General features: G+C 70.2%; 52 protein-coding genes and 1 pseudogene (2 of these 53 only partly in view). 31 read left to right on the top strand and 22 right to left on the bottom strand.

Translation table 11 applies throughout. The features are described from left to right. Together BHQ18_RS06270 and trmB are read right to left on the bottom strand one after the other, a co-directional pair. Positions 1-494: the 5' portion of an NYN domain-containing protein gene (locus tag BHQ18_RS06270; RefSeq protein WP_069412686.1), read on the bottom strand. 199 nt of this gene lie to the left of the window's left edge; 494 of the gene's 693 nt are visible here — the first part of the coding sequence; the start codon lies at positions 492-494; its stop codon lies off the left edge, out of view. Next, a complete protein-coding gene (gene trmB, locus BHQ18_RS06265) occupies positions 491-1255 on the bottom strand; it encodes a tRNA (guanosine(46)-N7)-methyltransferase TrmB (RefSeq protein ID WP_069412685.1) in 765 nt (254 codons plus the stop codon). Before trmB ends, BHQ18_RS06270 begins: the two co-directional genes overlap by 4 nt. Before the next feature lie 220 nt (positions 1256-1475). Here trmB and BHQ18_RS06260 point away from each other — a divergent pair, with 220 nt between their 5' ends. The 3 genes from BHQ18_RS06260 (at position 1476) to BHQ18_RS06250 (ending at position 5853) form a co-directional block, all read left to right on the top strand. Beyond that, positions 1476-2378, top strand: coding sequence for a putative GTPase (locus BHQ18_RS06260; protein WP_234794092.1), 903 nt, complete (start codon positions 1476-1478; stop codon positions 2376-2378). A 2-nt stretch (positions 2379-2380) separates the two neighbouring features. Then, complete coding sequence (locus BHQ18_RS06255) at positions 2381-3829, top strand: hypothetical protein (protein ID WP_234794086.1); 1449 nt, start codon at positions 2381-2383, stop codon at positions 3827-3829. A 200-nt stretch (positions 3830-4029) separates the two neighbouring features. Then, a complete protein-coding gene (locus BHQ18_RS06250) occupies positions 4030-5853 on the top strand; it encodes a phosphoenolpyruvate carboxykinase (GTP) (RefSeq protein WP_069412683.1) in 1824 nt (607 codons plus the stop codon). A gap of 91 nt (positions 5854-5944) precedes the next feature. Here BHQ18_RS06250 and BHQ18_RS06245 read toward each other — a convergent pair whose 3' ends face one another. Continuing rightward, the gene (locus tag BHQ18_RS06245; protein WP_069412742.1) at positions 5945-6502 is read right to left on the bottom strand and encodes a TetR/AcrR family transcriptional regulator; all 558 of its coding nucleotides are present in this window, start codon (positions 6500-6502) and stop codon (positions 5945-5947) included. Between the two features lie 82 nt (positions 6503-6584). On the opposite strand from BHQ18_RS06245, the gene BHQ18_RS06240 reads away from it, so the two are divergent. The 3 genes from BHQ18_RS06240 to BHQ18_RS06230 are packed head-to-tail and all read left to right on the top strand — an operon-like array spanning position 6585 to position 10543. After that, positions 6585-8087 (top strand): carotenoid oxygenase family protein, encoded by a 1503-nt coding sequence (locus BHQ18_RS06240; protein ID WP_069412682.1) that lies wholly within the window; start codon positions 6585-6587, stop codon positions 8085-8087. Positions 8088-8138: 51 nt separating this feature from the next. Beyond that, on the top strand, positions 8139-9659 hold the full coding sequence (fadD4, locus tag BHQ18_RS06235; protein WP_069412681.1) for a fatty-acid--CoA ligase FadD4: 1521 nt from the start codon (positions 8139-8141) through the stop codon (positions 9657-9659). Next, positions 9656-10543, top strand: a complete 888-nt coding sequence (locus tag BHQ18_RS06230) for an enoyl-CoA hydratase/isomerase family protein (RefSeq protein ID WP_069412680.1) — start codon at positions 9656-9658, stop codon at positions 10541-10543. Before fadD4 ends, BHQ18_RS06230 begins: the two co-directional genes overlap by 4 nt. Before the next feature lie 51 nt (positions 10544-10594). Here BHQ18_RS06230 and BHQ18_RS06225 read toward each other — a convergent pair whose 3' ends face one another. Further along, positions 10595-11317: a GntR family transcriptional regulator gene (locus tag BHQ18_RS06225; protein ID WP_069412679.1), complete on the bottom strand. Its 723-nt coding sequence runs from the start codon at positions 11315-11317 to the stop codon at positions 10595-10597. A 2-nt stretch (positions 11318-11319) separates the two neighbouring features. Then, positions 11320-12477 (bottom strand): acyl-CoA dehydrogenase family protein, encoded by a 1158-nt coding sequence (locus BHQ18_RS06220; protein WP_069412678.1) that lies wholly within the window; start codon positions 12475-12477, stop codon positions 11320-11322. A 33-nt stretch (positions 12478-12510) separates the two neighbouring features. On the opposite strand from BHQ18_RS06220, the gene BHQ18_RS06215 reads away from it, so the two are divergent. From BHQ18_RS06215 to BHQ18_RS06205, 3 genes are read left to right on the top strand one after another with little or no spacing between them, the layout of a single operon-like run. Next, positions 12511-13503: a MaoC family dehydratase gene (locus BHQ18_RS06215; RefSeq protein WP_205866050.1), complete on the top strand. Its 993-nt coding sequence runs from the start codon at positions 12511-12513 to the stop codon at positions 13501-13503. A gap of 43 nt (positions 13504-13546) precedes the next feature. Beyond that, the gene (locus BHQ18_RS06210) at positions 13547-14656 is read left to right on the top strand and encodes a CoA transferase (protein WP_069412676.1); all 1110 of its coding nucleotides are present in this window, start codon (positions 13547-13549) and stop codon (positions 14654-14656) included. Next, positions 14650-15939 carry an amidohydrolase family protein gene (locus BHQ18_RS06205; protein WP_069412675.1) on the top strand — a complete coding sequence of 430 codons (1290 nt, stop codon included), beginning with the start codon at positions 14650-14652 and terminating at the stop codon, positions 15937-15939. The genes BHQ18_RS06210 and BHQ18_RS06205 overlap by 7 nt, the downstream gene beginning before the upstream one ends. Position 15940: 1 nt before the next feature. Here BHQ18_RS06205 and BHQ18_RS06200 read toward each other — a convergent pair whose 3' ends face one another. Next, positions 15941-16843, bottom strand: coding sequence for an alpha/beta hydrolase (locus BHQ18_RS06200; RefSeq protein ID WP_069412674.1), 903 nt, complete (start codon positions 16841-16843; stop codon positions 15941-15943). A gap of 89 nt (positions 16844-16932) precedes the next feature. On the opposite strand from BHQ18_RS06200, the gene BHQ18_RS06195 reads away from it, so the two are divergent. The 4 genes from BHQ18_RS06195 to BHQ18_RS06180 are packed head-to-tail and all read left to right on the top strand — an operon-like array spanning position 16933 to position 21007. Then, positions 16933-19668, top strand: coding sequence for a helix-turn-helix transcriptional regulator (locus tag BHQ18_RS06195; RefSeq protein WP_308204728.1), 2736 nt, complete (start codon positions 16933-16935; stop codon positions 19666-19668). A gap of 56 nt (positions 19669-19724) precedes the next feature. Continuing rightward, on the top strand, positions 19725-19916 hold the full coding sequence (locus tag BHQ18_RS06190) for a ferredoxin (protein WP_069412673.1): 192 nt from the start codon (positions 19725-19727) through the stop codon (positions 19914-19916). Positions 19917-19952: 36 nt separating this feature from the next. Continuing rightward, the gene (locus BHQ18_RS06185) at positions 19953-20579 is read left to right on the top strand and encodes a helix-turn-helix transcriptional regulator (protein WP_069412672.1); all 627 of its coding nucleotides are present in this window, start codon (positions 19953-19955) and stop codon (positions 20577-20579) included. Next, positions 20576-21007, top strand: a complete 432-nt coding sequence (locus BHQ18_RS06180) for a hypothetical protein (RefSeq protein WP_069412671.1) — start codon at positions 20576-20578, stop codon at positions 21005-21007. The genes BHQ18_RS06185 and BHQ18_RS06180 overlap by 4 nt, the downstream gene beginning before the upstream one ends. A gap of 5 nt (positions 21008-21012) precedes the next feature. Here BHQ18_RS06180 and BHQ18_RS06175 read toward each other — a convergent pair whose 3' ends face one another. Continuing rightward, positions 21013-23181: an acyl-CoA dehydrogenase family protein gene (locus BHQ18_RS06175; protein ID WP_069412670.1), complete on the bottom strand. Its 2169-nt coding sequence runs from the start codon at positions 23179-23181 to the stop codon at positions 21013-21015. Between the two features lie 163 nt (positions 23182-23344). Between BHQ18_RS06175 and BHQ18_RS06170 the strand changes: the two genes are divergently transcribed. Both BHQ18_RS06170 and BHQ18_RS06165 read left to right on the top strand, forming a co-directional pair. Further along, a complete protein-coding gene (locus BHQ18_RS06170; RefSeq protein WP_069412669.1) occupies positions 23345-24568 on the top strand; it encodes an alpha/beta hydrolase in 1224 nt (407 codons plus the stop codon). A 25-nt stretch (positions 24569-24593) separates the two neighbouring features. Then, complete coding sequence (locus BHQ18_RS06165) at positions 24594-26006, top strand: WS/DGAT/MGAT family O-acyltransferase (protein ID WP_069412668.1); 1413 nt, start codon at positions 24594-24596, stop codon at positions 26004-26006. On the opposite strand, the gene BHQ18_RS06160 is transcribed toward BHQ18_RS06165, so the two are convergent. After that, on the bottom strand, positions 25965-27248 hold the full coding sequence (locus BHQ18_RS06160; RefSeq protein WP_069412667.1) for an alpha/beta hydrolase: 1284 nt from the start codon (positions 27246-27248) through the stop codon (positions 25965-25967). The genes BHQ18_RS06165 and BHQ18_RS06160 overlap by 42 nt on opposite strands. Before the next feature lie 39 nt (positions 27249-27287). Beyond that, complete coding sequence (locus tag BHQ18_RS06155; RefSeq protein WP_069412666.1) at positions 27288-28097, bottom strand: lysophospholipid acyltransferase family protein; 810 nt, start codon at positions 28095-28097, stop codon at positions 27288-27290. A 103-nt stretch (positions 28098-28200) separates the two neighbouring features. On the opposite strand from BHQ18_RS06155, the gene BHQ18_RS06150 reads away from it, so the two are divergent. The 7 genes from BHQ18_RS06150 to BHQ18_RS06120 are packed head-to-tail and all read left to right on the top strand — an operon-like array spanning position 28201 to position 33205. Further along, positions 28201-29415 carry a protein kinase domain-containing protein gene (locus BHQ18_RS06150; protein ID WP_069412665.1) on the top strand — a complete coding sequence of 405 codons (1215 nt, stop codon included), beginning with the start codon at positions 28201-28203 and terminating at the stop codon, positions 29413-29415. A 13-nt stretch (positions 29416-29428) separates the two neighbouring features. Then, the gene (locus BHQ18_RS06145) at positions 29429-30211 is read left to right on the top strand and encodes a crotonase/enoyl-CoA hydratase family protein (RefSeq protein WP_069412740.1); all 783 of its coding nucleotides are present in this window, start codon (positions 29429-29431) and stop codon (positions 30209-30211) included. Between the two features lie 43 nt (positions 30212-30254). Next, on the top strand, positions 30255-30455 hold the full coding sequence (locus BHQ18_RS06140) for a hypothetical protein (RefSeq protein WP_069412664.1): 201 nt from the start codon (positions 30255-30257) through the stop codon (positions 30453-30455). Between the two features lie 11 nt (positions 30456-30466). After that, complete coding sequence (locus tag BHQ18_RS06135; RefSeq protein WP_069412663.1) at positions 30467-30799, top strand: DUF8129 domain-containing protein; 333 nt, start codon at positions 30467-30469, stop codon at positions 30797-30799. A 52-nt stretch (positions 30800-30851) separates the two neighbouring features. Beyond that, positions 30852-31679, top strand: coding sequence for an arylamine N-acetyltransferase family protein (locus BHQ18_RS06130; RefSeq protein WP_069412662.1), 828 nt, complete (start codon positions 30852-30854; stop codon positions 31677-31679). 55 nt (positions 31680-31734) lie between these two features. Continuing rightward, positions 31735-32652: a helix-turn-helix domain-containing protein gene (locus BHQ18_RS06125; protein ID WP_069412661.1), complete on the top strand. Its 918-nt coding sequence runs from the start codon at positions 31735-31737 to the stop codon at positions 32650-32652. Between the two features lies 1 nt (position 32653). Further along, positions 32654-33205 carry a dihydrofolate reductase family protein gene (locus tag BHQ18_RS06120; protein ID WP_069412660.1) on the top strand — a complete coding sequence of 184 codons (552 nt, stop codon included), beginning with the start codon at positions 32654-32656 and terminating at the stop codon, positions 33203-33205. Here BHQ18_RS06120 and BHQ18_RS06115 read toward each other — a convergent pair. Both BHQ18_RS06115 and BHQ18_RS30040 read right to left on the bottom strand, forming a co-directional pair. Then, positions 33171-33743 (bottom strand): TetR/AcrR family transcriptional regulator, encoded by a 573-nt coding sequence (locus tag BHQ18_RS06115; RefSeq protein ID WP_069412739.1) that lies wholly within the window; start codon positions 33741-33743, stop codon positions 33171-33173. The two genes, BHQ18_RS06120 and BHQ18_RS06115, sit on opposite strands and share 35 nt — an antisense overlap. A 71-nt stretch (positions 33744-33814) precedes the next feature. After that, positions 33815-33955, bottom strand: a complete 141-nt coding sequence (locus BHQ18_RS30040) for a hypothetical protein (protein WP_165614538.1) — start codon at positions 33953-33955, stop codon at positions 33815-33817. A 247-nt stretch (positions 33956-34202) separates the two neighbouring features. Between BHQ18_RS30040 and BHQ18_RS06110 the strand changes: the two genes are divergently transcribed. Further along, positions 34203-36038, top strand: a complete 1836-nt coding sequence (locus BHQ18_RS06110; protein ID WP_069412659.1) for an acyl-CoA dehydrogenase — start codon at positions 34203-34205, stop codon at positions 36036-36038. Between the two features lie 22 nt (positions 36039-36060). On the opposite strand, the gene BHQ18_RS06105 is transcribed toward BHQ18_RS06110, so the two are convergent. Both BHQ18_RS06105 and BHQ18_RS06100 read right to left on the bottom strand, forming a co-directional pair. Next, positions 36061-37536, bottom strand: a complete 1476-nt coding sequence (locus BHQ18_RS06105) for an aldehyde dehydrogenase (protein WP_069412658.1) — start codon at positions 37534-37536, stop codon at positions 36061-36063. Positions 37537-37550: 14 nt separating this feature from the next. Then, positions 37551-38342, bottom strand: a complete 792-nt coding sequence (locus BHQ18_RS06100) for a class I SAM-dependent methyltransferase (RefSeq protein WP_069412657.1) — start codon at positions 38340-38342, stop codon at positions 37551-37553. A 37-nt stretch (positions 38343-38379) separates the two neighbouring features. On the opposite strand from BHQ18_RS06100, the gene BHQ18_RS06095 reads away from it, so the two are divergent. After that, positions 38380-39540, top strand: a complete 1161-nt coding sequence (locus BHQ18_RS06095; RefSeq protein ID WP_069412656.1) for a glycosyltransferase family 4 protein — start codon at positions 38380-38382, stop codon at positions 39538-39540. Between the two features lie 4 nt (positions 39541-39544). Here BHQ18_RS06095 and BHQ18_RS06090 read toward each other — a convergent pair whose 3' ends face one another. Beyond that, positions 39545-39766, bottom strand: a complete 222-nt coding sequence (locus BHQ18_RS06090; protein WP_069412655.1) for a YncE family protein — start codon at positions 39764-39766, stop codon at positions 39545-39547. Positions 39767-39872: 106 nt separating this feature from the next. Here BHQ18_RS06090 and BHQ18_RS06085 point away from each other — a divergent pair, with 106 nt between their 5' ends. Further along, the gene (locus BHQ18_RS06085) at positions 39873-40121 is read left to right on the top strand and encodes a type II toxin-antitoxin system Phd/YefM family antitoxin (RefSeq protein ID WP_069412654.1); all 249 of its coding nucleotides are present in this window, start codon (positions 39873-39875) and stop codon (positions 40119-40121) included. Between the two features lies 1 nt (position 40122). Further along, complete coding sequence (locus BHQ18_RS06080; protein ID WP_069412653.1) at positions 40123-40527, top strand: type II toxin-antitoxin system VapC family toxin; 405 nt, start codon at positions 40123-40125, stop codon at positions 40525-40527. A gap of 7 nt (positions 40528-40534) precedes the next feature. Here BHQ18_RS06080 and BHQ18_RS06075 read toward each other — a convergent pair whose 3' ends face one another. Beyond that, positions 40535-42172, bottom strand: coding sequence for an MmpA family trehalose lipid delivery protein (locus BHQ18_RS06075; protein ID WP_109789200.1), 1638 nt, complete (start codon positions 42170-42172; stop codon positions 40535-40537). Between the two features lie 17 nt (positions 42173-42189). Further along, a complete protein-coding gene (locus BHQ18_RS06070) occupies positions 42190-43386 on the bottom strand; it encodes a cell envelope lipid trafficking protein PgfA (protein WP_069412652.1) in 1197 nt (398 codons plus the stop codon). A 262-nt stretch (positions 43387-43648) separates the two neighbouring features. Here BHQ18_RS06070 and BHQ18_RS06065 point away from each other — a divergent pair, with 262 nt between their 5' ends. Next, on the top strand, positions 43649-44770 hold the full coding sequence (locus BHQ18_RS06065; RefSeq protein ID WP_069412737.1) for an acyltransferase family protein: 1122 nt from the start codon (positions 43649-43651) through the stop codon (positions 44768-44770). A gap of 71 nt (positions 44771-44841) precedes the next feature. On the opposite strand, the pseudogene BHQ18_RS06060 reads toward BHQ18_RS06065, so the two are convergent. Beyond that, positions 44842-46304, bottom strand: a pseudogene (locus BHQ18_RS06060) (AMP-binding protein). 1 nt (position 46305) lies between these two features. Continuing rightward, positions 46306-47283 (bottom strand): phosphotriesterase family protein, encoded by a 978-nt coding sequence (locus BHQ18_RS06055; RefSeq protein ID WP_069412651.1) that lies wholly within the window; start codon positions 47281-47283, stop codon positions 46306-46308. Positions 47284-47369: 86 nt separating this feature from the next. Between BHQ18_RS06055 and BHQ18_RS06050 the strand changes: the two genes are divergently transcribed. Then, on the top strand, positions 47370-48962 hold the full coding sequence (locus BHQ18_RS06050) for an MFS transporter (RefSeq protein ID WP_069412650.1): 1593 nt from the start codon (positions 47370-47372) through the stop codon (positions 48960-48962). Here BHQ18_RS06050 and BHQ18_RS06045 read toward each other — a convergent pair. Continuing rightward, positions 48955-53166 carry an alpha-(1->3)-arabinofuranosyltransferase gene (locus BHQ18_RS06045; RefSeq protein WP_234794085.1) on the bottom strand — a complete coding sequence of 1404 codons (4212 nt, stop codon included), beginning with the start codon at positions 53164-53166 and terminating at the stop codon, positions 48955-48957. The two genes, BHQ18_RS06050 and BHQ18_RS06045, sit on opposite strands and share 8 nt — an antisense overlap. 31 nt (positions 53167-53197) lie before the next feature. After that, entirely contained in the window at positions 53198-53371 is a 174-nt protein-coding gene (locus BHQ18_RS06040; protein WP_069412649.1) for a DUF2613 domain-containing protein, read from the bottom strand. Between the two features lie 109 nt (positions 53372-53480). Between BHQ18_RS06040 and BHQ18_RS06035 the strand changes: the two genes are divergently transcribed. Both BHQ18_RS06035 and BHQ18_RS06030 read left to right on the top strand, forming a co-directional pair. Next, positions 53481-54638, top strand: a complete 1158-nt coding sequence (locus tag BHQ18_RS06035; protein WP_165614537.1) for a glycoside hydrolase family 3 N-terminal domain-containing protein — start codon at positions 53481-53483, stop codon at positions 54636-54638. A 59-nt stretch (positions 54639-54697) separates the two neighbouring features. Then, entirely contained in the window at positions 54698-55345 is a 648-nt protein-coding gene (locus tag BHQ18_RS06030; protein WP_069412648.1) for a TetR/AcrR family transcriptional regulator, read from the top strand. Between the two features lie 42 nt (positions 55346-55387). Here the strand turns inward: BHQ18_RS06030 and BHQ18_RS06025 are convergent, their stop codons facing one another. Together BHQ18_RS06025 and BHQ18_RS06020 are read right to left on the bottom strand one after the other, a co-directional pair. After that, a complete protein-coding gene (locus tag BHQ18_RS06025) occupies positions 55388-56209 on the bottom strand; it encodes a MaoC/PaaZ C-terminal domain-containing protein (protein ID WP_069412647.1) in 822 nt (273 codons plus the stop codon). Positions 56210-56231: 22 nt separating this feature from the next. Beyond that, on the bottom strand, positions 56232-57584 hold the full coding sequence (locus tag BHQ18_RS06020; protein ID WP_069412646.1) for a 3-oxoacyl-ACP reductase: 1353 nt from the start codon (positions 57582-57584) through the stop codon (positions 56232-56234). Positions 57585-57630: 46 nt separating this feature from the next. Between BHQ18_RS06020 and BHQ18_RS06015 the strand changes: the two genes are divergently transcribed. After that, positions 57631-57671 carry the beginning of an acetyl-CoA C-acetyltransferase gene (locus BHQ18_RS06015; RefSeq protein ID WP_069412734.1) on the top strand. The gene runs 1258 nt beyond the window's last position, so the window shows 41 of its 1299 coding nt (coding positions 1-41); its start codon is at positions 57631-57633; the stop codon falls past the right edge of the window.

Genomic DNA, 57671 nt, shown 5'->3' with positions numbered 1-57671 from the left:
ACCGGAATGCCGTCGCGGGCGATGTCCTCCAGAGGTTGTTTGAAGGCCTGCCCGTCGGCGGAGGCCACCAACACGCTGGCCAGACCCTCGCTGCGGCGCAGCGCGATGTGGTCGAGCATGTCGGTGTCGACGTCGCTGTCCTCGTCGATCTTCGGCTTCGCGAAAACCGCGAAACCCACGTTACGCAATGCTTCGACCCACGGCCGGACCACGTCGGCGCTGCCGGGGGCGATGTTGGTGAACACGGTGGCCTCGGGCTCCATCGAGACGTTCGGCCGGGTGGCCGACAGCTCGGCGGTGCGGGCCAGCAGCCAGCGGCCCAGCGCGTCGAACCGCGGGCGGTGCGCGGCCGTCGGCCGTCCGCCGATGATCGAGCCGAGCCCCATGTCGAGGTTGGGGGCGTCCCACACCAGCAGCACCCGGGCGGTTCCGTCGGTGGACGCCGGCTCGGCGGGCGAGGCCACTTCGGGGATCTGTTCGAGGTCAGCGCTCATGACGCCTTCTCCCAGAGCAGTTCGGTGACGGCGCTGCCGACGTGCTGCGCCTTGCCTTCGTACTTGGTGACCGGCCGCTGCACCGAGACCGGCAGGTCGCCGTCCGGGCCGACCCGGCGCAACCGGGGTTCGGCGTCACCGACCTCGGCGATGTGCTCGGCGTACTGCGCGTGGTCGGTGGCGGCGTGCAGCACACCGCCGGGGCGTAGCCGGTCGGCGATCAGCGCGACGGTTTCCGGTTGCAGGAGCCGGCGCTTGTGGTGGCGGGCCTTGGGCCACGGGTCGGGGAAGAACACCCGCACCGCGGTCAGCGAGTCGGGGCCGAACATGTGTTGCAGCACGTCGACGCCGTCGCCGCGGACCAGCCGGATGTTGGTGACGTTCTCGCGGTCGATGGCCGACAGCAGCTGTGCGAGCCCGCGCCGGTAGACCTCCACGGCGACCACGTCGAGGTGGGGTTCGGCCTTGGCCATCGCCAGGGTCGAGGTGCCGGTGCCGCAGCCGATCTCCAGGACGACAGGCGCCGACCGGCCGAACCAGGTGGCGGTGTCCAGTCGGGGCGCCGGAACGTCGCCGTCGCGCGCGTGCATCCCGATCTCGGGCCAGCGCCGGTCCCAGGTCGCCTGCTGAGCGGGCGAGAGCGTGCTGCGCCGCGTGCGGAAACTGGTGACGCGCCGGTGGTGATGCCGATCGGCAGGGGTCTCGGAACCCGAAGCCGCGACATCGGGTCCGGATTGGTGCATCCGTCCATGGTGGCTCATCGGAAGTGGAGTACCCGCATCGTGGTGCAGATTGATACCCAACAGTTGCCTGGCGCTGGTATGTGGCGCGTTGTCCCCAGGCCGGACCGCCAGAGGCTCGCCGCGGGCGCGTCGGGATGCCACCATCGTCGTAGCGGGCACACGTCTCGCACGAGCAGGGAGGGGCGCCCGTATTTTCGTCGACGCGCTGCACCAGATCGACGACCGGCGGCTGAAGCCGATCGTGCGCCGGCTCTCGGCGCCGACGCGGGTCGCGGTGCACGGACGCGCCGGGGTTGGCAGGCGTACCGTCGCTGCCGCGCTGACCGGCGCGGGTGTTGCGGTGGTGCCCGATTGCGCGGACGTCGACGTGCTGGTGATCGCCGAGGCGCCCAAACCCGAGGACCTGGGGTTTCTCGATGCGGACCGGCCCGCCGTCGTCGTGCTCAACAAGAGCGACCTGAGCGGCTACGGACCGGGCGGACCCCTGGCCATCGCCCAGCGCCGCGCCGCCCGGTATCGCACGGTGACCGGGCTTCCGACCGTGCCGATGGTGGCGCTGCTGGCCTCGGCCACACCGACCGACGACCTGGTCGCCGCGCTGCGGGTGCTGATCACCGAACCGGCGGACCTGACGTCGACCGACGGTTTCGTCTCCGGTGCGCATCCGCTGCCCGCCGAGACCCGTGCCCGCCTGCTCGCCGAACTGGACCGGTTCGGCATCGCGCACGCGGTGCTGGCGCTCGAGCGCGGCGCCACGGTCCCGGCGCTGACGGCGCATCTGCGGGACCTCAGCCAGGTCGCGCGGGTCGTCGACCTGGTGCAGGCGGCGGCCGCGCCGCTGCGGTACCGGCGACTGCGCCGCGCGATCAGCGAGGTGCGGGCCGTGGCGGCGCAGTCCGGCGACGAGACGCTGGCCGGGTTGCTCCGCGCCGACGAGACCGTGTTGTCGGTGATGACCGCGGCGGTCGACGTCGTGGAGGCCGCGGGCGCTGAGGTCGACCGCGCCGATGACCCCGAGGGGCACCTGCGCCGGGCCGTGCGGTGGCGGCGCTACGGGCAGGGCCCGGTCAACGCGCTGCACCGGGCGTGCGCGGCCGACATCAGCCGCGGTTCGCTGCGGCTGCTGGCCCGGGCGCAGTAGTGGTGGACCGCACGGTCGCCGAGCAGATTGCGGCGGCCGACGCCGTGGTCGCCGCCGTCGAACCGGACCTGAGCCCGCCCGCGGTGCGCGCGCGTGACGTCGTGCTGGTGACCGGCCCGTGGCTGGCCGGCAGCACCAGCCTGGTCGCCGCGCTGCGCGAACGGATGCCCGAACACACCGTCGTCGAAGCCGACGAACTCGCCGCCGGCGACGCCCCGGCCGCGGTGGTGTTCGTGGTCTCGGCGGTGACCCCGCTGACCGAATCCGACTGCGAGCTGGTCGATCTGGTCAGCCGCCACACCGACCTGGTGATCGGGGTGGTCGCCAAGATCGACACCCACCGCGACTGGCGCGACGTGCTGGCCGCCGACCGCGACGTGCTGGCCCGCTGGTCGCAGCGCTACGCGCGGGTGCCGTGGGTGGGGACGGCGGCGGCGCCGGACCTGGGCGAGCCGCGGGTCGACGAGCTCGTCGACCTGCTCCGTCAACGGCTCGCCGATCCCGACCTGGTGCGGCGAAACCGGTTGCGCGCGTGGGAGACCCGCATCGAGCAGTTGATCGACCGCTACACCGCCGACGGTGCGGGGGCCGGGCGGCGGGCGCGGGTGTCGGCGTTGCACGAGGCCCGCGACGAGGTCATGCGCGGTCGCCGGGCGGCCAAGACCGAGCACACCATCGCGCTGCGCACCCAGATCCAGCAGGCGCGCGTCCAACTCGGCTACTTCGCGCGCAACCGCTGCACGTCGGTGCGCGCCGAACTGGCCGACGACGCGTCGAAGCTGGGCCGGCGAGCGCTCGGCGGGTTCGAGGCACACGTGCGCGGGCGCGCGGCCGACGTCGTCGCCGAAGTGGAGGACGGCATCACCGCGCAGGTGGCCGACGCGGCGGCTCAGCTGCAGATGCCCGCCCCACCGCCGCCCACCGCGCCGGCGGCGAACCCCGTCATCGATCCGCCTCCGCTGAAGTCCCGGCGCCTGGAAACCCAGCTGACGACGGTGCTCGGCGCCGGGTTCGGGCTGGGGGTGGCGCTGATGGTGACCCGGCTGTTCGCCGGTCTGGCCCCCGGCCTGACGGTCGCGGGCCTGGCGGTCGGCGCGGCGGTGGGGCTGGCGGTGACCGTGTGGGTGGTGGGCATCCGCGGCCTGCTGCACGACCGCTCCGCACTGGACCGCTGGGTGTCCGAGGTGTTCAGCGCGCTGCGGGCGACGCTCGAGGAACGGGTCGCCACCCGGGTGCTGGACGCCGAGAGCGCGCTGACCGCCGAATCGGCGGCCCGCGACGAGCGGGAGGCGCAGGCCGCGCGGGCCCGGATCGCCGAGATCGACGCCGAACTGCGCCGACATGCGGTGGAGACCGCACGTGCGGCCAGCGAACGCGACCACCGGTTACCGTCGTTGCAGCGGGTGCTCGACGCGGTCCGCACCGGCAAATCCGGAGGCGCACCTGGCTGACACTTCGGCACCTGGTCGGTCGAACGGCCGAAAAAACCTCTTCTGAATCGTTCCTGTGAGTGATCGGACATGATCCCGGGTCCCCGCGGGTATCTCACCCGCGTTAACCTCTTGATAAGGAACGCAGCGCCGCCGACTTCCTGTCTGAGTGGCGCATACGGAGCCTTGGGTCCTGGCAGCAACAGACACAGGAGAGTTTCATGACCGCAGCGACCATCCCCGGTTTGGACACCGCACCGACGAAGCACAAGGGTCTGCTCGCCTGGGTTCAAGAGGTCGCCGAGCTGACGCAGCCCGACCGCGTGGTGTTCGCGGACGGCTCTGACGAGGAGAACGCCCGCCTGTGCGAGCAGCTCGTCGCCGCCGGCACCTTCAAGCGCCTCGATGACGAGAAGAAGCCGAACTCGTACCTCGCGCTGTCCGACCCCTCCGACGTGGCCCGTGTCGAGTCCCGCACCTACATCTGCACCGAGAACGAGATCGACGCCGGCCCCACCAACAACTGGATGGCGCCCGCCGAGATGCGCGAGACCATGACCGAGCTGTACCGCGGCTGTATGCGCGGGCGCACCATGTACGTGGTGCCGTTCTGCATGGGCCCGCTCGGCGCCGAGGACCCCAAGCTGGGTGTGGAGCTCACCGACTCCGAGTACGTCGTCGTCTCGATGCGCACCATGACCCGCATGGGCAAGGCCGCGCTCGACAAGATGGGCACCGACGGCTTCTTCGTCAAGGCGCTGCACTCGATCGGCGCGCCGCTGGAGCCGGGCCAGAAGGACGTGCCCTGGCCCTGCAACGACACCAAGTACATCAGCCACTTCCCGGAGACCCGCGAAATCTGGAGCTACGGTTCGGGTTACGGCGGCAACGCGCTGCTGGGCAAGAAGTGCTACTCGCTGCGCATCGCCTCGGCGATGGCCCACGACGAGGGCTGGCTCGCCGAGCACATGCTGATCCTCAAGCTGATCTCCCCCGAGAACAAGTCGTACTTCGTGGCCGCGGCGTTCCCGTCGGCGTGCGGTAAGACCAACCTCGCGATGCTGCAGCCCACGATCCCGGGCTGGCGCGCCGAGACCGTCGGCGACGACATCGCCTGGATGCGGTTCGGCAAGGACGGCCGCCTCTACGCGGTCAACCCCGAGTTCGGCTTCTTCGGCGTCGCGCCGGGCACCAACTGGAAGTCCAACCCGAACGCGATGAAGACCATCGAGGCCGGCAACACCGTGTTCACCAACGTCGCGCTCACCGACGACAACGACGTGTGGTGGGAGGACCTCGAGGGCGACCCGCAGCACCTGATCGACTGGAAGGGCCGCGACTGGACCCCCGAGTCCGGTGAGAAAGCCGCGCACCCGAACTCGCGCTACTGCACCCCGATGTCGCAGTGCCCGACGCTGGCGCCCGAGTGGGACGACCCGCAGGGTGTGCCGATCTCGGCGATCCTGTTCGGCGCCCGCCGCAAGACCACGGTTCCGTTGGTGACCGAGGCCCGCGACTGGCAGCACGGCGTGTTCCTGGGCGCCACGATGGGCTCCGAGCAGACCGCCGCCGCCGAGGGCAAGGTCGGCACGGTGCGCCGCGACCCGATGGCCATGCTGCCGTTCCTGGGCTACAACGTCGGCGACTACTTCGCGCACTGGATCAACATCGGCAAGCAGTCCGACGAGTCGCAGATGCCGAAGATCTTCTTCGTCAACTGGTTCCGCCGCGGCGACGACGGCCGCTTCCTGTGGCCGGGCTTCGGCGAGAACAGCCGCGTGATGAAGTGGGTCATCGACCGGATCGAGCAGCGCGCCGGCGGCCGCACCACCCCGATCGGCACCGTGCCCACCGCCGAGGACCTGGACCTGTCCGGCCTCGACGCCGACCCCGCTGACGTCGAGGCCGCGCTGGCGGTCAACGTCGACGAGTGGCGCCAGGAGGTCCCGCTGATCGAGGAGTGGTTCGAGTTCGTCGGCGAGAAGCTGCCGACCGGCATCAAGGACGAGTTCGACGCGCTCAAGCACCGCCTCGACGCCGAGTAACTTTCTCTGCCGCGCAACTTTCTCTGCCGAGCAGACGCGAAATGCCCCATTTCCTCCCGGATTTGGGGCATTGTGCGTCTGTTCGCGGCCGTCAGCCGGCGATGACCGCGTGCGCGACGGCCGCGCCGACCTCCTCGTCGGACAGCGTGCTGTACTCGATCAGCGTGTGCGACAGCACCGCGCGCACCATCAGCTCGGCGGCCTGAACGACGCTCACCCGCAGTTGGCTCTCGTCGACGACGGCGGTCGGTGTCACCACGCTCGCGACGGTCTGCACGAGGTCCATCCGCGAGTCCCCGATCGACAGCACGGCGTGCAGCAGCCGGTGCGGCTCGTGATCGCGGACGTAGGTGAACGCGGCGTGGCCGCGCAGATACCGCAGCGCCGACACCACCACCGAAGCCACCAGATCGGCCGGCGCGGCCGAGGTGTCGACGTCGGCCTGCACCGCGGCGAGCATGAGGCCGATCTCGTGGGCGGCGACGGCGCTGATCAGCCCGTCCTTGTCGCCGAACTCCCGGTACGCCGTCGCGCGGGACACGCGCGCGTGCTCGGCGACCTGGCTCAACGTCAGCGTGTCGACGCCGCGCTCGGCGATGAGGTCCAGCGCCGATTGCAGCAGCGCGTCGTACGACCGGGTGAAGGGCATCACCGGCATTGTTACCGACGCCGTTGACCCACAGGCCCAACTGAGACTAATTTGACATCTAGTCTCAGTTAGGAGAACCGGCGTGACCGCATCGCTCGAACCCACGGTGGATCTGAGCCCGTTCCCCGGGTTGCGCCGCTATCTCGACTCCCTGCCCGACGACGAACGCGAGGCCCGCCATGCGGAGCTGTCAGAGCTGGGGGCCGAGGATCTGAGCAGCCTCGGCGTCAGCGAGCCGCAACCCGTCGAGCACGACTACCGCATCGACGAGATCGACGGAACGATCCCCGCCGAACTGCGCGGCACCCTGTACCGCGACGGCCCCGGGCGCTGGGAGGACTACACCGGCCGCCCGCTGCACCATCTGTTCGACGGCGACGGCATGCTGTCGGCGTTCACGATCGACGGGTCCGGTGTGCACTACCGCAACCGGTACGTGCGCACGAACCACTTCCGCGGCAAGGGCTCGGTGAGCCACATGGGCACCGCGGCGCCCGGCGGGTGGCGCAAGAACATCGGTCGCGTCCCGCCGAACCTGGCCAACACCAACGTCGTCAAGCACGCCGGTCGCCTCTTCGCGCTGTGGGAGGGCGGACCGCCGCACGAGATCGACCCCGACACCCTCGAAACCCTCGGGGCGCGCCGCTTCGGGGGCGAACTTCGTTGGCTGGGAACCTATTCCGCGTATCCCAGCTTCTGCCCGGACAGCGGCGCGATGTACAACTTCGGGGTCGAGCTGATCCCGCGTCCGCACCTGCGGATCTACCGCACCGACCGCACCGGACGACTGCGGCACCTGCGGTCGACGCCGCTGCCGTACACGGCGATGGTGCACGACTTCACGATCACCGAGCGGTACCTGGTGTTCCTGGTCTCCCCGCTCATCCCGGACGCGATGGCGGTGGCGCTCGGGCGCGCGACCATCGGCGACACCCTGCGGTACCGGCCCGAGCGCGGCAGCGAGTTCCTGCTCGTCCCGCGCGACGGCGGACAGATCCGTCGCGTCGAGTGCGAGGCGGTGCTGCAGTTCCACCTCAGCAACGCGTACGACGACGGCAGCGACGTCGTCGTCGACGCCATCACCTACGGCGACGGCCGGCTGGCCGAACGGATCGCGCGGTTCCACACGGCGTCGCTGTCCGACGCGCCGTCGGAGTTCACGCGGTTCCGGGTCACCGCGTCCGGCCGGGTCCTGTCCGAGCCGCTGAGCGCCGGCCCGTGTGAGTTCCCGCGACACCATCCGGGCCGGGAGGGCCGCGCGCACCGGTTCGCGTACTACAACACCCGTCGCCGCCTCGGCGCGTTCTACGACACGGTGAGCAAGCTGGACCTGACCGATCAGACCGAGCAGGACCACCCCGCTTCCGGCCCGGGCAACAGCTTCTGCGAGCCGGTCTTCACCCCGCGCCCGGGCGGCACCGCCGAGGACGACGGCTGGCTGCTGACGGTGGAGTACGACGCGGTCCGGCGCGCCTCACAGCTGGTCATTCTCGACGCCAGAGACCTTGCGAGAGGACCGCTGGCGACCGCGGCGCTGACCCACCACATCCCGCAGGGGTTCCACGGGAACTTCGCGCCCGCCTAGAATCCGCACCACTGTTGACACCTGTCAACTCGGTTTGAGTACAGTCAGCCCATGCAGATCCGCGAACATGCCGAGGCCACGCCCGACAAGCCCGCCATCATCATGCATCCGAGCGGCACGACCGTGACGTTCGCCGAACTCGAGGCGCGGGCCAACCGGCTGGCCCACCATTTCCGCCGGCACGGGTTCGTCGAAGGGGACACCGTCGCGATCCTGATGGAGAACAACGAGCACATGCACGCCGTCATGTGGGCGGCGCGGCGCAGCGGTCTGTACTACGTCCCGATCAACACGCACCTGACGTCCGCCGAGGCGGCCTACATCATCGACAACAGCAACGCCAAGGGCATCATCGGCTCGGCGGCGCTGCGCAAGACGCTCGAGGGTCTCGGTGCCGAACTGCCCAACGGCCTGCCGGAGCTGCTGCTCATCGCCGACGGCGACTTGGACGGCTGGCAGCGTTACCCCGAATGCGTTGCCGCGCACCCCGACACCCCGATCGCCGACGAGATCGAGGGCGATCTGCTGCAGTACTCGTCGGGCACCACCGGACGCCCGAAAGGCATCAAACGCGAACTGCCGCACCTATCGCCGGCCGAAGCCCCCGGGCTGATGACGATGCTGGTCGCGGTGTGGATGCAGCCCGATTCGGTGTATCTGAGCCCGGCGCCGCTCTACCACACGGCCCCGTCGGTCTGGTCGATGACGGTGCAGGCCGCCGGGTACACGACGGTCGTGATGGAGAAGTTCGACGCCGAGGGCGCGTTGGACGCGATCCAGCGCTACGGTGTCACCCACGGGCAGTTCGTGCCGGTGATGTTCACCCGGATGCTCAAACTGCCGGATTCGGTGCGCAATTCGTACGACGTCTCCAGCCTCAAGCGCGTCATCCACGCCGCCGCGCCGTGTCCGGTGGAGATCAAGAAGCAGATGATCGACTGGTGGGGCCCGATCATCGACGAGTACTACGCCTCCTCGGAGGCGCACGGGTCGACGCTGATCAGCGCCGAGGAGTGGCTCACACACCCGGGTTCGGTCGGCAAGCCGATGACCGGCACCCTGCACATCTGCGACGAGGACGGAAACGAACTGCCGCCCTTTGAACCCGGCGAGATCTATTTCGAGGGCGGGCACACGTTCGAGTACCTCAACGACCCGGACAAGACCGCCAAGGCGCAGAACAAGCACGGCTGGATGACCGTCGGCGACATCGGCTACGTCGACGAGGAGGGCTACCTCTACCTGACCGACCGCAGGCACCACATGATCATCTCGGGCGGTGTGAACATCTACCCGCAGGAAGCCGAGAACATGCTGGTGACGCACCCGAAGGTGTTGGACGCGGCGGTGTTCGGCGTGCCCGACGACGAGATGGGCCAGCGGGTGCACGGCGCGGTGCAGACCGTCGACCCCGCTGACGCCACCCCCGAGTTCGGCGACGAGCTGATCGCCTGGCTGCGGGACCGGCTGGCGCACTACAAGTGTCCGCGCACGCTGACGTTCGAACCGCAGATGCCGCGCACCGACACCGGCAAGCTGTACAAGCAGGAGCTGATCAAGAAGTACTCGTGACCACGATCGAACTGGCCGGCGGGATCGTCGTCGCCGTCGGGTCCGCTTCGGACGACGCCACTTTCACGCTCACCGAGGACGACACCGACGACCCGCGGTCGGTCACCGTCGCGTCGGTCTCCGCGGCCCTCGAGGAGCTGCGCGAACGGTGCGAGCGGTGGCCGCATGCCGCCGGAATCTGCGACGACGTGCTGCGGGCCGCCGACGTCGAGGCCCCGGCGTTCAACGGCGTCATCACCGAGTCGCTGGCGTACTCGACGCTGCAGTCGGGCCCGGAGTTCGCGCGCTGGCTCGCCGAGCGCGGGCCTGCGCAGGTCCCCGTGTTACCGGAACCCGTTGTGGCCGAACGGGTCGACGACACGCTGCACGTGAGGTTCAACCGCGCCCAGCGGCACAACGCGTTCTCCACCGATGCACGCGCCGCGCTGCTCGAAGCGCTGGAGGTGGCGCGGCTGGACCCGTCGGTCACCGAGGTCGTGTTGTCCGGCAACGGGCCGTCGTTCTGCAGCGGAGGGGACCTCGCCGAGTTCGGCAGCTTCGCCGATCCGGCCAGCGCGCACTTCGCCAGGACCCGCTACAGCCCGGCGCTGGTGCTCGCGGAACTCGCTGAGCGACTGGGGAATCGGTGCCGGGCGGTGGTGCACGGCCGGGTGCTGGGCAGCGGGCTCGAGATGGCGGCGTTCTGCGGGCGTGTGCAGTCGAGCGCCGACGCGGTGTTCGGGCTGCCCGAACTCACGCTCGGTTTGCTGCCCGGCGCCGGCGGTACGGTGAGTGTCACGCGGCGAATCGGCCGCTGGCGCACCGCCTATCTGGTGTTGTCCGGCCGGGCCGTCGACGCGGAGACTGCCCTGCGGTGGGGCCTCATCGACTCCATCATCGAGTGACTTCGGTGCGCTACCAGTCGCTGAGCGATCGGTAGCGCGCCGAAATCACAACTAGCCTGAGCGGCGCAGCGTCACGCGGTAGGTGTACTGCTCGGGCAGGAAGTGGCTGACCGACAGTTCGACCGGGCGGCCCTCGGCGTCCGAGTACAGCCGGTCCACCCGCAGCATCGGGTGACCGGGCTCGCAGTGCACCGCGGCCGCAACCCCGGCGTCGGCTCGCGACACCGTGATCGACTGTGCCGCTTCGACGATAGGGGCGTCGAGGTGCGGTTCGAGTACTCCGATCACGGTCTGCGTGCCGACTGCTCCGTCCGCCAGTTCCGCCGAGTCCACCACCGATGCGGCCACCGCGGGTGGCAGGTGCACGGTCGTCGACACGAACGGCAGACCGGCGTGCAGCCGTCGGAACAGCACCGTGAACACCGCGTCGCCGTCGAGGCGCAACCGGCTCGCGGCCGCCACGTCGACGCGTCTGCGCAACCCGCTCAGCACCTCCATCGAGGTGTCGTCGGACAGGCTCATCAGGTCTTCGATCGAACCGAGCTGACGGAGATACCGGCCACCGACGTCGCTGGCGTAGGTGCCGCGACCGGGCACCCGGTACACCACGCCCTCGGCCACCAGGTCCTGGAACGCCCGCCGCACCGTCTGCCGCGACAGGCCGTGTGCAGCAACGAGTTCGGACTCCGTCGGTAGCCGCGCACCGTCACGGTAGCGGCCCTCGGCGATCTCGTCGCGCAGCTGGTCCCGCAGCACCTGGTACGCGGGCTTCATCGTCAGACGCCGCCCCGGGCCACCAGTTGCGAGGCGATCACATTGCGCTGGATCTCGTTGGTGCCCTCGCCGACGATCATCAGCGGCGCGTCCCGGAAATAGCGTTCGACGTCGTACTCGGTGGAATAGCCGTAGCCGCCGTGGATCCGGACGGCGTTGAGCGCGATCTCCATCGCCACCTCGGAGGCGAACAGCTTGGCCATCCCGGCCTCCATGTCGCAGCGTTCGCCGCTGTCGTACCGTTCGGCGGCGTAGCGGGTCAACTGCCGCGCGGCGGTCAACTTGGTCGCCATGTCGGCCAGATAGTTGCCGACGGACTGGTGCTTCCAGATCGGCTGGCCGAAGCTCTCCCGCTCCTGCGCGTAGCGCAGCGCGTCCTCCAGCGCGGCCGTCGCGACACCCAGAGCACGCGAGGCCACCTGAATACGGCCGGTCTCAAGCCCTTTCATCATCTGCCCGAAACCCTTACCGGGCTCGCCGCCGAGGATCGCCGACGCCGGTACCCGACAGTCGTCGAACACCAGCTCGCAGGACTCGACACCCTTGTAGCCGAGTTTGGGCAGGTCGCGCGACACCGACAACCCGGTGGTGCCCTGCTCGACCAGCACCACCGAGATACCCCGGTGCCGCGGTGTGGCCGCCGGGTCGGTCTTGCACAGAAGCGCGATCAGCCCGGACCGGCGTGCGTTGGAGATCCACGTCTTGGAGCCGTTGATGGTCAGCCCGCCGCCCTCGGACGGCAGCGCCACCGTCGTCATGTTCTGCAGATCCGAACCGCCGCCCGGTTCGGTCAACGCCATCGTCGCGCGCACCTCTCCGGTGGCCATCGCGGGTAGATACCGGCGCTTCTGGTCCTCGGTGCCGAACAGGGTGAGCAGTTTGGCGACGACGGTGTGCCCGCCCATCGCGCCTGCCAGGCTCATCCAGCCGCGCGACAACTCCTGGGTGACCTCGACGTAGCACGGCATCGACACCGGTGAGCCGCCGTACTCCTCGGGGATCGCCAGCCCGTAGATGCCGATCTGCTTCATCTGCTCGATCCACGCCTCGGGGTACTCGTTGGCGTGTTCGACGTCGCGCACCCGCGGCTTGACCTCACGGTCGATGAAAGCCCGCACGGTGGCGACCAACATGGTTTCTTCTTCACTGAGCGTGTTCATATGTACGGCCATATTGACACTTTGTCCGGCCGAATGCCAGAGTGGGCAGCCGTGAGCGGCCCCTACTTCGACGACCTGCGGGTCGGGCAGGTATTCGACACCGCACCGTCGATGACGCTGACCGACGGCGCCGCGGCCGTGCACCAGTCGATCCTCGGCGACCGGCTGCGCCTGGCCTTGGACGCCGAACTCGCGGCGGCCGTCACCGGCGCCACCGGGCCCCTGGCCCATCCCGCGCTGGTGTGCGATGTCGCGATCGGCCAGACCACCCTGGTGACCCAGCGGGTCAAGGCCAACCTGTTCTACCGCGGGCTGAGGTTTCACCGGTACCCCGTCATCGGCGACTCGCTGTTCACCCGCACCGAAGTCGTTGGGCTGAAACAGAATTCCGCCAAGCCCGGCCGTGCCCCGACGGGTCTGGCCGCGCTGCGGATGACCACCGTGGACCAGCTGGGCCGGATGGTTCTCGACTTCTACCGGTGCGCGATGCTGCCGCTACGCGACGGTGCAGGCGACACCGGACACGCCGACGACCTGGCCGCCGTCGGCGCCGAAGCCCTGCCCACGCCGGACCCGACCGCCGACTGGGACGCCGAGGCCTACCGCGCGCGCGTCGCCGGCGACCACTTCGATGCGGGCCTGGCCGGCGCGGTGCTGCACAGCACCGGCGACGTCGTCAGCAGCGCCCCGGAGTTGGCCCGGCTGTCGCTGAACATCGCTGCCACCCACCATGATCGCCGCGTCGCCGGGCAGCGGCTGGTCTACGGCGGGCACACCATCGGGCTGGCGCTGGCGCAGGCCACCCGGCTCCTGCCGAACCTGGTGACCGTGCTGGCCTGGCAGTCCTGTGACCACACCGGCCCGGTCCACGAGGGTGACACCCTCTTCAGTGAACTGCACGTCGAGCGCGCCGACCCGCTGCCCGACGGTCGCGGCGGCGTGCTCACCCTGCGATCGGTGGTCCATGCCGCCGGTGAGCCCGACCGCGAGGTGCTCGACTGGCGTTTCACCGCGTTGCAGTTCTGAACCCCGCTCCCTTTGGCCGGGACGAAGCAAGCACAATGGGGCTGTGACGTCCCTGGCCGTCTCCGCCGGCGTGCTCGACCGGGCCCGCCGGGTGGCCGGTGCGTTCATGACGTTCACCGGCGTGTCCGTCGACGCCGCCGAGTTGATCGGCGGGCGGGCCGCGCTGCTGGGCATCGCGCCGCGGGGCCGGGTGTCGGCGGGCGGCGCGACCCGCCTGATGCCCTCGCGCGACGGGTGGTGCGCGCTGACGCTGTCGCGCCCCGACGACGTCGCCGCGGTACCCGCCCTGATCGGCGCGGACACGGTCGACGAGCCGTGGGCCGCCGTGCAGGCGTGGGCCGCCGACCGCGACTCCGCCGACGTCACCGAACAGGCCCGGCTGCTAGGGTTGCCGGTGGCCGCACTCGCCGAGACCCCGCCCGAACCGCCGCGGGTGTATCCGTTCGGCGCCGCCACCACCACCCGCGGCCCCTCGGATCTGCTGGTCGCCGACCTGTCGGCGATGTGGGCGGGCCCGCTGTGCGGGCACCTGCTGTCGCGGGCCGGCGCCACCGTCGTCAAGGTCGAAACCGTTGCCCGGCCGGACGGCGCCCGCAACGGACCCCGGTCGTTCTTCGACTGGATGAACGCCGGAAAGCTCTCCTACCAAGCCGATTTCGACGAACCCGACGGTCTGCGGGCGTTGCTCGACGCCGCCGACGTGGTGATCGAGTCGTCGCGTCCGGCCGCGCTCGTGCGCCGCGGTCTGGGACCGACGGACGTGTCCCCGCGCGACGGTCGGGTCTGGCTGCGTATCACCGGTCACGGTACCGACGACGAGCGCGGCAACTGGGTCGCGTTCGGCGACGACGCGGCGGTCTCCGGCGGTCTGGTCGGCGCCGACGGCGACGGGCCGGTGTTCTGCGGTGACGCGATCGCCGACCCACTGACGGGTCTGGAAGCCGCGCTCGCGGTGGTGCAGTCGCTGCGCAGTGGCGGCGGCGAACTGGTCGAGGTGTGTATGGCCGCGGTGGCGGCCACCTACGCCGCGCTCCCGCAGGACGGCCAAACACGCTGCGACACAACACCACAGATCACCGGGTCGGCGCCGGCGCTGGGCGCCCACAACGCCGAGGTCGACGAACTGATCCGCCGACGGTTCGCGGCGTGCTGATCAAACACGCCAGACTGCTCGACGGCACCGCAGCCGACATCCGCGTCGAGGACACGATCACAGCGGTCGAAGCGGACCTCAGCGCCCGCCCCGGCGAAGACATTCTCGACGCCGCGGGGCGCACGGTCATCCCCGGCCTGCACGACCACCACGTCCACCTGCACTCCGCCGCCGCAGCGCTGCGCTCGGTCACAGTCGGGCCCTCCGACGTCCGCGACCGTGCCGGTCTCGCAGGGATTCTCGCCGAAGCCCCGGTCGGTGACGACGGCTGGATCCGCGCGGTCGGGTACCACGAGGCCGTCGCCGGGCCACTCGACCGCAACCTGCTCGACGAAATCGCACCCCCGGTGCCGGTGCGGGTGCAGCACCGCAGCGGTGTGCTGTGGACACTCAACACCGCGGGCCTCGAACGGATCGGGCGGGCCGACCACCCTGACGGCCGGTTGCGCAGCGACGACCACGGTTGGTCGAACACGTTGCCGCGCAACGACACCGGCCTCTCGCAGATCAGCAGGCACCTGGCCGGGCTCGGGGTCACCGGGGTCACCGACGCCACCCCCGATCTCGACGCCACCGACGTCGACGCTCTCCTCGCGGCCCACCTGTACCAGCGAGTGCACTGCCTCGCCCCGGGTAAGCGGATCCTGCACGACACCGACCTCGACCTCGACGGGCTGGCCGACTGGATTGTCGACCGCCATGACCACGGCACACCGGTGGCCGTGCACTGCGTGACGGCCGCACAACTCGCGGTCACGCTGGCGGCGCTGCAGATCGCCGGGTCCCGCGCGGGGGACCGCATCGAACACGCCGCCGTCGTCCCCGACGACAGCATCGCCGCGCTCGCCGACAGCGGCGTGACGGTGGTGACCCAACCCAATTTCGTCGCCGAACGCGGCGATCAGTATCTCGACGACGTGCCCGCCGCCGAACATCACGAACTGTGGCGGTTGGCGTCTCTGATCGATGCCGGTGTGCCGGTGGCGTTGTCGACCGACACCCCGTTCGGCGACGGCGACCCGTGGCGGGCAATGCGGGCGGCAGTTCACCGCACCACCGGGGCCGGCCATGTCCTCGGCGCGGCCGAACGCGTCGCGCCGCATCGGGCGTTGGCGATGTTCCTCGGCCCGGCCGAGCGCCCCGCCCGGCCCCGCCGCATCGCGCCAGGCGAACCCGGGGACGTGGTCGTGCTGGCCGGTCCTCCCGCCGAGGTGCTCGACGCGCTGGACGCGACCATGGTCGAGGCCACGATCGTCGCGGGCCGACCGGTCTTCGAACGCTGAGCTAAGCGGCGGCCGGCGTCAGCGCGCCCTGCAGCATCGCGCACTGGCTGTCGAAAAAGCGTTGTGACACTGACGCTTTCGGCGCCACCCCGTCGAACCCGTGGAACGCCCCCTCGACGACCTCGACCTCGCACGGCACCCCGGCGGCCTTCAGGCGTTCGGCGTAGGCGAGGTCCTCGTCGTGGAACAGGTCGAAGGTGCCCACGCCCACCCACGCGGGCGGCAGGCCGGTCAGGTCTTGGCGGCGGGCCGGCACCGCGACCTCCGGATCGGCGTCACCGAGGTACGCCGACCAGCCGAACTTGTTGCTGGTCTGGTTCCACAGCCGCAGCCCCGGCTTGTCGAGTTCGGCGCGGTCGACGGTGCGGTCGTCGAGCATCGGATACACCAGCAGCTGAGCCGCCAGCGGCACCTCGCCGCGGTCGCGGGCCAGCAGCGCCAACGCCGCGGCCAGTCCGCCGCCGGCGCTGGCGCCTCCGATCGCGACCCGCGCGGGGTCCACCGACGGCAACGCCGCCAGCCACTTCAACGCCGCATAGCAGTCCTCCAGCGGCGCTGGATACGGGTGTTCGGGGGCCAGGCGGTAGTCGACCGCCGCGACGGTGGCTCCGAGTCGGCGCGCGAAGCGGCGGCACAGGTCGTCGTCCTGACCGGGATGCCCGATGACATACCCGCCGCCGTGGATCCACAGCAGCGCCGGACCCCGGCCGGTGGCGCCGGCGGGCCGGAACAGCCGCACCCCGACACCGGAGGGCAACGTCAGCGCCTCGACGTCGCGCGGCACCTTGCGCCACATCCGGCGCGTCACCATCCGGATCACCGGCAGCGTCACCGGCGTGATCGCCTGCTTCGGTACCAGGCGGGCGGTGCGGCGCAGTTCGGGGTGGAACTCGGGCGGAGGCATCTGCCCAGTATTGCGTCCCGTGACGGCGCGAGGAGGCCGGGTCTGGTTCATCCGCGCCGGAATTGTTTGCCCGCTGTCATGATGTGGCGGTGGGGGTGGTCAGCCGGGCGCACGAGATGCACTCGATTTCCGAGATCGTCTCGGCCGCGGCGCAGCGGCCCGCGGGGTTGTTGCTCGAAGGCGAGGCCGGGATCGGCAAGACGACGTTGTGGCTGGCCGCGCTGCAGCACGCCCGCGACAGCGGGTTCACGGTGATGTCGGCGCGGGCGTGGGAGGCGGAGTCCAAACTCGCCTACGGCACGGTCGCCGACCTGCTGACCGACATCGACACGGATGCGCTGGCGTCGTTGCCCCAAGTGCAGCGGGTCGCGGTGAACCGGGTTCTGATGCGCGACGACGCCGGCGGCCCGGAGACCGATCAGCATGTGGTGGCCGCGGCCATGCTGTCGGTCATCGAGACGATGGCTGTCGACAACCCGGTCGTCATCGCGGTCGACGATCTGCAATGGCTCGACGCCTGCAGTCGCGACGTGCTGGCGTTCGTCGCCCGCCGCCTGCGCGGCCGCGTCGCCCTCGTCGTCACCGAGCGCGCGGATCCCGAGCAGCCGAGCACCACGTCGTGGCTGCATCTGGCCCGACCCGACGCGTTGACCCGGGTGCGGGTCAGCCCGATGACCCTCGGCGGCCTGCACGAGTTGATCAGCAGCCGGATCGGGCGCTCGCTACCGCGACCGACGATCATGCGGATCGCCGACGTCTCCGGGGGCAACCCGTTCTATGCGCTGGAGATGGCGCGGGCAATCGACACCGAACCCGACCTGCCGCGCACGCTGGCCGAGTTGGTGCAGCGGCGGATCACCGATCTCGACGACGACGCCAACGACGCGCTGCTGGCCGCCGCCAGCGTTGCCGACCCGACGGTCGAATTGCTGGCCGCGGCCACCGGAAACGACCCCGACCGGATGACCGAGCTGCTCGAAGAGGTCGAGAGCCGCGGCATCATCGAGATCACCGGCAACCGGGTCCATTTCACGCACCAGCTGTTGGCCCGCGGCGTCTACTTCGGGGCGTCGGCGCCACGGCGCAGGCGGATGCACCGGGCGCTGGCCGAAGCCGTCGTGCAGCCCGAACTCAAGGCGCGGCACCTCGCGCTGGCGTCGTCGCGCTCGGACCCCGAGATCCTGCGCTCGCTCGACGACGCCGCCGAGGCCGCACGCGCGCGCGGCGCGCCGAGCGCGGCCGCGGAACTGCTGGACCTGGCGATCAAGCTCGGCGGGGACAGCCCGTCGCGGCGCATCCGCTCGGGCAGCCACCACTTCCGGGCCGGCGATCACGACAAGGCGCACGAGGTGCTCGCACCGGCGCTTGAGGTGGTGCGGCCGGGGATGCTGCGGGCGATCGCGCTGGGACTGCTCGCCGGCATCTACATCTACCGGCGCAGCTTCGCCGACGCCGCCGACGTGCTGACCGAGGCGCTCGCCAACAGCGAGGACAACCCGGCCGTGCTGGCGCAGACCCTGCTGACGCTGTCGTTCGCCCAGGCCAACCAGGGACAGTACGAGCAGGCGCTGGTCAGCGCGCAGAACGCGGTCAACCACGCCGAAATCCTCGGCATCGACATGCTCACCAGCCAGGCGCTCGCCGACCTGGAGGTTCTCAAAGCGCTGTCCGGCAACGGTTTCGACGAAGACAGCCTGAACCGGGCACTGGCTATGGAGGACCCCGACGCCGACGTGCCGATCCCGTTCCGCGCGCACTCCACCGCCGCGCAGGTCCTCGCGTGGGCGGGCCGTCTCGACGAGGCGCGCGGGCACATGGCGGTGCTGCGCCAACGCTGCGTGGAGCGCGGCGCCGACGGCGACATGCTGTTCGTCTGTGTGTGGAGCACGCTGATCCACGTGTGGCGCGGTGACTACGCCGCGGCCGCAGGCGCAGCCGACGACGCGATCCAGCACGCCGAGCAGATCGGCGGGGACCACTCGCTGGTGATCGCGTTGACCGTCCGCGGCTTGGCCGCCGCATACACCGGGCAGGTGGACGCCGCGCGCGCCGACGCGACGGCCGCGATCGAGGCCGCCGAACGGTTCAGCGCCCCGCTGCTGGCCGAATGGCCGATCATGACACTGGGTTTCGTGAGCGTGTCCCTCGGCGACTACGAGCAGGCGCTGAAAGACCTCGAACCGCTGACGTCGGACTTCGACCGGCTCCCATGTACCGAGATCATCAAGGCCGGGTTCGTGCCCGACGCCGTGGAGGCGCTGGTGGCTCTGGGCCGCACCGCCGAGGCCGAACCGATGATCGCGACGCTGGAACGCAACGGCCGCCGGCTGGACCGGTCCTGGATGCTGGCGATCGCCGCCAGGTGCCGGGCGCTGGTCGCCGCCGCCGCGGGTGACGTCGCCGCGGCGGAGAAGTCGGCCCTGCAGGCGCTCGCCGAACACGACCGGCTCGCGATGCCGTTCGAACGCGCCCGGACCCAGCTGGTGCTGGGCCAGCTGCAGCGGCGACGACGCCAGAAGCAAAGCGCCACAGAGACGTTCACCGAGGCGCTGCAGACCTTCGAGCGGCTCGGCAGCCCGCTGTGGGCGAACCGCGCCAGGGCCGAGATCGAGCGCACCAACGTGGCACCCGGCCGGTCGGCCGAGCTCACCCCGGGCGAACAACGGGTCGCCGAACTGGCGTCCTCGGGGATGACCAACCGCGACATCGCCGCGGCGCTGTTCATCAGCGCCAAGACCGTCGAGGCGAACATGACGCAGATCTACCGCAAGCTCGGGATCCGCTCGCGCGCGGAACTCGGTAGGCGGATGGGGCCGCGCACCTGACCGGAGTATCCTGAGTTAATCCGAGCAGCCCTCGTAGAAACTTCAGGAGTGTGGCCATGCGGGTGATCGTCGACCGGGACCGGTGTGAAGGCAACGCGATCTGCGTGAAGTACGCGCCGGCGGTATTTGAACTCGACGAGGATGACTACGCCGTGGTCAAACTCGACCCCGTCCCCGTTGAGGAACAGGAGCGCAGCGCGCAGGCGATCGCCGAGTGCCCGCGTGCGGCGCTGTCCCGCGAGGACTAGTCTTTTTACAAGACGGCTTGTGTAAACGAGGGTGACGTGGGACGACGCGACGAGGTGCTGGCGACGCTGAGGGACGCGGGTGCGCCGTTGAGCATCGCCGACATCGCCGAACGGTTGTCGATCCACCCCAACACGGCCCGCTTCCATCTGGAGGCATTGGTGCAGCGCGGACGCGCCGAGACGCTGCCGCCCAGCCGGGTCAAACCGGGCCGGCCGCCGCTGATGTTCCGGGCCACCGCGGGGATGGACCCCGACGGCCCGCGCGACTACCGCATGCTGGCCGGGGTGCTCGTCGACGCGTTGGGCCGGCAGCGGGACACCCGCCGGCGGGCCACCGCCGCCGGTCGTGCGTGGGCGGCCGCCGAGGTCGCCCGCGAGCCCGCAAGCACCGCTCTTCCGGCCGTCGACCGGCTCACCGCACTGCTCGACGAACTCGGCTTCGCTCCCGAACACCGTTCGCGCACCGGTGATATCGCACTGCGCAACTGTCCGTTCCTCGAACTCGCGGTCGACCACCGCGAGGTCATCTGCCCCATCCACCTCGGGATCATGCAGGGCGCGTTGGCGGCCTGGGAGGCGCCGCTGACCGTCGACGCGCTGATCCCGTTCGCCGAACCGGGGATGTGCGTCGCGATGCTCGCGTCGAAAAAGGAGGCACCATGAGCACGGCACCGGCGATTGCGGTCGCGGTCGTCTTCGTCTGGTTGGGGATGGTTCTGGCCATCTCGTTCATCGAGGCGCCGCTGAAGTTCCGGGCGCCGGGGGTGACGCTGAAGGTGGGGCTGGGCATCGGGCGGTTGGTGTTTCGCGCGCTCAACACCGTCGAGGCGGTCCTGGCCGCGGTCCTGGTGATCGCGATCGTGCTCGATCCGCCGCGGGTGGTCACGATCGTCGCGGTGGCCGTGGCCATCGTCATGCTGGTCGGGCAACTGGCGATCCGGCCCGCGCTCAACCGCCGCTCCGACACGGTGCTGGCCGCGCCGGACAGCCAAGACCCGGGTGGCCGCTCGCGGGCCCACTTCGGTTACGTCGCACTGGAACTGGTGAAGGTGCCCGCGCTGATCGTCGCCGGTGTCACGCTGCTGGCGTGAGCTGACTACTTGAGCAGCGGATCACGCGGCAGGCCCAGGATCCGCTCGGCGATCGTGTTGCGGGTGATCTCCGAGGTGCCGCCGGCGATCGTCATCGCCCGGTTCCCGAGGTAGGCCTGCGTCAGCGTCGGGGTCTGTCCGGTGACGGCGGCCGAACCCGCCAGTTCCATTGCGAGCTCGGTCATCCGCTGACCCGCCTCGGCGAGCAGCAGTTTGGTGACGTTGCCCTCGGGTCCCGGTTCGGATCCGGCGATCGCGCGGGTGATCCGCCGCAGGTTCAGCAGCCGCAGCGTGTGCGTCTCGGCGAGCACCTCACCGGCGCGCCGGACGTAGTACGCCTGCGTCTCCTGCGGCGCGCTGTCGAGCAGCTTGACCAGGTCGTCGGCCGCGAAACCGGTCGCGCCGCCCGATCCGCCGCCGATCGAGATGCGCTCGTTGCCCAGGGTGGCGCGGGCCACCAGCCAGCCCTTGTTCACATCGCCCACCACGTCGGCGTCGGGCACGAACACGTCGTCGAAGAACACCTCGTTGAAGTGGGCGTGACCGGTCAGCCCGCGCAGCGGATTCACCGTCACCCCAGGGGCGTTCATGTCGATCGCCATCATCGTCACTCCCGCGTGCTTGGGCGCGTCGGGATCGGTGCGCACCGTCGCCAGACCCCACTGGCACATGTGCGCCAGGCTGGTCCACACCTTCTGGCCGGTCACCCGCCACCCGCCGTCGACCTTCTTCGCCGACGTGCGCACCGCGGCGGCGTCCGAACCCGCGCCGGGCTCGGAGAACAACTGGCACCACATCACCTCACCACGCAGCACCGGTTCCACCCAGCGCTCGCGCTGATCGTCGGTGCCGGCCTGGGCGATGGTCAGCGTCACCCACCCGGTGATGCCCATGTCCGCGCGCTCCACGCCGGAAAACTCCTCCTCGATCACCAGCTGCTCCAGCACCTCGGCGGCCCGGCCCCACGGCTTCGGCCAGTGCGGCACCAGGTACCCGGAGTCGACGAGGTAGTCGCGGTGCTGGTCGGCCGGCATCGACCGTAGCTTGGCGACGGCCTCGCGGGCCTGCTCACGGAACTGTTCGGCTTCGGGCGGCAGTGTGAACGACGCGCCGCGCGCCTGCCCGCTGCGGTGGCCCTCGACGACGTCGAGCAACGGGTCACCGGCCTCGGCCATCAGCGCGGCGAGGGTGCGGGCCCGGCGCAGGTAGAGGTGGGCGTCGTGCTCCCAGGTGAAACCGATCCCGCCGTGCAGCTGAATGTTGTTCTGCGAGTTGAATATCTGGGTGCGGATCGCGTGGGAGGCGGCGACGGCCGCGGCGAACCAGGCCCCGTCGAGGTCGTCGGCGCGGGCGGCGTCCCACGCCGCGGCGGTCGTCACCTCGGCGTTGACCAGCATGTTGGCGGCGTGGTGCTTGACCGCCTGGAACGTGCCGATCGTGCGGCCGAACTGTTCGCGCACCTTCGCGTACTCGACCGCCATCTCCAGTGTCGCCCAGCTGACACCCACCGCCTCGGCGGCGGCCAGCACGCGAAACACCGTGCGCGCCTTGCGTGCCGCGCCGCGCAACACCCGGTCCTCGGGGACCGCGACGCTGCGCAGCGCCACCGATCCGAGGCTGCGGGTGGTGTCCATCGAGTCGAGCGCGGTGACTGTCACCCCGTCGGCCGTTGCGTCGATCACCGCGACGTCGTCACCGGCTGCGACGACCAGCAGGCCGGCGTCGGGTGCGCCCAGCACGGCGGGACTCTCGCCGGTGACGGTCGAGTCCGATCCGATCGTGAAGTTGCCCGAGACCGCCAGCGCGCCGACCGTCGAACCGTCGGCCAGGCCCGGAAGTAGTTCGGCGCGAAGCGAATCCGGTGCGCAGCGGTCGATCACCACGGCCGCGCAGACGCTGGGTAGGAACGGTCCGGGGCACAGTTCGTGGCCCTGGGCCTCCAGCACCACCGCGAGTTCGCCCAGGCCGAACCCCGAGCCGCCGTGCTCCTCGGCGATCGCCAACCCCGTCCAGCCCAGATCCGCGGCCGCCGACCAGATTGCGGCCGGATGCGCGGAGCCGTCCTCGAGCGTCGCCCGTGCCGCGGCCCTGCTGTCGGCGCGGTTGAGCGCGCCGAACACGGCGTCGGCGAGGTCGATGTGCTCTTCGGTGATGGCCAGCGCTGACTTACTCACGGTGGGAAATCCTCTCCGTCTTGGACGGTGTCAAGTCACGCTGAACACTAATCGCAGGTCACAGCGGTGCGTGACGCGGCCCACATTTTGCGCGCCGATTCATCGGTAGACACTTCGGCCGATGTTGTCATCTGCGCGCGAACTTCGGGGGTACAGTCGCGCCATGACGGTGCGACCGGATGTCCGGTATCCCGGCCCCACGTGGATGACCCGCGCGCGGTGGTTGCTGAACGCGGGTCCCTCCGACTACATGCTGGCGATGAGCGTCGCGTCGGCTTCGCTGCCGGTGGTCGGCAAGCACCTTGAGCCGCTGGGCGCGGTGACCGCGATGGGGGTGTGGGGCTACCGCCATCTGCCCGACTTCCTGGCCGCGACAGCGAAGTCCTGGATGACGCCGGGCAACGCCGAGCTCAAGGAATCCGAGCGCAACAGCACCAGCGCGATCACCGCCGCCGCGCTGCGCGGCGTCGTCAACGCCAACGACCTCGCCGGCGAGTGGCCGGCCCCGGATTCGGTGCCTCCGCTGTGGAAGCTGCGCGAACACCGGCGCAACGTGTACCGCACCTCGGTGCAGTACGGCCCGCGGCCGTCGCAACTGCTCGACGTCTGGCGCCCCCGCGACCTGCCGGCCGAGCCCGCCCCCGTGATGATCTTCCTGCCGGGCGGCGCCTGGGTGCACGGCAGCCGGATCCTGCAGGGCTACGCGCTGATGTCGCATCTGGCCGAGATGGGCTGGGTGTGCCTGTCCATCGACTACCGGGTGGCGCCGCACCACAAGTGGCCCGCGCACATCACCGACGTCAAGACCGCGATCGCCTGGGCGCGCGCCAACGTCGACAAGTTCGGCGGCGACCGCGACTTCGTGACCGTCGCGGGCACGTCGGCCGGCGGCCACCTGGCCGCACTGGCCGGGCTGACCATCAACGACCCGCAGTTGCAGGCCGAACTCCCGGAGGGGTCGGACACCTCCGTGGACGCGGTCGTCGGGATCTACGGCCGCTACGACTGGGAGGACCGCTCCACCGTCGAACGCGCCCGGTTCATGGATTTCCTCGAGCGCATCGTGGTCGGACGCAAACACGAGAAGCACCCCGATGTGTTCCGGTCGGCGTCGCCGATGGCGCGCGTGCACCGCGACGCGCCGCCGTTTCTGGTCGTCCACGGAACCGGCGACAGCGTGATCCCGGTGGCGCAGGCCCGCGCGTTCGTCGAGCGCCTGCGCGCGGTGTCGCGGTCGGTGGTCAGCTACATCGAACTACCCGGCGCCGGACACGCTTTCGACATGACCGACGGCGCACGAACCGGCTCGGCCGCCAAGGGTATCGGGTTGTTCCTCAACCAGATTCACCGAAATCGGGCGCTGGTCGGCGCCAAAGAGGTTATATAGGCACCTCCGGGAGAGGGGTGCGCAGGTGAAGAGGCTCAGCGGGTGGGACGCGGTCCTGCTGTACACCGAGACACCGGCGGTGCACATGCACACGCTGAAATTGGCGGTCATCGACCTCTCCGAACTCGGCGACCGGCGGTTCGGGATCGACGAGTTCCGCCGCGTCATCCACGGCAGGCTCTACAAACTCGAACCGTTCCGCTACGAGCTGGTCGACATCCCGTTCAAGTTCCACCACCCGATGTGGCGGGAGAACTGCGAGGTCGACCTCGAGTACCACGTGCGGCCCTACCGGGTGGACCCGCCGGGCGGGCGCCGCGAACTCGACGAGGCGGTCGGGCGGATCGCCAGCACGCCGTTGGACCGCAGCAGACCGCTGTGGGAGATGTACTTCATCGAGGGCCTGGCCAACGGCCGCATCGCGGTCCTCGGCAAGATCCACCACGCCCTCGCCGACGGGGTGGCATCGGCGAATCTGCTTGCGCGCGGCATGGATCTGCAGGACGGTCCGGGGGAGCGGGACTCGTATGCCACCGACCCGCCGCCGGGGCGCGCCGAGCTGGTGCGGACCGCGTTCGCCGACCACATGCGGCAGATCGCGCGGATACCCGGCGTCATGCGGTACACCGCGCAAGGTATCCAGCGGGTGCGCAAGAGCACCAAGAAACTGTCCCCGGAGCTGACCCGGCCGTTCACGCCGCCGCCGTCGTTCATGAACCACCGGGTCGACGCGACACGCAAGTTCGCCACCGCGACGCTGGCGCTGGCCGACGTCAAGCAGACCGCCAAGCACCTCGGGGTGACGATCAACGACATGGTGCTGGCGATTGCCGCGGGCGCGCTGCGCGAGCTGTCGCTGAAGTACGACGGGCACGCCGATCATCCGCTGTTGGCTTCCGTGCCAGTGAGTTTCGACTTCTCGCCCGACCGGATCTCGGGCAACTACTTCACCGGCGTGATGATGACGGTGCCGATCCAGCTCGACGATCCGCTGGAGCGTGTGCAGGCTGTGCACGACGCCGCCGTCGACGCCAAGGAGACCCACCACCTGATGGGTCCGGAGTTGGTGAGCCGGTGGTCGGCGTACTTCCCGCCGCGGCCCGCCGAGCGGCTGTTCCAGTGGCTGGCCGAAAAGGACGGCCAGAACAAGGTGTTGAACCTGCCGATCTCCAACGTGCCGGGGCCGCGCGAACCGGGCCGGGTCGGCGGCGCGCTGGTCACCGAGATCTACTCCGTCGGCCCGCTGACCACCGGCAGCGGCCTCAACATCACGGTGTGGAGCTACGTCGACCAGCTCAACATCTCGGTGCTCTCCGACGGCGCGACGCTGGACGACCCGCACGAGCTGACCGACGCGATGACCCGCGCATTCATCGAGATCCGCGGCGCGGCAGGGCTATCCGAGGAGCTGACCGTCGTCGAGTCCGCCCTGGCTTGATTGCCGGCCCGACTGGTGCTTCGCGTGCACCCAGGACAGGAACTTCTCAACCGCCTGCGCGGTGTAGTGCGCGCGCGGTGACCCGTAGAAGTCGAACGCGTGCTGGGCGTGCGGGATCTCGGCGTACGCGACGGTCGAGGTCGACACCGCGCGCAGCTTCTCGACGAACTCACGGCCCTCCGGCACCGGGATGATCGAGTCGTCCTGTCCGTGCAGCACGAAAAACGGTGGCGCATCGGCACGCAACCGCAGCAGCGGCGACGCGTCGACGTACGCCTGCCGGTTCTCGGTGATCGGCCGCTTGACGACGAACTTCTGCAGGAACGCGATGAACTCCTTGCGGCCCGAACCGCGCGCCGACACCCAGTCGTAGCGGCCGTAGATCGGCACGGCGGCCGCCACCGAGGTGTCGGCCTCCTCGAATTCCGGCTGCCACTGCGGGTCGTCGAAGGTCAACGCCGCCAGCGACGACAGGTGCCCGCCGGCCGAACCGCCGGTGATCGCCACGAAATCGGGGTCACCGCCGTAGTCGGCGATGTTCTCCTTGATCCACGCCAGCGCCCGCTTCACATCGATGATGTGCGCCGGCCAGGTGTGGCGCGGGCTGACCCGGTAGTCGATCGACACGCACACCCAGCCGCGGTCGGCCATGTGGCTCAGCAGCGGATAGGCCTGTGGACGCCGCATCCCGATGGCCCACGCGCCGCCGGGAACCTGCAGCAGCACCGGCGCCTTGCCGTCGCGCGGCAGGTCGGCGCGGCGCCAGATGTCGGCGCGGTTGACCCGCCCGTGCGGGCCGTACTGCACGGTGTTGGCCCTCTCGACGTAGCGCCGCCGCATCAGCTCGTTGGGCGGGATGCCGACCAGTCGGCGCCGCCGCACCGGCTGCGACTCGGCGGCCACCTGCTCGTAGTCGTCGCCGAGCGCTTCGCGCAGCGGTTCCTCGAAGTGAGGCTTGGAGTTCGCGTTGCGGTACATGATCAGCCCGAGCAGCGCCCATGCGATTGCGGTGAGCACCAACGCGATTCGGCCTTGGGCCCCGCGGAAGTCGCCGCGCAGCCCGCGACGCGCGGCGTCGAGCACCGAACCCGTCAGGTACAGCGGCGCGGCCTCGGTCGTCGGCCAGCCGAACGCAAACACGGGCAGCGTGATGTAGCCCTCGCGGCCCAGCGGCCGTACTCCGTTGGCGGCGTTGAGCAGTTCGGCGCCCGCGCGCAGCAGCGGGTAGCGACGTTTAGTCATCGAGCACCGTGATAGCCGCGCTGACACACTCCGAAACAACTAACCGAGCACCGGCAACCGGCGTTCGGTCGCCAGCTGGTCGAGGGCTCGCTGCATGACGCGACGCACGTGGGCGTCGACCTCGTCGATGTCGGGATCCTCACCGAACTCGGCGACGATGTCGATCGGCGGCAGCACCTGCATCACGATCTTCGACGGCAGCGGGAGGTTCGGCGGCACCACCAGCGACAGGCCGAACGGGAAGCCGAACGAGATCGGCACGATCTTGGTGCGGGCCAGCCGGGCGATCGGCCCGAGCTGCTTGGCCAGCCAGGTGCCGCGGGACAGGAAGATCTGCGTCTCCTGACCCCCGATGCCGACCGTGGGCACGATCGGCACGCCGGCGTTGAGGGCGGCCTTCACGTATCCGGTGCGGCCGCCGAAGTCGATCACGTTCTCCGAGAACGTCGGGCGGTACACGTCGTAGTCACCGCCGGGGAACACCACGACCAGCCCACCGGAACGCAGCGCCCGGTCGGCGTTCTCGTGATTGGCGCTGATGTAGCCGATCTTGCGGAAGAAGTCCCCGGTCGGCCCGGTCATCAGCATGTCGTGGCTGAGCGTGAAGAGCGGACGGTCGTAGCCGTGTTCGGCGTAGAACTCCGCGGCCAGGATCGGCACGTCCATCGGCAGCAGGCCGCCGGAGTGGTTCGACACCAGCAGCGCTCCGCCAGCGGGCACGTTGTCCAGACCGCGGACCTCCGAGCGGAAGTAGCGCTTGAGGAACGGCCGGGTGACGCCCATGACCCGCTCGGTCAGCGTCGGATCCCACTTGGTGAGCTCCGAGCGTTCGGTATCGGTCACGGTCACGGACCCCCTCGGGAATTGGAACGTGTTCTAGTTTAGCGGAGCGGGTCTGTGCAGGCCAAACGCGCCTGTTTGCAGGATGACGTCGAGGGCTACCTTAGGCCGTATGGAGGGCCGCGAACTTCTGGCGGGCCGCTACGAGCTTCGCGACGTGCTGGGCCGCGGCGGGATGGCCGAGGTGCGCGACGGCTGGGACACCCGACTGCAGCGTCCGGTGGCGATCAAGCTGCTGCACCCGGCGCTGGCCGCCGATCCCGGGATGCGGCGCCGATTCGAGGACGAGGCCCGCGCCGCCGCGGCGCTCAACCACCCGAACATCGTGGCCGTTCACGATTCCGGTGAACACGACGGCACGCCGTTCATCGTGATGGAACGGCTGCCCGGCCGCACGCTGGCCGACGAGATCGCCGCGGGCCCGATGGCACCGCCGCGGGTACACGCGATGCTGAGCGACGTGCTCGGCGCACTGGCCGCCGCGCACGCGGTCGGCATCCTGCACCGCGACATCAAGCCGGGGAACATCCTGGTCTCGGCCTCCGGCGAGACGCTGAAGGTGGCCGACTTCGGGATCGCCAAGACCGCCGGCGCCGCCCACACCGCGACCGGGCAGATCATCGGCACGATGGCGTACCTGAGCCCGCAGCGGGCGACCGGCGCGCCGGCCACCGCGCTCGACGACCTCTACGCGGTGGGCGTGATGGGCTACGAGGCGCTGATCGGGCGGCCGCCGTACCCGCAGGAGCACCCGGCGGCGGTGCTGCGGGCCATCCTCGACGAACCACTGCCCCCGGTCGGCGCGGTCCGCCCCGACGTCGACCCCGCGCTGGCGGCGGTCATCGACCGCGCCGTGGCCCGCGACCCGTCGCTGCGGTTCGGCAGCGCCGCCGAGATGCGCGCCGCGCTGTCGGGGACCATCACGCCGGTGCCGCGCCCCGCCACCAAGGTGATGGCCCAACCGGTCGCCCAACCGGTCATCGCCCCGTCGGCCGCCTACTTCGTGGCTCGGCAACCGCACCGCCGGCCGATGAGCCGGGAACGCAAGCTGCTGATCGCCGCGGGCGCCTTCGTCGGGATGGTGGTGGCGGTGCTGGCGCTGGCAGTGGACCCGTCGTCGACCGCGCCGCCGCCCCGACCCGTCAGCACCAGCACCGCCGAAGCGCCACCTCCCCCGCCACCCGTGACGTCCCCGCCGCCCGCCACCTCGCAGGCACCTGTGGTCAAGGCGCCCAAGAAAGGCGACGGACCGGGCTGGCGGCCCGGCTGGGGACCCGGTGACGGCGACGGCCCGGGCCGCGGGCAGGGAAAGAAGGAGCGCGACTGAGGGCCCCGTTACGATCAGCCGCGTGAGTGACAACAACGAACAAGCAGTTCTGGTCGAACAACGCGACCGGATCCTGGTGATCACCATCAACCGGCCGCAGGCCCGCAACGCGGTCAACGCCGAGGTGAGCCGTGGGCTGGCCGACGCGATGGACCGCCTCGACGGCGACGCCGGGTTGTCGGTGGGCATCCTGACCGGGGCCGGCGGATCGTTCAGCGCCGGCATGGACCTCAAGGCCTTCGCGCGCGGCGAGAACGTGGCGATCGAGGGCCGCGGGTTGGGCTTCACCGAGAAGCCGCCCGTCAAACCGCTGATCGCTGCCGTGGAGGGCTACTGCCTGGCCGGCGGTTGCGAGCTGGCCCTGGCCACCGATCTGATCGTGGCGTCGAAGGAGTCGGCGTTCGGCATCCCCGAGGTCAAGCGCGGCCTGGTGGCCGGCGGCGGCGGCCTGCTGCGGCTGCCGCAGCGGATCCCGTACGGCCTGGCCATGGAGCTCGCGCTGACCGGTGAGAGCCTGTCCGCCCAGCGCGCCCACGACCTCGGCATGGTCAACGTGCTCGCCGAGCCCGGGCAGGCCCTGGACGCCGCGATCGCGTTCGCCGAGAAGATCACGGCCAACGGTCCGCTGGCGGTGGCCGCGACCAAGCGGATCATCGTCGAGTCCCGCGACTGGAACTCCCAGGAGATGTGGAAGAAGCAGGTCGAGATCTTCGGGCCGGTCTTCATGTCCAACGACGCCAAGGAAGGCGCGATCGCGTTCGCCGAGAAGCGCGCGCCGAAGTGGACCGGCACCTGACCCGAGAGGGTTTCGATGCCGCCGTCCGGGGCAACCGTTAGGCGTGAACACGTTGGCCCGGGCGCGGAACGCGCAGAAGCGAATCTTCAAGGCGCAGCGGCGACTGTGGCTGCTGCAGGCCCTGGCGTGGCCGACGCTGGTGCTCACCGGCGTCGGCGCGCTGGCCGCGGTCGTCGTCCGGTACCGGCGCGCCGACGGGTCGACGGCCGTCCCCGCACCTGTCGACGGCCTACCGCACCTGTGAGGAGACAGCCCATGGCGCAGAGCGATCTGCCGATCCCCGACTACGACCAGTTGCCGTTGACCGAACTGCGGCACCGCATCCGGTCGCTGGACGAACCGACGCTGCGCGCGGTCTTCGAGCACGAGACCGAGCATGGCAACCGCATCCCGGTGCTCGAACTGCTCAACGCGCGGCTCAAGGAACTCACTCACGGGGCCGAGCCCTCGCCAGGTGATCAGAGCAACGCCCCCGGCGTGACGGGCACCGCCGGCGGCTCACCGGTGCAGGAATCAACTGCTGCGCAAGGCAATACGCCGCTTCGCCATGGTGTCGCCTACCAGACGCCGAGCCGCGGCAAGCCCTGAAGCCCGCATCCGGTGTTGACCTCAACGGGGGTTGAGGTCGCAGGATGGGTGCATGACCACGGACGTCGCCGCGTATCTGAACCGCATCGGGTACACCGGCTCCACCGAGCCGACCGTCGACACCCTGCGTGGCCTCGTCGCCGGCCACAACCGGTCGATCCCGTTCGAGAACCTCGACCCGCTGCTGGGCGTACCGGTCGCCGACCTGAGCGCCAAGGCGCTGACCGACAAACTCGTGCACCGGCGCCGCGGCGGCTACTGCTACGAGCAGAACGGGTTGCTGGGCTATGTGCTCGCCGACCTCGGCTTCGGCGTGGACCGGCTGGCCGGGCGGGTGGTGTGGATGAACCCGTCGGGCGCGCTGCCCGCCCAGACCCACGAGACGCTGTCGGTGCAGGTGCCCGGTGACGACGGGCGTTGGCTGGTCGACGTCGGCTTCGGCGGGCAGACCCTGTCCTCGCCCATCCGACTGGAGGAAGGACCGGCCCAGCACACCCGCCACGAGCCCTACCGGCTCCGCCACCACGACGACGGCTTCGTGCTGGAAGCCGAGATCCGCGGCGAGTGGCAGCCGCTGTACGCGTTCGAGACGCGGCCGATACCTCAGATCGACCTCGAAGTCGGAAGCTGGTATGTCTCAACGCATCCGGAGTCGATCTTCGTGACCGGCCTGTCGGTGTCACGGGTCACCGACGACGCCCGGCACAACCTGCGCGGCCGCCACCTCGCCGTCCACCGCGGCGGGACCACCGAACGCATCCGCTTCGACACCGCCGCCGAGGTGCTCACCGCGCTCACCGAACGCTTCGGCATCAACATCGACGACCTCGGAGAGCGCGCCGTGCTCGAAGCCCGCGTCGCCGAGGTCCTCGACACCTGAACGCAGCAGGAATAGTCATGTACTGACCGGTGCCGCAGGTCCATACTCGGTCAACGTGAGCCCAGGACCACGCCGGGATCGGCTGCGGGAACTACTCGACGCCGTCGTCGACGCCGACAACAGCGGTGTCGAGGACATGGCGCGCAGCAGCCACGCCTCGGAGTTCCACTTCTCGCGCGAGATCCGCCGCCTCACCGGTGAGTCGCCGGCCGCGATGCGGCGGCGCATCATGCTCGAGCGGGCCGCGTGGCGACTGCAGCGCGGCGAGAAGGTGACGAGCGTCGCCGCCGACGAGGGCTGGAGTTCGGCCGAGGTGTTCTCGCGGGCGTTCCGGCGCACGTTCGGGGTTCCGCCGTCGCGCGCGGCCGACGTCGGCTTCCGGGTGAACGCGCCCAACGGCCTGCACTTCCATCCCCCCGGTTCGCTGTGGCTCGACAGCGCCGGCGACGCCAAGGAGCCCGACATCTCGCAACTGATGGTGGCGCACGACATCGCCGACACCGGCTACCTGATCGGACGCGCCGGCGACCTGAGCGCCGACCAGTGGACCGAGCCCGTCGCGCCGGGACAGGTGGTCCTCGACTGGGACGGCCCCGAACCCAGTGTCGGAGACGTGCTCGGCGCGATCGTCTGGACCAAGGAGGTCTGGCTGGCCACCATCGAGGGCCGCGACTTCCCGGACCGGTCGGCCACCCGCGCGGCGACGACCAGCCCCGCTCAGCTGTGCGCGCACCACATCGTCATCGGCGAGCGCTGGGCCGCAATGGTTTCCGAATACTCGGCCGACGGGCGCCTCGGTGACACCGTGATCGATGCGCTGTGCGACCCGCCCGAGTCGTTCCAGCTGTACGGGATCATCGCGCACGTGCTGAATTACGCGGCGCTGCGGCGCGGGCTGGCCCGTTCGATGCTGGCCCGGCACGGCGTGCAGACCCACCGCGGCGATCCCCTGGAATGGATGAGAGGCAACTGAATTGGCGACCGTCTACTACACCGCGTCCAGCCTCGACGGGTACATCGTCGACACCGACGACAGCCTGGACTGGCTCACGTCGCGCGACATCGACCAGACCGGACCGTTCAACTACGACGCGTTCATCGCGACGATCGGCGCGGTGGTGATGGGGTCGGCGACCTACGAGTGGATCGTCGGCAATCATCCGGGCGACTGGATGTACGAGCAGCCGTCGTGGGTGATCACGCACCGACCGCAGATCGTCGAAAAGGCCCATGCGGTCGAGGTCTTCGCCGGTGATGTCGCCCAACTGCACCCGGAGCTGGTCGCCGCCGCGGCCGGCAAGGATGTATGGGTGGTCGGCGGCGGCGACGTGGCCGCGCAGTTCGCCGCCGCGGGCCTGATAGACGAGATGGTCGTCAGCTACGCGCCGTGCTCACTGGGCGCGGGGTCACCGGTGCTGCCGATGCGCTCGGAATGGGCCCTGACGGAGGCGGCGGTCAACCGCGACTTCGTGTGCGCGCGCTGGCGCGCCGTCAACTCCGGTCCGGCACGCCGTAGCGACGGATGAATTCCCTTGATCTGATCAGGAATTCGAGCTGCTCGGCGACGTCGCGCAGCGGGTCGACGGTGCGGGTGGACCGGCACAGCACCACGGCGCCTTCGAGCGTGGCGATGCACGTGATCGCCAAGGACGCCGCGTCGGTGTCGCCGAATCCGTCGGAGACGAACGCGCGGGTCAGTCCGGCGCGCCAATGCGTGAAGATGCTGCCGGCCACCGATGTCAGCTGCGGTTCCGCGTCGGCCGCCCCGATGGCCGCCGCCACCACGGGACATCCCGCGGCGAAGTCGCTTTCGACGAGCAGTTCCTCCCAGAACGCGACGAACTTGCGGACCAGGTACATCCCACCGCGGGTCGCGGCCTCGTCGATGACGCCGGTGATCTCGTCGCCCGCATATTGCAGCGCCTCGGTCAGGATCTGATTGCGGCCCGAAGGGAAGTGGTAGTAGACCGAACCGCGCGGGGCGCCGCTGCGGGCGAGCACCTCGTCGATCGTGACCCCGGCCGCGCCGCGTTCGCGCAGCACCTCGGCGGCGCTGATCAACATGTTGGTGCGCGTCGACCCCCGTTTCTTCGGGGCAGTGGCAGCGGCGGACAGCTCGGCCTCCAGTGGGGTGGTCAGGCGGTCCCGGCGCGGCGCGCGCGCCATGAGAGCGGGCTCAGGCGGAGGATCGACCGGCCCCGGCGGGTCGCGCGGTGGCGGTCATGGACGCGATGCGTGAACTGATAGCCGGCGAAGTTGACCTCGACGATCCACATCGGCGCCTCCTGACGGTATGACGGACAGCATAAAAGCCGTAACACCCGGCAGCAAGGTTTGTATTCCACGTCACACGGCGTGAGCATGTACATGCAGCTCAGACGTGTGAACCCCGCCGAACTCCGGACGCGGCCCGCCACACGATTATGCACCGGACCATAATCTCGACGCGGCTGCAATCCACAGCTCGGCGAGCGGGTCAGCGGACTACGGTAGGGGCCTACCGCGCCACGGAAGGACGCTCGCATGGGCCACTACAGGAGCAACGTACGCGACCTCGAGTTCAACCTGTTCGAGGTGCTGCAGCTGGAGAAGGTCCTGGCGACCGGCGAGTTCGCCGACCTCGACGTCGATTCGGTACGACAGATGCTCGACGAGGCGGCCCGCCAGGCCGAAGGCCCGCTGGCCGAGTCGTTCGCCGACGGCGACCGCCATCCGCCGACGTTCGACCCCGCGGCGCACACCGTGACGCTGCCGGAGGCGTTCAAGAAGTCGTTCCGCGCCTGGCACCAGGGCGAGTGGTTCCGGGTGGGCGTACCCGAGGCCATCGGCGGGGTGTCCGCGCCCGCCACCGTGGAGTGGGCGATCAACGAACTCGCACTCGGCGCGCAACCGGCGGCGTTCATGTACCAGGCCGGTTCGAAGATGGCCGAGATCCTGCACGGCATCGGCAACGAACAGCAGCGGCACTGGGCCGCGCTGATGATCGAGCGCAACTGGGGCGCGACGATGGTGCTCACCGAACCCGATGCGGGTTCGGACGTGGGCGCCGGGCGCACCAAGGCCGTCGAACAACCCGACGGCACATGGCATCTCGACGGGGTGAAGCGGTTCATCACCAACGGCGACACCGACGACCTGTTCGAGAACATCATGCACGTCGTGCTGGCCCGGCCCGAGGGAGCGGGCCCGGGCACCAAGGGACTGAGCCTGTTCCTGGTACCGAAGTTCCATTTCGACCCGCAGACCGGCGAGCTCGGCGAGCGCAACGGGGTGTTCGTCACCGGCCTCGAGCACAAGATGGGGCTGAAGGTGTCGGCGACGTGCGAGCTGACCTTCGGGCAGCACGGCGTGCCCGCGGTCGGGTGGCTGGTCAACGACACCCACAACGGGATCGCGCAGATGTTCCGGGTCATCGAATATGCCCGGATGATGGTGGGCACCAAGGCGATCGCGACGCTGTCCACCGGCTACCTGAACGCGCTGGACTACGCCAAGACGCGGGTGCAGGGCGCGGACATGACGCAGATGACCGACAAGCTGGCCCCACGCGTGACGATCATCCACCACCCCGACGTGCGCAGGGCCCTGATGACGCAGAAGTCCTACGCGGAGGGCCTGCGGGCGCTGTACCTGTACACCGCCGCGCACCAGGACCCGGTTGCGGCGCAGCTGGTTTCGGGTGCCGACGCCGACATGGCGAACCGGATCAACGACCTGCTGCTGCCGATCGTCAAGGGCGTCGGGTCCGAACGGGCGTATCAGTGCCTGACCGAGTCGCTGCAGACCTTCGGGGGTTCGGGCTTCCTGCAGGACTATCCGGTCGAGCAGTACATCCGCGACGCCAAGATCGACTCGCTCTACGAGGGCACCACCGCGATCCAGGCGCAGGACTTCTTCTTCCGCAAGATCGCCCGCGATCAGGGTGCGGCGCTGGCGCACCTGGCCGGTCAGATCCAGCAGTTCGTCGGCGCCGAGTCAGGCCGCACCGAATTGGCCGGTGGCCGAGCGCTTCTGGCGACCGCGCTGCAGGACGTGCAGGCGATGGCGGCGACGCTGACGGGTTATCTGCTCTCGGCGCAGGAGGACGCCCGACAGTTGTACCGGCTCGGGTTGCAGTCGGTGCCGTTCCTGATGGCGGTCGGCGACCTGGTGATCGGCTGGCTGCTGCTCGTGCAGGCCGAGATCGCCCTGGTCGCCCTGGACGAGGGTCCCGCCGAGGGCGACCGCGCGTTCTACGCCGGCAAGGTCGCCGCCGCGGATTTCTTCGCGGCCAACGTGTTACCGCGGCTGACCGCCGAACGGCGGATCGTCGACAACGTCGATCTGACGGTCATGGAGCTACCCGAGGCGGCCTTCTAAACAGCGCTCGGCGCGGAGGGGCTCAGTCCTCGGGGGTGTAGCCGAACGGCAACAGCACGCTCTTGTGCTCGACGTAGGCCTCGATGCCCTCGGGGCCGTTCTCGCGGCCGATGCCGGAGTTCTTGTAGCCGCCGAACGGGGCGCCGGGATCGAACGCGTACATGTTGACCGCGTAGGTGCCGGTGCGGATCTTCGACGCGACCTCGAGCGCCTTCTTGTTGTCGGTCGTCCACACCGAGCCGGCCAGCCCGTACACCGAGTCGTTGGCGATGCGGATCGCGTCCTCTTCGGTCTCGTAGGGGATCACCGCCAGCACGGGGCCGAAGATCTCCTCCTGCGCGATCGTCATCGAGTTGTCGACGTCGGCGAACACCGTCGGCTCGACGAACCAGCCGTTGTCCAGGCCCTCGGGGCGGCCGCCGCCGGTGACCAGCCGCGCACCTTCGTCGACACCCTTCTTGATGTAGGACTCGACGCGGTCACGCTGCTTCTCCGAGATCAGCGGGCCGATCGCGGCGTTCGGGTCGTCGGGGGTACCGACCGGCATCGCGGAGATGAAGTTGGCGACCTTCTCGACCACCTCGTCGTAGCGCGAGCGCGGCGCCAGGATGCGGGTCTGCGCGACGCACGCCTGACCGCTGTTCATCACACCGGAGAAGCCCAGCATCGGCAGCGTGGAGTCCAGGTCGGCGTCCTCGAGGATGATCGCGGCGGACTTACCGCCGAGTTCCAGCGTGCACGGCTTGAGCTTCTCGGCGGCGATCTTGGCGATCTCCTTGCCGACCGCGGAGCTGCCGGTGAACGTGTACTTGTCGATCAGGTCGCTGGCGGTCAGCGCCCGGCCGGTCTCCGGTCCGCCCGGCACGATCGACAGCACGCCTTCGGGCAGCCCGGCCTCGGCGAACATCTCGGCCATCGCGAACACCGACAGCGGTGTCTCGGCGGCCGGCTTGAGCACAATGGTGCAGCCGGCCAGCAGCGCGGGCCCCAGCTTGTTGGCGGCCAGGAAGAACGGCACGTTCCACGCGGTGACGGCGCCGACGACGCCGATCGGTTCGCGCACGACCAGGGTCTGGCCGTAGATGCCGTCGCGGATCTCCTTCCACACGAACTTGTCGGCCGCACCGGCGTAGTACTGGAACGACGACATCGCGGCGCCGTACTGCATCATGTCGACGATGGTCTGCGGCTGACCGGTCTCGGCGGCCAGCAGGAACTTCAGTTCGTCGCCGCGCTCCTCCATCAGCTTGACCGCGGCGGCCAGCACGGCGGCGCGCTCCTGCGGTGACTTGTGCGGCCACGGGCCCTCGTCGAACGCCTTGCGGGCCGCGGCGCAGGCGGCCTCGACGTCGGCGGCCGACGCCAGCGGCACCTTGCCGACCAGTTCACCGGTCGCGGGGGAGTGCACCTCGATCACGTCGGAGGTGGCCGGTTCGACCCACTTACCGCCGATGAACAGCTTGTCCCACTCGGTCTTGAACGCGGTGCTCTGTGTCATGGCCGTCACATTACCTACCGCGGGTCAAAACGAGAACCTGTTGCAGTCTGAGGGCTCAGGACCAGCACCAAGTTGCTCACCAGGAACTCCCGCAGCACCGGCACCTTCGCCAGCGGCCAGGCCCATCGCGGGTGGTAGCGGGGAAATGCGGCCAGCAGAGCGCCCGTGCTCCGCGCCCATTCGAGCCCGTCGGCGGCGCTGACCGCGAACAGTGACGAGCCGTAGTTGTTCTTCGGCGGATGACCGTGCCGGCGGGTGTAGCGGCGCGCCGCCCGGGCGCCGCCCAGGTAGTGCCACAGCCCGGTCTCGTGGCCGCCGAACGGCCCCAGCCACACCGTGTACGACAGGATCACCAGGCCGCCGGGCCGGGTCACCCGCAGCATCTCGGCGCCCATCCGCCAGGGCTGCGCGACGTGTTCGGCGACATTCGACGACAGGCACACGTCGACGCTGGCGTCGGCGAACGGCAGCGCGGTCCCGGAGGCCCGCACATAGGTCGCGTCCGAGGTCAGCGCGGGCCCCGCGTGCATCTCCGCCGGGTCGGGTTCGACGCCGATGTAGTGGAAACCGGTGACGACGAACGCCTCGGAGAAATATCCCGGACCGCCGCCGACGTCGAGCACGGTCCGGCCGTCCGGCGGCGACCCGACCGCGTCGCGCCACAGGTCGGCGACCATCGCGGCGGTGTCCTCGGCGAGGGCGCCGTAGAAGCGGGCCGGATCGCTCTGCTCGAAGCGGAACGCGCCGAGCAGCCGCAGCGAGCGCGACAGCGTCGCCCTGCGTGCCAACCGCTGCGTGACGGGCATGAACTCGAACCCTACGCAGCGACTACTCTGTCCGGTGATGTCTGCCCGCCCCTTCAAATCGGTGTTGCTGCTGTGCTGGCGCGACACCGGTCACCCGCAGGGCGGCGGCAGCGAGGCCTACCTGCAGCGCATCGGCGCGCAACTGGTCGCCGCCGGCGTCGAGGTGACGTTGCGCACCGCGAGCTATCCCGGGGCGGCGCGCCGCGAGGTCGTCGACGGTGTGCGGGTCAGCCGCGGCGGCGGTCGCTACACGGTCTACATCTGGGCGGGCCTGGCGATGGTGCTGGCCCGGTTCGGTCTCGGACCGCTGCGGCACGCGAAACCCGACGTGGTGGTCGACACGCAGAACGGGATCCCGTTCATGGCCCGGCTGGCCTACGGGCGGCGGGTCGCCGTGCTCGTGCACCACTGCCACCGCGAGCAGTGGCCGGTCGCGGGCGCGGTGGTCGGCCGGCTCGGATGGTTCGTCGAATCGAAGCTGTCCCCGCGCGCGCATCGCCGCAACCAGTACGTGACGGTGTCGCCGCCGTCGGCGCGCGATCTCACCTCGCTGGGCGTGCGGCCCGGCCAGATCGCGGTGGTGCGCAACGGCCTCGACGAGGCGCCGCCGTCGACGTTGACCGCCGAGCGGGCGTCCACGCCGCGGGTGGTGGTGTTGTCACGGCTGGTGCCGCACAAGCAGATCGAGGACGCGCTCGAAGCGGTGGCGGCGCTGCGGTCTCGCGTGCCGGGGTTGCAACTCGACGTTGTCGGCGGCGGCTGGTGGGAGCGGCGGCTGGTCGAGCATGCCGAGCTGCTGGGCATCTCCGACGCCGTCACCTTTCACGGCCACGTCGACGACGAGACCAAACACCATGTGCTGCAACAGGCGTGGGTGCACGTGCTGCCGTCCCGGAAAGAGGGTTGGGCGTTGGCCGTCATCGAGGCGGGCCAGCACGCGGTGCCCACGATCGGCTACCGGTCCTCGGGCGGGCTGACCGACTCGATCGTCGACGGGGTGACCGGCCTGCTGGTCGACGACTTCGACGGACTGGTCCAGGCGCTCGGCAACGTGCTGTCCGACGGCGTGCTGCGCGAACAGCTGGGCACCAAGGCGCACGCCCGGTGCGGCGAGTTCTCTTGGCAGCAAAGCGCTTCCGCCATGCGCGCGGTGCTGGAGTCGGTGCACGCCGGCAAGTACCTGAGCGGCGTCGTCTGACCCCCTAAGCGCTGATGGTCCCGCCCGATTCGATGATCGGACTGAGCGTCTGGATCCACCCGCTGCGCGTCGCGGCATAGACGGTCCCGTCCGCGCCGACGATCAGCTGGTTATCTCCTTCGGGTATCTCAATCGTCTGCAGGATCTCCCCGCTGGCCGCGTCATGGACGTAGAGAAGTTCGTCGCCGGTGACGTAGAGCCGTGTCCCGTCCGGGCTGCAAGGCACTTCTGCGATGCGTGCGGTGCTGGAGTCCGTGCATGCCGGAAGGAACCCGAGCGGCGTCGTCTAATCGAGCGTAGCGCAGCGTAGCATACGTTGCTACACTGGCCCGATGAGGCGTACGATCCCCCAGCGCGACTTGCGTAACGAGAACGCGAAGGTCATCGATGCGGTGACCGCGGGTGAGACCTTCGTTGTGACGCGAAACGGCGAACCGGTGGCCGAACTGCGTCCGATCCGGGGCGGGCGCCGCACCTTCGTCTCCCGTGACGAGATCGCAAGGCTGGCGTCGACGGGGGTACGCATCGACCACCGCAAGTTCCGCGCTGAGCTGGACCACGCGATCGATCAGGGCGTTTAGCGTGGCTGGGCGTGCCGCGGGGTTACTGGACACGTCGATCGTGATCGACTGGCATGACCCGGTTGTCGTAGCGTCCCTGCCGGACGAGGTGGCGATCTCGGCCGTGACAGCCGCTGAACTCGCCGCGGGCCCGCTCCTCGCCGCCGACCCGAGCGAGGCTGCCAAGCGTCAGACTCGCCTGCAAGAAGTGGAATCGCTTTTCGAGCCCATCTCCTTCGACACCGCCGCTGTCCGTAGCTACTCACTTGTGGTGGCCGCTGCGGTTGCCAAGCGACGCACGCCGCGAAAGCGATTCGCCAACCTTCTGATCGCTGCGACTGCGCACGCGCATCAACTGGATCTGTACACGCGCAACGCCGATGACTTCAGGGGGCTCGACGATCTGATTCGCGTTGTCGCCGTGTGAGAACCGATCATCTACGCCGGAAACGGTGATGCAGCGCCACACCGGCGCCCGCGACGAGCATTGCCAACCACGCCAGGTGCGCGATCAACACGATCGTCCGACCCTCGGCTGCCGGCGCCGACCCGCCCACCCGGTAGAGCGTGACGTCCTCGTCGGTGTAGGCGACCGGCAAGGCCAAACGCTCTGTCGACCCGTTGGATTCGACCACCACCCATCCGACACCGGCGTCGGCGAGCAGGTTCTGGTCCACCCCACGCAGCAACAGCTCTTGCACGTCGCGCGCGCGCCGCCCCTCGCCGTACACCGTCCGAGACCCGATCTGCAGGTCCCCGGTGCTGAGCACGTCGGCGCGGACCCAGCGCGGCAGGGGATCGAGCACCGGTGCCTCACCGGCCCAGTCGAAGCGGCGCATGCTGTCGACCGGCAGCACCGCCACCGGCCGCGGGTCGGCGTTGACCATCGCCGCCACCCGCGCCCAACCCGGCGGATACTGCACCGCCGACACCTTGCCGCCCACCCCCCAGGCCAGGTCCGGCAGCACCGCGAGCAGCGCCGCACAGCACACCGCCGCCGTCGCCGCCGCCGGGATGCGTCGCAGTGCCAGCACCGCACCCGCCCCCGCGACCGCATAACCCGGCATCGCCAGCGCCACCCACTTCTGCCCGTCGCGCACGATCCCGAGCCCCGGCAGCGTGTGGATCACCGCTTCGGTGACCACCAGGCCGGGCCCGGTCGCCATCAGCGCGGGCACAACGACCGCGACACCGGCGAGCACCAGCAGCGGCACCGCCGCCGGTCGGCGCACCGCGGCGGGCAGACCGAGCACCACCACACCCACCAGAACCGCTGTCGCCACGACAGCGAAAAGTGTTGTGCGCGAGCCCGGTACCGCGTCGCTGTTCCAGATGCCACCCAGGCCGGCCAGGCTGAACAGGGTTCCCAGGCCCGGTTCGGCGCGCGCCGCGAACGCGCCCACCGCCGGATCCTGCGACGACGACAACGAGCGTGCGACCGCGGCCGCGACCAGCCACGGCAGCGCCGCCACCACCGCCGCGCCCAGCCCGACCGCCGCGCACCAAAAGCGCGAAAGCCCTTGCCCGGCAACCGCAACACACACCAAGGCGACCGTCGCCGCCAGCACCAGCCCGGTCGGAGTCAGCCCGGCCAGCGCGATCCAGAACACCAGCGCGCCGAGCGCACCCCACGACATCGACGCGCGCAACCCAAGCATCGCCACCGCCACCCACGGCAGACATCCGTAGCCCAGCAGCAGGCTCCAGTGACCCTGCAGAAGCCGTTCGGCGACATAGGGATTCCATACCGCCAGCGTCGCCGCCACGAACTGCCCGGCCAGGCCCGCCGCCGGCAGCACCGTCGCCGCCAACCGGGCCGCGCCCCAGCCGGCCAGCCACAGCCCGGCGGTCAGCAGCACCTTGACAACCACGCCGCCGTCGATCACCGAGGAGGCCAGGGCCACGAAGAAGTCCTGCGGCAACGCGCGCGGCGCGGCCTCCGACAGGCCCAGCGCCGCATCCGACTGATACGAACGCGGCGTGGACACCGCGTCGCGCAGCAGCAGATAGCCGGGAGCGAACAGCGGTGCGGTCACCGCAACGGCGAGCAGCAGCGCGTACGCCGCGACCACCGACGACCGCGCCCGGATCAGACCGGTCTGTCCGGAGGTAGGTCGCTGGGCCGCTGGGTGGGCAGCTTCTCGGTCTTGGCCTCGGCGCCGGGCACCTGGATGCCCTGGGTGTCGAAGAACCCGTGATCGGCCTCGTCGAGGCCGGGATCGATCAGCGCGGATTCGGCGCGCAGGCTGAACGACCCGAGTAGCGCCCCACCGACCAGCAGCACCAGGCCGGTCGCGGTGAACGTGATCGGCAGGATCCGGCCCCACAGGGCGACCCGGTCACGCTCATCGCTGGCGGCGGCCACCTGCGACTCGACCGTCTCCTCGTTGGAGGTCACCGTGTAGTCGACGAACGTCACCTCGGGCTTGAGGGGTTCGCGGGCGTAGTAGTGATAGCCGTGGTCTTCCTTCTTGACGATGGTGCCCGACACCGGGTCCACCCAGAAGGTGCGTTTGGCCGCGTAGTAGCGCGCCATGGTGATCGACTCGTCGGGTTCGCCCGGCACACCCCACATCGCGGCGCGGGCGGTCACCTCGGCGTCGGCGTCATCCTCGTAGAGCGAGGCGTACCTGACGGGCTCGACCAGCTCGCCGTCGGAGTCGTAGCCGACGTTCTGGGTGAACTTGTAGGCGGTCAGCCCGTTGACGTCTTCTTCGCCGTCGTAGTTGGCGTCGTAAGCCTTCTGCGCGATCGGGTCGAACACCGAGTACGTCTTCTTCTCGGTGTGGAACGGGAACCGGTAGGCCAGGCCCTCGTGCGGCAGCGCGATGTTGGTCGGCGGCTTGTCGTCGTCGATGGCGCGCGGCTTCTGCACCGCGCCGCCCGGGTTGCTCTCGCTGGACACCGCCTCGGCGGTGCTGCGGTTGACGGTCACGGTGTCCACCATCGCCAGCAGCAGCCCGTTGTCCTGCTGCTGGTCGGTGCGGCGCAGGGAACTGCCGACCTGAAGCGTCACCACATCGGCGTTCGACGGCGACTCCACCGAGACCTGCTCCTGCAGCGCCAGCGGTACGTCACGGTCGATGACGAAGCGCTCCTCGTTCAGCGACGCCGGGTTGAACGCGGTCCCGGTGCCGTCGCTGACCAGGGTGGCGTCGAGGTCCAGCGGGATCTTGGCGATCTTGCCCTCGGTGTAGGTGGACAGCAACAGCGCGGCGATCAGCAGGGCGGCCCCCAGCCCCAAGATCCCGCACGCGGCGATACGCAGCGCGACAGCGCGGTTCAAACCGTGCCTCCTTTTACCTGCAGGACCCGAAAAACCCGTTCGACACTAACAGTCCAAGTTAAGGCGGTCGTTTAGTTGCATGGCCGCCCGCGCTGGACTACCCCTATTTACCGGTTTTGCAGCGTGGCGGCACACTGGTCATCGTGGTGAGGGTCGTCGTCGTGGTTGAGGGTCATCGTGGTTGAGAGTCGACGTGGCTGAGCGCGACGGGACCGACGAGGGCGTCGGGGGCACCCGCAGCTTCGTCCCCGCGGTCGAGGGCATGCGGGCCTGCGCGGCCATCGGCGTCGTCGTCACCCACGTGGCGTTCCAGACCGGCCATTCCAGCGGTGTCACCGGCCGCGTACTGGGCCGGTTCGACCTGGCCGTCGCGTTGTTCTTCGCGCTGTCGGGGTTCCTGCTGTGGCGCGGGCACGCCGCGGCCGCCCGGGGGCTGCGTCCGGTCCCGCCGACCGGCCACTACCTGCGCTCACGCCTGGTCCGGATCATGCCGGCCTACCTGGTCGCGGTGGTGGTCATCCTGCTGCTGCTGCCCGGGGCCGTCGACGCCCGCGCCGATCTGACGGTCTGGCTGGCCAACCTCACCCTCACCCAGATCTACGTGCCGCTGACGCTGACCGCCGGGCTGACCCAGATGTGGAGCCTGTCGGTCGAGGTGGCCTTCTATATCGCGCTGCCGTTCCTGGCCCTGCTGGTGCGACGGGTGCCGGTGCGCGCGCGTATCCCCGTCCTGGCGGCGGCCGCGGTGGCCAGCCTGTTCTGGATCCGCATCCCGTTCGAACCGGACACCGGGCACAACCTGTGGAACTGGCCGCCGGCGTTCTTCTCCTGGTTCGCCGCCGGCATGATCCTGGCCGAACTGACCGTGACCAAGGTGGGCTGGGCGCACCGGGTGGGCCGGCAGCCGATCGTGATGGCGCTGGTCGCGGCGGGCGCGTTCGCGGTGGCGGCCTCGCCGCTGGCCGGCAACGAGGGCCTGCAGTTCGGCAGCATCACCCAGGTGACGGTCAAGACCGCGATGGGCGCCGTGGTGGCGGGCGCGCTGCTGGCGCCGCTGGTGCTCGACCGGCCCGGCACCCCGCACCGGATCCTCGGCAGCACCACGATGGTCACGCTCGGCCGCTGGTCCTACGGGCTGTTCATCTGGCACCTGGCCGCGCTGGCCATGGTGTTCCCGATGATCGGGCAGTTCGCGTTCAACGGCAACATGCCGGTGGTGCTGGTGCTGACGCTGATCTTCGGGTTCGCGATCGCGGCGGTCAGCTACGCGCTGATCGAGGAGCCGTGCCGACAGGCGCTGCGGCGCTGGGAGTTCCGGCGCGCGCGTCCGGTCCCGCCGCTGGACTCGTCGGTCAGCGGCACAGCCGAGCCGATCTCGCGTTAGTTGGATTGCGCGGCCCGCGCGTTAGTTGGATTGCGCGGCCCGCGCGTTAGTTGGATTGCGCGGCCCGCGCGTTAGTTGGATTGCGCGGCCCGCGCGAGAACCTCATCGCGCACCGCCGAACGCCGCGCCTTGCCCGCGTCGTCACGCAACGGCACCTCGCTGAACTCCACGCTGCGCGGCACCTTGTAGTGCTCGAGTCGCTGCGACAGGAACGCGATGACGGCGTCCTCGTCGAGGCCGTCGGCCTGCACCAGCGCGTGCGGCACCTGTCCCAGATCGTCGTCGGGCACCCCGACCACCAGACACGACAGCACCTGCGGGTGCTCGCTGAGCGCCGACTCGATCTCGGCGGGGTAGACGTTGCGGCCGCCGACGGTGAACATGTCGACGCGGCGGTCGTTGAGGTACAGGAACCCGTCGGCGTCGAAATAGCCGAGATCGCCCAGTGAGTCCCAACCATCGCGCGACTTCGCGGTGGCACCGACGTAGCGGTAGGTGGGTGCGCTGCCCGGGACCGGGCGCATGTAGATCTCACCGACGACGCCGGGCGGGCACTCGTTGCCGTCGTCGTCGAGCACCTTCATCTCACCGGCCACGACGACACCCACCGACCCCGGGTGCGCCAGCCACTGCTCACCGGAGATGAACGTCAGCGCCTGTAACTCGGTGCCGCCGTACAGCTCCCACACCGCATCCGGGCTGAGCAGCTCGATCCACGCCCTTTTGATCGCCGGTGGGCACGGCGCGGCCAGATGCCAGAACCGGCGGATCGACGACAGATCGTAGGCCTGCGGGTTCTCGCGGTACACCGGCAGCAGACGCTGCATGATCGTCGGCACGGTCGTCAGGAACGTGACGCGGTGCTCGGTGACCAACCGCAGGAATTCGTGCGGGTCGAACCGCGGCATCATCACCATGTGGTGGCCCTGCACCAGCCCGATCGCGAACGTGGTGAAACCGGTGTTGTGGCTCAACGGCACCGAGAGCAGGTTGACGTCACCCTCCTGCGCGCCGAGCGGGTACCCGGCCAGCGCCGGGAACCGGCTGTCGCTGCCGGACTCGATGAGCTTGGGCCGTCCCGTGCTGCCGCCGGAGGCCATCGCCTTGAACACCGGCGACACCCGTTCCGGCAGCGGCCCGTCCGACAGCGCCGGGTCGGGTGAAAAGTCCGCGGGCACACTGGGTGTGCGACCGGTCGGGTCGTCGCGGCCGACCACCAACGCGCGGGCTTGAGCTCCAGCAGGCCGGCCAACTCGGCGTCGGGCAGCCGCGGAGACAGCGGCTGCGGCACGGCGCCCAGCTTCCACGCCGCCACCACCGCCTGCGCCCACCCGATCGAGTTGGGTAGCACGACGGTCACGTAATCACCCTGCCGCACACCGAGTTCGGCGTAGGCGCGGGCCAGCCGGTTGGTGGACGCGTCGAGTTCGGCCCTGGTGATCGTCGTCCCCGAACAGGTGAGCGCCGGGGCGTGCGGGTCCGCCGCTGCGAGCCGCGAGATCTGGGTGCTGATCGGCGGGATCGGTTCGGTCATATCAGTAGCCGCCGCGGTTTTCGAAGATGCGGCGCGGGTTGTCGACCAGCATGGTGGTCAGCTGGTCGTCGGTGACACCGCGAGCCTTGAGCGCGGGGATGACGTCGTTGTGGATGTGCAGGTAATGCCAGTTCGGCATCGCCACCGACAGCGTCTCCTCCGGTAGCGCATCGAAATAGCATGAGGCGTCGTGGGATAACACCATCTTGTCGGCGTGGCCGCGTTCACACATCGTCGCCACTGTGTTCACCCGGTCCTCGAAACCCAGGTAGGCGTCCACGCCGAACCGGTCCATCCCGAGGTAGGAGCCGGCGGCGATGAGCTCTTCGAGGTAGCCGATGTCGGTGGTGTCCCCGGAGTGCCCGATGACGACGCGCGACAGGTCGACGCCCTCCTCGGCGAAGACCCGCTGCTGTTCGAGGCCGCGCCGGCTGGCGGCGTGGGTGTGGGTGGAGATCGGCACCCCGGTCTGCCGGTGCGCGGCCGCGACCGCGCGCAGCACCCGCTCGACGCCGGGCGTCACACCGGGTTCGTCGGTGGCGCATTTGAGGATCGCCGCCCGGATGCCCGTGTCGGCGAAGCCTTCCTCGATGTCGCGGACGAACATCTCGGTCATGATCTCCGGGCCGCCCAGCGCGGTGCCGGGACCGCGGAAATGGAAGTGCATGGGCAGGTCGTTGTAGGTGTACAGGCCGGTGGCCACCACGATGTTCAACTCGGTCGCCGCGGCGATCCTGGCGATCCGCGGCAGGTACCGGCCGAGCCCGATGACCGTGAGGTCGACGATGCTGTCCACGCCGCGCGACTTCAGTTCGTTGAGGCGCTCGATCGCGGCGGCGATGCGCCGGTCCTCGTCGCCCCAGCCCTCGGGGTGGTTCTCGACGACCTCAGTGGACATGATGAAGACGTGCTCGTGCATGAGCGTGACACCGAGATCAGCGGTGTCGATCGCTCCGCGAGCGGTGTTGATCTGCGGCACCCGGCCGATGCTAGGCCTGCAGTTGTCCGGGTGTCGGTGTATTCGGGGTACAGGTGTCCTGTCCCTTATCGGAAAGGCCGGAGAACATGGCGGTAACCCCTGGCCCCGTCGCGTCCTCGGCGTGGGCGCCGTTCTCCTCCCCGGTGTACCGGGCGCTGTGGATCGCGCAGTTCGTGTCCAACCTGGGCACCTGGATGCAGACGGTCGGGGCACAGTGGATGCTGGTCGCCGATCCGGGCGCGGCGGTGCTGGTGCCGCTGGTGCAGACCGCGACCGCGCTGCCGGTGATGCTGCTGGCCCTGCCGTCCGGGGTGCTGGCCGATCTCATCGACCGACGCAGGCTGCTGATCGCCACCCAGTCGGCGATGGCCGCCGGGGTGTCCCTGCTGGCGGTGCTGACCGGCGTCGGGTTGGCCACCCCGGCCCTGCTGCTGACGTTGCTGTTCCTGATCGGCTGCGGGCAGGCGCTGACCGCGCCGGCGTGGCAGGCGATCCAACCGGAACTGGTTCCCCGCGAACAGATTCCGGCCGCTGCAGCGCTGACCAGCATGAGCATGAACCTGGCTCGGGCGATCGGCCCGGCGGTGGCCGGGGCGCTGGTGTCGCTGTCGGGACCGACGATGGTGTTCGCGCTGAACGCGGTGTCGTTCGTCGGGATCGTCGTGGTGCTGATCGGCTGGCGCAGGCCAGCCGAGGAACGGGTGCTGCCCACCGAGCGGCCGCTGGCCGCGTTGAGCGCCGGTCAGCGCTACATCCGCAGCTCGCCGGTGGTGCGGCGGATCCTGCTGCGCGCGTTGCTGTTCATCGCCCCCGGCAGCGCGCTGTGGGGGTTACTGGCGGTGATCGCCGACCGGCAACTGCACCTGTCGTCGGCGGGCTACGGCATGCTGCTCGGTGCGCTGGGCGTGGGCGCGGTGGGCGGGGCGACGGTGCTGTCGCGGTTGCAGTTGGCGTTCGGTCGCAACGTGCTGTTGCTGACCGGCGCGGTCGGATTCGCCCTCGCCACCGTCGTGCTCGCGCTGGTGCCGGTGTTCGCGGTGGTGATGGCCGCGCTGGTCGTCGGCGGGCTGTCGTGGCTGTTGACGCTCTCGACGCTCAACGCGTCGCTGCAGCTGAGCCTGCCCGCCTGGGTGCGGGCGCGGGGGCTGTCGGTGTACCAGTTGGTGTTCATGGGCGGGCAGGCGATCGGGTCGCTGGTCTGGGGGCTGGTCGCCGAGGCGGCGGGCAGCGTGACGGCGCTACTGATCAGCGCCGCGCTGCTCGTCGCGTGCGCGGTGTCGCTGCTGTGGTGGCCGCTGCACCCGGGCACCGGCGACCTCGACGTGGAGGTGTCGGGGCACTGGCCCGAACCGACGCTGGTGTTCGAGCCCGAACCGCCCGACGGGCCGGTCGTGGTGCTCAAGTCCTACCGCGTCGCACCCGAGGACGAGGCCGCGTTCATCGCCGCGATGCAGCGGGTGGGCCGCTCGCGGCAGCGCACCGGGGCCGCGCAGTGGCGGCTGTTCCGCAGCGGTGAGCACGCCAACACGTTCGTCGAGGCGTTCATCGTGCGGTCGTGGGCCGAGCACCTGAGCCAGCACATCATCCGGCAGACGGGTCAGGACCTGCGCGCCGAACAGGCGGTCGAGAAGTACGTCATCGGTGAGCCGACGCTGCAGCACCTGATCGCGGTCAACTGAGCCGTTCGCGCGACGGGACCGCCGACGCCGCGACCGCGGCCAGCGAGATCAACGCCAGCAGTTGCACACCCCAGGAATGCCCGACGTAACCTTCGACCGACCGCCACGGGTTCTGGCTGAGGACCGCGCCGGCGAGAATCAAACCGCCCGCCGCCGTCGTGACCGTCGCCACCTCACGTCGTCTCTGGTTGCGCCGCAGCAGGTGCCGCAGACCCAGCACCGCCGCGACGACCACCACACCGGCCACCCCGGAGACCACCGCGCCGACCCCCAGCACCGCGGCGGCCACCGCCCACGGGCGCGGGCGCCACGCCGGCGCCCCTTCAACGGGCTCCGGCCGTCTGCGCATCGGGACGAGCGCCAACGCGAACAGCACCGGCAGCAGCGCCAGCCCGCCGACCAGCCCGGCACGGTACGGCGTGTTCGACGGGAAGCTCAGCGTCACCGGCCCTTCGGTCCCCGGCGGCAGCAGCCAGCCCTGCTGCCAACCGTTGACGGTGATCGCGCTCAGCGGGGTCCCGTCGCCGGTGTGCGCCTCCCACCCGGGGTTGATACTCTCCGGCACCACCAGCACCCGCGACGCCTCCGAGCGCGGCACCGTCACCTCACGGCGGTCGGGGCCCCAGTCGCCGGTCTGCGCGGGAACCGCTGGCGCCGGGCGTATTTCGTGCGCCCGCGGTCCGGCCAGCTGCGCACCGTCGACGAAGAAGGTGTCGCCGGGGCTGATCACCAGCTCCTGCTGACCGGCGGGCACCGGTATCGGGTCGGTGCGGCACGGCTGCGCGGCGACCGGCAGCCCGTCGAGCAGTTCCCCGACGGTCGCGGTCAACGACGTCTGCACGAACTGTCCGGCGATACCGATGACCGGGCCACGGCCGCAGGGCAATTCGATACGGCGCTGACGGTTGTCGTCGGCGTCGGCGGCCGCGATCGGGGCCCCGCGGCCGTCGACTGCGGTCACCTCGGCCAGCCCCGGCGGCTTGAGCTGGTCGAAGCCGAGCGAGGTGCGGTCGATGACGTCGTCCCAGCCGAGGATGGACACGGTCACGGTGTCGGTGACGCGGGGGTTCAGCTCGAGGGTCTGGGTGCCGGCGTCGCGGGCCACCCGGCGGGTCTGCGGGCCGTCACCGAGATCCACGGTCAGCATCGTCGGATGTGCGGGCAGCGCACTGGAACTCGGCGTCACCCGCAGGCCCGCGACCTCCGTGGGCCGGGGGAGTTTGAGCGTCAGCGTCGGCGGCGTGCGGTGCTGCACCACGCGCTGCGGGGCGGTCCACGCGGTGGCGGGGTCGCCGTCGGCGGCGGCGTAGGCCGAGCCGAGGACGTCGATGGGGTCGGCGTCGCCGAACGCGCGGGCAGCCCCTGGGGCGGCGATCAGGTCGGCCAGCCGGGGACCCTGGCGCGGGCGCACCCACACCGTCGGCGTCACCTCGATCGGCGTCGGTACGGTCAGCGTCCGGCTCAGGTTCACCGGTTCCTCGGGGGACAGCGCCATCGTCGCGGCGCAGCGGATGCCGGTCGGGCTTTCCGCGCAGCCGCCGCGGCCCTGCAGCTCCGAACCCAGATCCCATTGCGCCACCGCCGAACCCGGTGGCGGTCCGGGTACCGCGACGGTGTGGCGCAGGTTCACGGGGTGGGCGAAGCCGTTCGCGTCGTACTGGGTGACCGCGATGTCGGTGAGCCCGAACTGCACGCCCGGGGAGCCGTCGTCGGTGGCCACCGCGGTGACCCGCACCCACGGCGACTCCCCGTACGGCAGCGCCGCGGTCAGCGGTTTACCCGCCTCGTCGAAGCGCAGGGTGCTGGTGCCGTTGACGGTCGAGATCTCCAGCCGCCGGATCTGGGCGCCGACCGCGGTGGCGCTGGGCGTGACGGTGATCGTCGCGTTGGTGACCGGATGGTCGAAGTCGACCTGCAGCCACTGGCCGATCGCGGCCTGCAGCGCGTTGGACACCCAACTCGTCGACGGGTCGGCGTCGATCGCGGCCGCGGGTCCGGTGGCCGGTGCGACGTTGGGCAGGGCCGTGGAGTCCGCGGCCGAACTGGACACCGAGATGCGTCCGCCGTTCCACTGCCCGTACACCAGATCTGTTCCGGGAGCGGGATAGTCGAGGACCCGGTTGTGGGTGTTGCGCGCGTCCCCGGGTGTGCGGATCGCCGACGAGTGGTCGTCGACGCGGCCGTAGTCGGTTTCGCGGGCCAGCGGCGTGTCGGTGACGGTGACCAGAGGTGTCGGCACCCCGGCGTGTTCGGCGTCGCCGGTCAGCAGCATCGGGCCCAGCGGCGGTTGGCCCAGCAGGCGGCGGCGTTCGTCGATCCGCAGCAGCGCCTCGGGTGCCCCATCGACGCGGGCCATCCGGTCGGTGTCGACCAGATACGGCCGCACCGGCGTCGTCGGCGCAGTGACCCGGTAGATCTCGACGGCCGGGTACCGCGGCCGCAGCCCGCTGTCGGCGATGAAACCGGCCAGCGTGCCCGGCCCGACCGGATCACCGAACTCGGCGACCTTCTCCAGGCCCGGGGAGTTGTCGACGGCCCGGTGCACCAGGATCGGACGCGCCGAGCGCGACGTGTCCGGGTCCAGATCGTTGCGCACCACGACATAGGAAATGCCTTGGCGGGCAAGGGTATCGGCGAGCCCGTCGGAGGGCCGTCCGGCGGCGAACAGCCGCTGCACCGAGTCCAGCGCGCGGATGGTCTGCGGCGGGGTCAGCGGAATCGAATCCCGCACCCCCCACGGGGTGCGGCCGAGCACCTGCAGCGGCTCGTCGTGGCTGTTGCCCCACACCTGGGTGGCGAACGGCGCGCCGGGCGCGACGAGCACCCGACCCTCGGTGGCGTGCTCGTCGAGCCAGTCCGCGGTGTCGTGCCAGTACTGCGGGATGGCGTCGAAAGCGCCTGGCGCGGTGAGTCTTCCGGTCCACGCGAGCGAGCTGGCCGCGGTCAGCGCGACCAGCACGATGACCCCGACGGCGATGCGTTTGTCCCGCTCGGGATGTGCCAGCGCGCTGGTCCACCGCTCGCGCGGGACGCTGCCCGGCAGCGGGATACGCCCGAGTAGATGCGCCAACCCGAGCACCAGCGGGAGGCGCAGCAGCGGGTCGAGCTTGTGCAGGTTGCGCAGCGGGGTGCCGTCGGCGTCGAGGAAGGTCTGCACCTGGTCGGCCACCGGTGATCCCAGCCCACCGGAGTAGCCGGCGGCCAGCAGCGCGACGCCGATCAGCAGGATCGTGATCAGCCGGCCCCGGTAGGGCATGGTGCGCATGGCCAGCCCGGCCAGACCGGCGGCGGCGACCAGCGTGGTGGCCAGCACGGCCACCGACGTGGTGACCAGCGATGCGCCCGCGGTCGCGTTGGGCGCGACGAACGGTGTCCAGGCGTGGGTGCCGCGCAGCATCTCGGTCAGCGACATCCACTGGGTGGTGACGCCGGAGGACTCGATGAAGTCCAGGAACGGCGGGCTGATCCGGCCGAGCAGCACCAGCGCGACGACCCACCACGTCACCGCCAGCACGATGCACAGCGCCCACCACGCGGTGAAGCGCCACCACGTCCGGTTCGGCCGGTGACACGCCAGCCAGATCGCGGCGGTCAGGCAGCCCGTCAGCGTCGCGACCGCGTTGACCGCGCCCATCAGCGCGATCGCCACCGCCGAACGCGCCGCCAGCAGCCGCACCCGAGGGTCGCCGCGCAGCACCAGGATCACCGGGAGCAGCACCCACGGCGCCAGCATCATCGGCAGCGTCTCCGAGGAGATGGCGCCGATCGTGGTCAGCGCGCGCGGTGACAGCGCGTAGGCGACCGCGGCGATCACCCGCGAGGGTCTGCTGCCGATGCCGAGCGCCTCGGCGACCCGCACGACGCCCCAGAAGCCGACGACGAGCAGCAGCGCCCACCACAGCCGCTGGGTCACCCAGCCCGGCAGCCCGACGACGTCGCCGATCAGGAAGAAGGTGCCGTGCGGGAACAGGTAGCCGTAGGCCTGGTTCTGCGCCTGGCCGAACGGCAGCTCGCTGTTCCACAGGTTGAACGCGCGCGCCAGGAACTGCAGCGGGTTCGCGGTCAGGTCGAGCTTGGTGTCCGGGGAGATCTGCCCGGGGGACTGGGCGAAGGTCAGGAAGAGAGCGGCCGCGGCGGCCACCCAGAGCCAGCGCCGTGACAGGGGAGCGGTCTCGACGTCGGAGGGCAGGGGCGACGGGCCCACGTCAGACGGACCGATGGCGGCGGCCCGGGAATCAGCTTCGGTCGCCGTACTCGACCCTGTTGAGCACCGACGACGCCGGATCGCCCGCTTGCAGCGGAGGCCTGTTGTCCTGCTGCACCATCAGCGTCACACCGAAGATCGCCGCCGCGCCCAGCAGCAGTCCGACCACAATGCTGGCCGCGGCAGGCACGAGGAACCGATCCATGTCGGCAAAACTAGCACGCGCGGTATGTGCGCTGATGAACGACGGTTCCGCCACGCGGATGCGGGCGTGGGATAGAACCGGGCGGGTGCTGCGGTTAGTGTCGAGGCCCATGGCGAGAACCCGAGCACTCTGCGCACTGGTGACCGTGGCCGGGCTTCTGCTGGCGTGTTCGCCCGCCGACCAGGACGCGCCGCCCGTCGAGGTGTCGTCGGCGCCGATCACCAAGGCCGCCACCGAGGCGCCGGCCGCGCCCGCGTGCGGCACCGGTGCGGCGCTGCTGGCGGCGATGTCGAAGCGCGACAAGCTCGCGCAGCTGCTGATGGTCGGGGTCTCCGATGCGGCCGACGCCCGCGCCGTCGTCGACAACCATCACGTCGGCGGCATCATGATCGGCAGCTGGACCGACCTGTCGATGCTGGGAGGTCCGCTCGCCGAGATCGCCGCGTCGGCCAACCCGCTGCCGCTGGCGGTCAGCGTCGACGAGGAGGGCGGCCGGGTGTCACGGCTGTCGTCGGTGATCGGCAGCCAACCGGCGCCGCGGGTGCTCGCGCAATCCAGCACGCCCGAGCAGGTTTACGACATCGCGCTGCAGCGCGGTCAGGCGATGCGCAACCTGGGTATCACGATCGACTTCGCGCCGGTCGTCGACGTCACCGATGCGCCCGACGACACCGTGATCGGGGACCGGTCGTTCGGGTCGGACCCAACGGTGGTCACTGACTTCGCCGGCGCGTACGCGCGGGGACTGCGCGACGCCGGGGTGATGCCGGTGCTCAAGCACTTCCCCGGCCACGGCCGCGGTTCGGGCGACTCGCACACCGGCAGCGTGACCAGCCCGCCGTTGGCCGAGCTGGAGCAGACCGACCTGGTGCCGTACCGGACCCTGACGACACAGGGGCGGGTCGGCGTGATGGTCGGGCACATGCAGGTGCCGGGCCTGACCGGCAGCGATCCGGCCAGCCTGAGCCCGGCGGCCTACGGGCTGCTGCGGTCGGGCAACTACGGCGGCCCGCCGTTCAACGGCCCGGTCTTCACCGACGACATCTCGTCGATGCAGGCGATCTCGGACCGGTTCGGGGTGGCCGAGGCGGCGCTGCGCGGGCTGCAGGCCGGCGCCGACACCGCGCTCTGGGTGACGACGGCCGAGGTGCCCGCGGTGCTCGACCGGCTGGAAGAGGCACTCGACGCCGGTGAGCTGTCGATGTCCAAGGTCGACGAGTCGGTGCTGCGGCTGGCCGGGATGAAGGGCCCCAACCCGCGCTGCTGACGGGCGCCGGGACCGGCACTGCTGATTCCCACCCACCGCCCGATGCTTACCCTGGTGGGATGGCCGGTGGGACCAAGCGGTTGCCGCGCGCCGTGCGTGAGCAGCAGATGCTGGACGCAGCGGTGCAGATCTTCTCTGTCAACGGCTACCACGAGACGTCGATGGACGCGATCGCGGCGCAGGCGCAGATCTCCAAGCCGATGCTGTATCTGTACTACGGCTCCAAGGAGGAGCTGTTCGCCGCGTGCCTGGACCGTGAACTCGGCCGGTTCGTCGACGACGTGCGCAGCCGGATCGACTTCAAGCAGAGCCCGAAAGACCTGCTGCGCACCGCGGTTCTGGCGTTCCTGAACTACATCGACGCCAACCGGGCGTCGTGGATGGTGCTCTACAGTCAGGCCACCAGCTCGCAGGCGTTCGCGCACACGGTGCGGGAGGGCCGCGAGCGGATCATCGACCTGGTCGGCAGGCTGCTGCGCTCAGGCACGCGTAATCCCGAGCCCGACACCGACTTCGACATGATGGCCGTCGCGCTGGTGGGCGCCGGCGAGGCGGTGGCCAGCCGGGTGTCCACCGGCGACGCCGACGTCAACGAGGCCGCCGAGCTGATGATCAACCTGTTCTGGCGCGGCCTCAAGGGCACCCCGGCCGAACACGGCGACGGACTCCACGCCGAGCAGACGCAAAGTGACCGGATTCGCGGCTGAATAGAGGCACTTTGCGTCTGCTGGCCGGTATCAGGTGCCCGCCTACAGCGCGCGGACCGTGCCGAACAGGTGCGGGTCGCCCTTCTTCAGGTGCCGCAGCGTCAGGTCCCAGCCGTCGGCGACGCGGTCGACGTAGAGGCCGGCGCTCGCGGGCAGCACCACCGGCTTGGCGAACTTCACCGAATACTTCACCGCGCTCGGCAGCTGCCCCTCGATGTTCGCCAAAACCGCTGCGGCGCTGAACATTCCGTGGGCGATCACGCTCGGGAAGCCGAACAGCTTGGCCGCCACCGAGTTGGTGTGGATCGGGTTGTGATCCCCGCCGACCGACGCGTAGTGCCGGATCTGGCCGGGCGTGATGCGCAGCACCGCGTTCGGCGGGCCCAGCTTCGGTTGCTTCTGCGGCGGCGGCTTGGGCTCGTCGGACAGGCTGGTGCGCTGCTGGTGCAGGAACGTCGTCACCTGCTGCCAGACCAGTTCGTTGCCGACGTTGACGTCGGTGAGGATGTCGACCAGCAGACCGCGCCGGTGCTCGCGGAGGTTCTCGGCGCGCACCTTCACCGAGACGGTGTCGGTCACCGCGATCGGCCGGTGCTGGGTGATGTGGTTCTCGATGTGCACCGAACCCATTGCGGCGAACGGGAAGTCGAACCCGGTGACCAACGACATCAGCGTCGGGAACGTCAGCGCGAACGGATACGTCAGCGGAACCGTGTCACCGAACTGCAGACCGGTCACCGCCGCGTACGCCGCGACGTTGGCCGGGTCGATGCTCAACTCGTCGACGGTCAGCGTGCGGTCGGGCAGCGTCTCACCGCGCGGCACGAACGGCAGCGCACCCGCCGCCGCGCGCGCGAGATTCATCAAGCCGGAAGGTTGGCTCACGTCACGCCCCCAGCCACGCCTGGCCGCAGACCCGCACCGTGTTGCCGGTGACCGCGTTCGACGCCGGGCTGGCGAAGTACGCGATGGTCTCGGCGACGTCGACCGGCTTACCGCCCTGGTACAGCGAGTTCAGCCGCCGCCCGACCTCGCGGGTGGCCAGCGGGATCGCCTCGGTCATCTTGGTCTCGATGAAGCCGGGCGCCACCGCGTTGACCGTGATGCCCTTGTCCGCGTACGCCTCCGACAGCGTGTCGGTCAGCCCGATCATGCCGGCCTTGGTCGCCGCGTAGTTGGTCTGCCCGCGGTTGCCCGCGATACCGGCCATCGACGACAGCCCGACCACCCGGCCGCCCTCGCCCAGCACGCCGTTGTTCACCAGTCCTTCGGCAAGCGCAAGCGGGGCAACGAGATTCACCGCGACGACGGAGTCCCAGCGGCCCTCGTCCATGTTGGCGAGCAGCTTGTCGCGGGTGATGCCCGCGTTGTTGACCAGGATGTCGACGCGACCGTCGTAGTGCTCCCGCACGTGCTCGGTGATGCGGTCGACGGCGTCGTCGGCGGTCACGTCCAGGGCCAGTGCGGTCCCGCCGACCTTGGTGGCGGTCACGCCGAGCGCCTCCTGCGCCCCCTCGACGTCGATGCAGATCACCTTGGCGCCGTCGCGGCTGAACACCTCGGCGATCGTCGCGCCGATACCGCGGGCGGCGCCGGTCACGATCGCGACCTTGCCGTCGAGCGGCCGGTCCCAATCCGCGGGCGGGGACGCGTCGTCCGCGCCGATCCGGAACACCTGCCCGTCGACGTAGGCCGACTTGCCCGACAGCAGGAACCGCATCGTCGACTCCAGCCCCGTCGCGGCCGGCTTCGCGTCGGGTGAGACGTACACCAGGTTCACCGTCGCGCCGCGGCGCATCTCCTTGCCCAGCGAGCGGGTGAAGCCCTCCAGCGCGCGCTGCGCGATCCGCTCGTGCCCGCTGCCGGCCTCCTCCGGCGTCGTACCGATGACGACGATGCGCCCGGACGGCCCGAGGTTGCGCAGCAGCGGGGTGAAGAACTTGTAGAGGCCCTTGAGCCCGGCCGGCCCGGTGATGCCGGTGGCGTCGTACACCAGCCCGCCGAACGAGTCGGCCCACCGGCCGCCGAGGTTGTCGGAGACGACGTCGTAGTCCTCGGCCAGCGCGGCGCGCAGCGGTTCGACGAGCCGGCCTTCACCGCCGATGAGCAGCGTGCCGGCCAGCGGCTGGTCGCCGGGCTTGTAGCGCCGCAGGGTCTCGGGCTGCGGGATGCCCAGCTGCTTGGCGAGGAACGATCCGGGCGCCGAGTGAACGAGTTGCGAGTACAGATCGGAAGCCATGAGACGAACTTACTCCAGAGTAAGAAGGGTGGGTACTATGGGGTTCATGGCTAGTGATACCCAGCGACGCGTCGCGATTCTCGGTGG

Source organism: Mycolicibacterium flavescens (assembly GCF_001722335.1).
Classification (GTDB): Bacteria; Actinomycetota; Actinomycetes; order Mycobacteriales; family Mycobacteriaceae; genus Mycobacterium; species Mycobacterium flavescens.
Note: the sequence above shows the minus strand (reverse complement) of the source record. Positions and strands in the feature narration are given on the sequence as shown.

Coding starts and splice junctions, on each gene's coding strand:
- BHQ18_RS06160 (WP_069412667.1), bottom strand. CDS start 27,248: ATGACTAAACGTCGCTACCCGCTGCTGCGCGCGGGCGCCGAACTGCTC.
- BHQ18_RS06065 (WP_069412737.1), top strand. CDS start 43,649: ATGCGGGCCTGCGCGGCCATCGGCGTCGTCGTCACCCACGTGGCGTTC.
- BHQ18_RS06130 (WP_069412662.1), top strand. CDS start 30,852: ATGACCACGGACGTCGCCGCGTATCTGAACCGCATCGGGTACACCGGC.
- BHQ18_RS06135 (WP_069412663.1), top strand. CDS start 30,467: ATGGCGCAGAGCGATCTGCCGATCCCCGACTACGACCAGTTGCCGTTG.
- BHQ18_RS06220 (WP_069412678.1), bottom strand. CDS start 12,477: ATGAACACGCTCAGTGAAGAAGAAACCATGTTGGTCGCCACCGTGCGG.
- BHQ18_RS06105 (WP_069412658.1), bottom strand. CDS start 37,536: ATGACACAGAGCACCGCGTTCAAGACCGAGTGGGACAAGCTGTTCATC.
- fadD4 (WP_069412681.1), top strand. CDS start 8,139: ATGCAGATCCGCGAACATGCCGAGGCCACGCCCGACAAGCCCGCCATC.
- BHQ18_RS06025 (WP_069412647.1), bottom strand. CDS start 56,209: ATGAATCTCGCGCGCGCGGCGGCGGGTGCGCTGCCGTTCGTGCCGCGC.
- BHQ18_RS06095 (WP_069412656.1), top strand. CDS start 38,380: ATGTCTGCCCGCCCCTTCAAATCGGTGTTGCTGCTGTGCTGGCGCGAC.
- BHQ18_RS06030 (WP_069412648.1), top strand. CDS start 54,698: ATGGCCGGTGGGACCAAGCGGTTGCCGCGCGCCGTGCGTGAGCAGCAG.
- BHQ18_RS06085 (WP_069412654.1), top strand. CDS start 39,873: ATGAGGCGTACGATCCCCCAGCGCGACTTGCGTAACGAGAACGCGAAG.
- BHQ18_RS06180 (WP_069412671.1), top strand. CDS start 20,576: ATGAGCACGGCACCGGCGATTGCGGTCGCGGTCGTCTTCGTCTGGTTG.
- BHQ18_RS06020 (WP_069412646.1), bottom strand. CDS start 57,584: ATGGCTTCCGATCTGTACTCGCAACTCGTTCACTCGGCGCCCGGATCG.
- BHQ18_RS06110 (WP_069412659.1), top strand. CDS start 34,203: ATGGGCCACTACAGGAGCAACGTACGCGACCTCGAGTTCAACCTGTTC.
- BHQ18_RS30040 (WP_165614538.1), bottom strand. CDS start 33,955: ATGTGGATCGTCGAGGTCAACTTCGCCGGCTATCAGTTCACGCATCGC.
- BHQ18_RS06200 (WP_069412674.1), bottom strand. CDS start 16,843: ATGCCTCCGCCCGAGTTCCACCCCGAACTGCGCCGCACCGCCCGCCTG.
- BHQ18_RS06215 (WP_205866050.1), top strand. CDS start 12,511: ATGCCAGAGTGGGCAGCCGTGAGCGGCCCCTACTTCGACGACCTGCGG.
- BHQ18_RS06150 (WP_069412665.1), top strand. CDS start 28,201: ATGGAGGGCCGCGAACTTCTGGCGGGCCGCTACGAGCTTCGCGACGTG.
- BHQ18_RS06225 (WP_069412679.1), bottom strand. CDS start 11,317: ATGAAGCCCGCGTACCAGGTGCTGCGGGACCAGCTGCGCGACGAGATC.
- BHQ18_RS06250 (WP_069412683.1), top strand. CDS start 4,030: ATGACCGCAGCGACCATCCCCGGTTTGGACACCGCACCGACGAAGCAC.
- BHQ18_RS06035 (WP_165614537.1), top strand. CDS start 53,481: ATGGCGAGAACCCGAGCACTCTGCGCACTGGTGACCGTGGCCGGGCTT.
- BHQ18_RS06245 (WP_069412742.1), bottom strand. CDS start 6,502: ATGCCCTTCACCCGGTCGTACGACGCGCTGCTGCAATCGGCGCTGGAC.
- BHQ18_RS06040 (WP_069412649.1), bottom strand. CDS start 53,371: ATGGATCGGTTCCTCGTGCCTGCCGCGGCCAGCATTGTGGTCGGACTG.
- trmB (WP_069412685.1), bottom strand. CDS start 1,255: ATGAGCCACCATGGACGGATGCACCAATCCGGACCCGATGTCGCGGCT.
- BHQ18_RS06100 (WP_069412657.1), bottom strand. CDS start 38,342: ATGCCCGTCACGCAGCGGTTGGCACGCAGGGCGACGCTGTCGCGCTCG.
- BHQ18_RS06190 (WP_069412673.1), top strand. CDS start 19,725: ATGCGGGTGATCGTCGACCGGGACCGGTGTGAAGGCAACGCGATCTGC.
- BHQ18_RS06050 (WP_069412650.1), top strand. CDS start 47,370: ATGGCGGTAACCCCTGGCCCCGTCGCGTCCTCGGCGTGGGCGCCGTTC.
- BHQ18_RS06170 (WP_069412669.1), top strand. CDS start 23,345: ATGACGGTGCGACCGGATGTCCGGTATCCCGGCCCCACGTGGATGACC.
- BHQ18_RS06115 (WP_069412739.1), bottom strand. CDS start 33,743: ATGTTGATCAGCGCCGCCGAGGTGCTGCGCGAACGCGGCGCGGCCGGG.